41 protein-coding genes and 1 pseudogene (1 of these 42 cut by a window edge) are annotated in these 43,796 nt (G+C 62.1%); 23 read left to right on the forward strand and 19 right to left on the reverse strand.

Annotation, left to right across the window (positions count from 1 at the left end; all coding sequences use genetic code 11):
• On the reverse strand, positions 1-342 hold the 5' portion of the coding sequence (locus tag BG60_RS24995; protein ID WP_008348365.1) for a MarR family winged helix-turn-helix transcriptional regulator. It extends 168 nt beyond the left edge of the window; 342 of the gene's 510 nt are visible here — the first part of the coding sequence; its start codon is at positions 340-342; its stop codon lies beyond the left edge, outside the window.
• A gap of 141 nt (positions 343-483) precedes the next feature.
• On the opposite strand from BG60_RS24995, the gene BG60_RS25000 reads away from it, so the two are divergent.
• A complete protein-coding gene (locus BG60_RS25000; RefSeq protein ID WP_008348363.1) occupies positions 484-1,245 on the forward strand; it encodes a YoaK family protein in 762 nt (253 codons plus the stop codon).
• On the opposite strand, the gene BG60_RS25005 is transcribed toward BG60_RS25000, so the two are convergent.
• Positions 1,242-2,123, reverse strand: a complete 882-nt coding sequence (locus tag BG60_RS25005; protein ID WP_008348361.1) for a LysR family transcriptional regulator — start codon at positions 2,121-2,123, stop codon at positions 1,242-1,244. The two genes, BG60_RS25000 and BG60_RS25005, sit on opposite strands and share 4 nt — an antisense overlap.
• Positions 2,124-2,231: 108 nt before the next feature.
• Here BG60_RS25005 and ampC point away from each other — a divergent pair, with 108 nt between their 5' ends.
• The 4 genes from ampC to BG60_RS25025 all read left to right on the forward strand — a co-directional run bounded on the left by ampC (position 2,232) and on the right by BG60_RS25025 (position 7,854).
• Entirely contained in the window at positions 2,232-3,395 is a 1,164-nt protein-coding gene (gene ampC, locus BG60_RS25010) for a class C beta-lactamase (RefSeq protein WP_008348358.1), read from the forward strand.
• Between the two features lie 11 nt (positions 3,396-3,406).
• Entirely contained in the window at positions 3,407-4,297 is an 891-nt protein-coding gene (locus tag BG60_RS25015; protein WP_008348356.1) for a LysR family transcriptional regulator, read from the forward strand.
• A gap of 92 nt (positions 4,298-4,389) precedes the next feature.
• Positions 4,390-6,351, forward strand: a complete 1,962-nt coding sequence (locus tag BG60_RS25020) for an aconitase family protein (RefSeq protein ID WP_008348354.1) — start codon at positions 4,390-4,392, stop codon at positions 6,349-6,351.
• A 60-nt stretch (positions 6,352-6,411) separates the two neighbouring features.
• Positions 6,412-7,854, forward strand: a complete 1,443-nt coding sequence (locus tag BG60_RS25025; protein ID WP_008348352.1) for an MFS transporter — start codon at positions 6,412-6,414, stop codon at positions 7,852-7,854.
• A gap of 7 nt (positions 7,855-7,861) precedes the next feature.
• On the opposite strand, the gene BG60_RS25030 is transcribed toward BG60_RS25025, so the two are convergent.
• Positions 7,862-8,767 (reverse strand): LysR family transcriptional regulator, encoded by a 906-nt coding sequence (locus BG60_RS25030; RefSeq protein WP_008348350.1) that lies wholly within the window; start codon positions 8,765-8,767, stop codon positions 7,862-7,864.
• 106 nt (positions 8,768-8,873) lie between these two features.
• Between BG60_RS25030 and BG60_RS25035 the strand changes: the two genes are divergently transcribed.
• The 4 genes from BG60_RS25035 to BG60_RS25045 all read left to right on the forward strand — a co-directional run bounded on the left by BG60_RS25035 (position 8,874) and on the right by BG60_RS25045 (position 14,257).
• Positions 8,874-12,410, forward strand: coding sequence for an indolepyruvate ferredoxin oxidoreductase family protein (locus BG60_RS25035; protein ID WP_034473160.1), 3,537 nt, complete (start codon positions 8,874-8,876; stop codon positions 12,408-12,410).
• A 129-nt stretch (positions 12,411-12,539) separates the two neighbouring features.
• Entirely contained in the window at positions 12,540-12,728 is a 189-nt protein-coding gene (locus BG60_RS25040; RefSeq protein ID WP_144403681.1) for a hypothetical protein, read from the forward strand.
• A 138-nt stretch (positions 12,729-12,866) separates the two neighbouring features.
• On the forward strand, positions 12,867-13,181 hold the full coding sequence (locus tag BG60_RS38325; protein ID WP_144403680.1) for a hypothetical protein: 315 nt from the start codon (positions 12,867-12,869) through the stop codon (positions 13,179-13,181).
• 137 nt (positions 13,182-13,318) lie between these two features.
• Positions 13,319-14,257: a Gfo/Idh/MocA family protein gene (locus BG60_RS25045; RefSeq protein ID WP_008348343.1), complete on the forward strand. Its 939-nt coding sequence runs from the start codon at positions 13,319-13,321 to the stop codon at positions 14,255-14,257.
• A 10-nt stretch (positions 14,258-14,267) separates the two neighbouring features.
• Here the strand turns inward: BG60_RS25045 and BG60_RS25050 are convergent, their stop codons facing one another.
• From BG60_RS25050 to BG60_RS25070, 5 genes are all read right to left on the reverse strand, one after another.
• Positions 14,268-16,733 (reverse strand): glycosyl hydrolase 2 galactose-binding domain-containing protein, encoded by a 2,466-nt coding sequence (locus tag BG60_RS25050; protein ID WP_008348341.1) that lies wholly within the window; start codon positions 16,731-16,733, stop codon positions 14,268-14,270.
• Positions 16,734-16,802: 69 nt separating this feature from the next.
• The gene (locus BG60_RS25055) at positions 16,803-17,807 is read right to left on the reverse strand and encodes a DUF1839 family protein (RefSeq protein WP_008348339.1); all 1,005 of its coding nucleotides are present in this window, start codon (positions 17,805-17,807) and stop codon (positions 16,803-16,805) included.
• Positions 17,804-18,871, reverse strand: a complete 1,068-nt coding sequence (locus BG60_RS25060; RefSeq protein ID WP_033536223.1) for an amino acid--[acyl-carrier-protein] ligase — start codon at positions 18,869-18,871, stop codon at positions 17,804-17,806. Before BG60_RS25060 ends, BG60_RS25055 begins: the two co-directional genes overlap by 4 nt.
• Positions 18,872-18,873: 2 nt before the next feature.
• Entirely contained in the window at positions 18,874-20,127 is a 1,254-nt protein-coding gene (locus tag BG60_RS25065) for an acyl-CoA dehydrogenase family protein (RefSeq protein WP_008348336.1), read from the reverse strand.
• Positions 20,124-20,375: an acyl carrier protein gene (locus BG60_RS25070; protein ID WP_008348335.1), complete on the reverse strand. Its 252-nt coding sequence runs from the start codon at positions 20,373-20,375 to the stop codon at positions 20,124-20,126. Before BG60_RS25070 ends, BG60_RS25065 begins: the two co-directional genes overlap by 4 nt.
• A 415-nt stretch (positions 20,376-20,790) precedes the next feature.
• Here BG60_RS25070 and BG60_RS25075 point away from each other — a divergent pair, with 415 nt between their 5' ends.
• Together BG60_RS25075 and BG60_RS25080 are read left to right on the forward strand one after the other, a co-directional pair.
• The gene (locus BG60_RS25075; RefSeq protein ID WP_008348333.1) at positions 20,791-21,507 is read left to right on the forward strand and encodes a YdcF family protein; all 717 of its coding nucleotides are present in this window, start codon (positions 20,791-20,793) and stop codon (positions 21,505-21,507) included.
• 59 nt (positions 21,508-21,566) lie between these two features.
• A complete protein-coding gene (locus tag BG60_RS25080; RefSeq protein ID WP_034473166.1) occupies positions 21,567-22,106 on the forward strand; it encodes an HD domain-containing protein in 540 nt (179 codons plus the stop codon).
• Here BG60_RS25080 and BG60_RS25085 read toward each other — a convergent pair.
• Entirely contained in the window at positions 22,086-24,770 is a 2,685-nt protein-coding gene (locus BG60_RS25085; RefSeq protein ID WP_033536222.1) for an excinuclease ABC subunit UvrA, read from the reverse strand. The genes BG60_RS25080 and BG60_RS25085 overlap by 21 nt on opposite strands.
• Positions 24,771-24,916: 146 nt before the next feature.
• Between BG60_RS25085 and BG60_RS25090 the strand changes: the two genes are divergently transcribed.
• Positions 24,917-25,165 (forward strand): hypothetical protein, encoded by a 249-nt coding sequence (locus BG60_RS25090; protein WP_034473162.1) that lies wholly within the window; start codon positions 24,917-24,919, stop codon positions 25,163-25,165.
• Positions 25,166-25,195: 30 nt separating this feature from the next.
• Here the strand turns inward: BG60_RS25090 and BG60_RS25095 are convergent, their stop codons facing one another.
• Complete coding sequence (locus BG60_RS25095; protein WP_008348325.1) at positions 25,196-25,618, reverse strand: hypothetical protein; 423 nt, start codon at positions 25,616-25,618, stop codon at positions 25,196-25,198.
• A 598-nt stretch (positions 25,619-26,216) separates the two neighbouring features.
• On the opposite strand from BG60_RS25095, the gene BG60_RS25100 reads away from it, so the two are divergent.
• Complete coding sequence (locus BG60_RS25100) at positions 26,217-26,963, forward strand: FadR/GntR family transcriptional regulator (RefSeq protein WP_008348324.1); 747 nt, start codon at positions 26,217-26,219, stop codon at positions 26,961-26,963.
• 14 nt (positions 26,964-26,977) lie between these two features.
• On the opposite strand, the gene BG60_RS25105 is transcribed toward BG60_RS25100, so the two are convergent.
• Positions 26,978-27,388, reverse strand: a complete 411-nt coding sequence (locus tag BG60_RS25105; protein WP_008348321.1) for a hypothetical protein — start codon at positions 27,386-27,388, stop codon at positions 26,978-26,980.
• Between the two features lie 543 nt (positions 27,389-27,931).
• On the opposite strand from BG60_RS25105, the gene BG60_RS25110 reads away from it, so the two are divergent.
• Together BG60_RS25110 and BG60_RS25115 are read left to right on the forward strand one after the other, a co-directional pair.
• Entirely contained in the window at positions 27,932-29,017 is a 1,086-nt protein-coding gene (locus BG60_RS25110) for a glycosyltransferase (RefSeq protein WP_033536220.1), read from the forward strand.
• Complete coding sequence (locus BG60_RS25115) at positions 29,014-29,868, forward strand: polysaccharide deacetylase family protein (RefSeq protein WP_008348319.1); 855 nt, start codon at positions 29,014-29,016, stop codon at positions 29,866-29,868. The genes BG60_RS25110 and BG60_RS25115 overlap by 4 nt, the downstream gene beginning before the upstream one ends.
• Position 29,869: 1 nt before the next feature.
• On the opposite strand, the gene BG60_RS25120 is transcribed toward BG60_RS25115, so the two are convergent.
• Positions 29,870-30,697, reverse strand: coding sequence for an alpha/beta fold hydrolase (locus tag BG60_RS25120; RefSeq protein ID WP_081851882.1), 828 nt, complete (start codon positions 30,695-30,697; stop codon positions 29,870-29,872).
• Between the two features lie 259 nt (positions 30,698-30,956).
• Between BG60_RS25120 and BG60_RS25125 the strand changes: the two genes are divergently transcribed.
• Both BG60_RS25125 and BG60_RS25130 read left to right on the forward strand, forming a co-directional pair.
• Positions 30,957-31,604: a carbonic anhydrase gene (locus BG60_RS25125; RefSeq protein WP_033536219.1), complete on the forward strand. Its 648-nt coding sequence runs from the start codon at positions 30,957-30,959 to the stop codon at positions 31,602-31,604.
• Positions 31,605-31,686: 82 nt separating this feature from the next.
• A pseudogene (locus BG60_RS25130) lies at positions 31,687-33,263 on the forward strand (SulP family inorganic anion transporter).
• A 49-nt stretch (positions 33,264-33,312) separates the two neighbouring features.
• Here the strand turns inward: BG60_RS25130 and BG60_RS25135 are convergent.
• Together BG60_RS25135 and BG60_RS25140 are read right to left on the reverse strand one after the other, a co-directional pair.
• Positions 33,313-33,978 (reverse strand): O-methyltransferase, encoded by a 666-nt coding sequence (locus BG60_RS25135; RefSeq protein WP_008348315.1) that lies wholly within the window; start codon positions 33,976-33,978, stop codon positions 33,313-33,315.
• A gap of 118 nt (positions 33,979-34,096) precedes the next feature.
• A complete protein-coding gene (locus BG60_RS25140; RefSeq protein WP_008348314.1) occupies positions 34,097-35,380 on the reverse strand; it encodes a LysR family transcriptional regulator in 1,284 nt (427 codons plus the stop codon).
• Here BG60_RS25140 and BG60_RS39980 point away from each other — a divergent pair, their 5' ends adjacent.
• The 3 genes from BG60_RS39980 to BG60_RS37145 all read left to right on the forward strand — a co-directional run bounded on the left by BG60_RS39980 (position 35,381) and on the right by BG60_RS37145 (position 36,981).
• Positions 35,381-35,509, forward strand: coding sequence for a hypothetical protein (locus BG60_RS39980; protein ID WP_268811658.1), 129 nt, complete (start codon positions 35,381-35,383; stop codon positions 35,507-35,509).
• A gap of 15 nt (positions 35,510-35,524) precedes the next feature.
• Positions 35,525-36,025: a universal stress protein gene (locus BG60_RS25145; RefSeq protein WP_008348313.1), complete on the forward strand. Its 501-nt coding sequence runs from the start codon at positions 35,525-35,527 to the stop codon at positions 36,023-36,025.
• Between the two features lie 182 nt (positions 36,026-36,207).
• Positions 36,208-36,981, forward strand: coding sequence for a L,D-transpeptidase (locus tag BG60_RS37145; protein WP_075583551.1), 774 nt, complete (start codon positions 36,208-36,210; stop codon positions 36,979-36,981).
• Positions 36,982-37,013: 32 nt separating this feature from the next.
• Here BG60_RS37145 and BG60_RS25155 read toward each other — a convergent pair whose 3' ends face one another.
• From BG60_RS25155 to BG60_RS25165, 3 genes are all read right to left on the reverse strand, one after another.
• Complete coding sequence (locus tag BG60_RS25155; protein ID WP_008348311.1) at positions 37,014-38,771, reverse strand: IlvD/Edd family dehydratase; 1,758 nt, start codon at positions 38,769-38,771, stop codon at positions 37,014-37,016.
• A 77-nt stretch (positions 38,772-38,848) separates the two neighbouring features.
• Positions 38,849-39,679 (reverse strand): siderophore-interacting protein, encoded by an 831-nt coding sequence (locus BG60_RS25160; protein ID WP_008348310.1) that lies wholly within the window; start codon positions 39,677-39,679, stop codon positions 38,849-38,851.
• 13 nt (positions 39,680-39,692) lie between these two features.
• A complete protein-coding gene (locus BG60_RS25165) occupies positions 39,693-40,466 on the reverse strand; it encodes a PadR family transcriptional regulator (protein ID WP_404989957.1) in 774 nt (257 codons plus the stop codon).
• Positions 40,467-40,587: 121 nt separating this feature from the next.
• On the opposite strand from BG60_RS25165, the gene BG60_RS25170 reads away from it, so the two are divergent.
• The 3 genes from BG60_RS25170 to BG60_RS25180 all read left to right on the forward strand — a co-directional run bounded on the left by BG60_RS25170 (position 40,588) and on the right by BG60_RS25180 (position 42,677).
• Positions 40,588-41,169 (forward strand): flavin reductase family protein, encoded by a 582-nt coding sequence (locus BG60_RS25170; protein WP_008348308.1) that lies wholly within the window; start codon positions 40,588-40,590, stop codon positions 41,167-41,169.
• A gap of 106 nt (positions 41,170-41,275) precedes the next feature.
• Positions 41,276-41,875, forward strand: coding sequence for a LysE family translocator (locus BG60_RS25175; RefSeq protein ID WP_008348307.1), 600 nt, complete (start codon positions 41,276-41,278; stop codon positions 41,873-41,875).
• A gap of 34 nt (positions 41,876-41,909) precedes the next feature.
• On the forward strand, positions 41,910-42,677 hold the full coding sequence (locus BG60_RS25180) for a class I SAM-dependent methyltransferase (RefSeq protein WP_008348306.1): 768 nt from the start codon (positions 41,910-41,912) through the stop codon (positions 42,675-42,677).
• On the opposite strand, the gene BG60_RS25185 is transcribed toward BG60_RS25180, so the two are convergent.
• Positions 42,650-43,102: an ApeP family dehydratase gene (locus tag BG60_RS25185; RefSeq protein WP_008348304.1), complete on the reverse strand. Its 453-nt coding sequence runs from the start codon at positions 43,100-43,102 to the stop codon at positions 42,650-42,652. The genes BG60_RS25180 and BG60_RS25185 overlap by 28 nt on opposite strands.
• The coding region (locus BG60_RS25190) for a beta-ketoacyl synthase chain length factor (RefSeq protein WP_034473167.1) at positions 43,102-43,796 on the reverse strand (695 nt) is incomplete at its 5' end. The genes BG60_RS25185 and BG60_RS25190, both read right to left, overlap by 1 nt.

The following is a 43,796-nucleotide window of genomic DNA, read 5'->3' on the forward strand; positions in this document are numbered from 1 at the left end:
GACGAGACGCTCTTCCATGCGCGCGGTGACGGCGCGGCCTTCGTCGGTAAGCGTGATGGTCTTGGCGCGCTTGTCTTCGGGATCTTCGTCACGGCGCACGAGTCCGGCCGCGCAAAGCTGATCGAGCAGCCGCACGAGCGATGGCCCTTCGATGCCGACATGCTCCGCGAGCGTCACCTGACGCACCGCCTCGCCGAGCCGGTTGGCCGTGAGCAGCGGCACGGCGCATGCTTCCGACACGCCGTACGAGGCGAGCACGCCGTGGCTCGTGCGGCGCCAGCGTCGCGCGGCAAGCACGAGCGTGCTGCTCACGGAGCGGCGCAGAAAGTCGAGATGAGTCATGCGGCGGGATTATAGCGAGAACTCTATTCGTTAGCATGCTATCGACTTATGTTTTTTCTTTCAGATTGCGTACGGTAGGCATGCCCGGAGAGGCAAATTGGCGTGCTATCTTTTCGGCTCGATCATCCTGCCCGAGCCGCCATGCCGATTGCCTATATCCGTGGCTTGACTTCGCCCAGCCGCACCGATTCCGCCAACCGGCGTCTGGGCTGCGCGCTCGCCTTCGTCGCGGGCGCCGCGAACGCGGGCGGCTTTCTCGCGGTCGGGCAATACACGTCGCATATGTCGGGGCTCGTTTCATCGATCGCCGATAACCTCGTGCTCGGCCAGATCGCCTTGGTCTTTTCCGCGATCGGCGCGGTCGGCGCGTTCCTCGGCGGCGCGGCGACTTCCGCGGTGCTCATCAACTGGGGACGGCAGCGGCGCGCGCATAGCGTGTTCGCAACGCCGCTTTTGCTCGAAGCGGCGCTTCTGCTCGTGTTCGGCATGCTCGGCGCCAATCTGGAGACGCATCGCGTATGGGATGTGCCGTTGACCGTCGCGCTGCTTTGCTTCGTGATGGGCCTGCAAAACGCGATGATCACGAAGATATCGAAGGCGGAGATCCGCACGACGCATGTGACGGGTCTCGTGACGGACATCGGCATCGAGATCGGCAAGAGCCTTTACTGGAACCGCGGCGTCGCGCGCGACGATGCCTCTTATGTGCGCGCGAATCACGCGCGTCTCGCGCTGCTGAGTTCGCTCTTCGCGATGTTCATGCTCGGCGGTTTCGCGGGCGCGATCGGCTTCGCGCATCTCGGCTTCGCGACGACCGTGCCGCTCGCCGCGTTGCTGCTGCTGTTCTCGTCCGTGCCGCTCGCGGACGATCTCGCGGCAGGCAGACGCCGCCTGCGCCGCTAAACGGCCTCGGCCGCCTCCCTGACGATCCAGTCGCGAAAGAGCTTCATGCCGTGCGAAAGACGCCGTGACTTGAGCCACGTGAGCCAGTAGCTGCCGGTTCTCACTTCGACATCGAACGGACGCACGAGCAGCCCGGCCTGCAACTCGCGCACGAACATGCGCGGCGGCGCGAGCGCGACGCCCGCGCCTTGCACGGCGGCTTCCACCATCAGGCGCGACGAATCGAAGACGGGACCGTTCATCGTCCATGCGTCGAGGCCCGCGGCGTCGAACCAGTCGCTCCAGTCGTCCGCGCGATAGGAGCGCAGCAGCACTTCATTGACGAGATCGGATGGCGTGTAAAGACGCCGCGCGATGTCGGGCGCGCACAGCGCGGCGAGCGGCGCATCGAGCAGCAGCGCGTTATGCGTCGCCGGCCAGACGCCCGCGCCGAAGCGGATGGCGAAGTCGAGCCCTTCGGACGCGGGATCGACGAGATTGTTATGCGTGAAGAGCCGCAACTCGACGAACGGATGCGTCTCGCGAAACGCCTTCATGCGCGGCATCAGCCAGCCGACCGCGAACGTGCCGACCACGCCCACCGTCAGCACTTCGTGAAAGTGGCCCCCTTCGAACTGCTTGAGCACGGCTTCGATGCGGCCGAACGCATCGCTCAACACGGGCAGTAACGCGCGCCCTTCGTCGGTGACGCTGAGGCCGCGCGGGAGGCGTCTGAAAAGCGGCGTGCCGAGCCGTTCCTCCAGCGCGCGCACTTGCTGGCTGACGGCCGCCTGCGTGACGTTCAATTCCTGTGCGGCGCGCGTGAAACTCAGATGCCGCGCCGACGCTTCGAACGCGCGCAACGCATTCAGGGGAAGATGAGGTCGCATGGCTCGCATAAGTTTTTCTATTGCCAGCGGCAAATTATCCTCGATTGTCGAAGTGCGAAAAAGAGCGGATATTTCGCTTCGTTCCAATCATGCAAACCAGAACGAAGGATCAAGACAATGAAGTTTCGCGCGCTGAGTCTTTTGGCAGCAGCCATTTTTTCTTTTGGCGCGATGTCCGGCGCCGCCTATGCCGACGATGCAGCGAGCGTCAAGTCGACCGTCGATCAGACCATCAAGCCGTTGATGGCGCTGCACGGCATTCACGGCATGGCCGTGGGCGTCGTCGTCGACGGCAAGCCTTATGTGTTCGAGTACGGCGTGGCGTCTAAGGCGACGAAGCAGCCCGTCACGCGCGATACGCTCTTCGAACTCGGCTCGATCAGCAAGACGTTCACCGCGACGCTCGCATCGTATGCGCAGATCGAAGGCGATCTTTCCTTGAACGATCCGGTGAGCAAGTATCTTCCATCGCTCGATGGGACGGAGTTCGGCAAGGTGACGTTGCTGAATCTCGGCACGCACACGCCGGGCGGCTTGCCGCTGCAAGTGCCCGACGAGATTCACGACAACGAGCAACTGATGCAGTACTTCAAAACATGGCGTCCGGCCCGGCCGCCCGGCACGATCCGCACGTATGCGAATCCCGGCATCGGCACGCTCGGTCTCATCACGGCGAAGAGCATGAAGCAGGACTTCGCAGCGCTGATGGTGACGCGTCTCTTTCCCGCGCTGGGACTGAAGCAGAGTTACATCAACGTGCCCGCTTCGAAGCAGCGCGATTACGCGCAAGGCTATACGAAAGACGACGCGCCGATACGCATGAAAGGTGGCGTGCTTTCGCCGGAGGCTTATGGCGTGAGATCGACGGCTGCGGACATGACGCGCTTCCTGCAGATCAACATGAACCTGGTGCGTATCGATCCGGCGTTTCAGCGCGCCGTCGATGCCACGCACACGGGCTATTTCCAGGCCGGCCCGATGACGCAGGATCTCATCTGGGAACAGTATCCGTATCCGGTCGCGTTACAGCCTTTGCTCGATGGAAACTCGTCGTCGATGATCCTGAACGCGACGCCCGTCACGCGCATCGATCCGCCGCAAGCGCCGCGCGACGACGTGTGGATCAACAAGACCGGCTCGACCAACGGCTTCGGCGCCTATATCGCGTTCGTGCCGAAAGCGCGCGTGGGCATCGTGATGCTCGCGAACAGGAACATCCCGAACGAAGAGCGTGTGAAGGCGGCGTATGCAATCATCACGTCGTTATCCGGCGGACGATAAACACGAGAGCCATGCGAATCGATCCCTACAGTCTCGAACTCTTCATCGCGGTCGTCGAGGAGGGATCGATTGCGCGCGCCGCGAGCCGCAGTCACATCGCGCCGTCGGCGTTGAGCAGGCGCATCGCCGATCTCGAAGCGGCCATCGGCGTCGCGCTGCTCATTCGCTCGCCCTCGGGCGTGCAACTGACCGAAGCGGGGCAGCATGCTTATGCGAGCGCGCGTTCCATTCATGGACAACTCGAGAGCATGGCGCGCGAAGTTCAGTCGATGAGCGGCCAGATCGCGGGCGTCGTGCGTCTCTATGCCAATGCGTCGGCGATCGTCGGCTTTCTGCCTGAACGTCTCACGTCGTTCAAGGCGCGCTATCCGCTCGTCGAGATCGCGTTGACGGAACAGATCAGCGATGAAGTGATTCGCGCGTGTCTCGACGATCGCGCGGATGTCGGGATATCGGCGAGCACGAAGGCGCATGCGGGTCTCGATACATGGCGCTTCGTCGACGATCCGCTGATGGTCGTCCTGCCGCCCGGTCACGAACTCGCGCAAGCAGACGCGCTGAGCTTCGCCGAAGTGACGCGCTTTCCGCTCGTCGCGTTGCAGGCAGGCGGCTCGCTCGATCAGACCTTGAAGGAACACGCCGATGCCGCGCGCGTGCCGCTCAACGTGACCGTCACCGTCAACAGCTTCGATGCGCAATGCCGCATGGTCGAAGCGGGACTCGGCATCGGCATCGTGCCGACGAGCGCGGCGTCGGCGTTCGCGGGTTCGCGCAATTTCGTGCGCGTGCCGTTGCGCGAAACGTGGGGCAGCGGCCGATGCCTGCGCGTTCATGCGCCGCGCAAGTCTTCGCGGCTGAAGGCGGTGCAGGCGCTGATCGATACGCTCATCGGCGAGGGTTAACACGGACATCGCGTCTCGCGATGGCCCCAGTGCCGAACGAACACTTCATGCACGCGCGCGGGTGCGTCTAGATTGGCGTCGAGGAGAATGCGATGGCCAATCTGAATGTAAGCGGACGAATCCTGTTTCTGAGCGCGGACGCCGCGAAGGTCGAGCAGCAACTCGCCGGCGAGGATCTCACGCTCGATGAAGCGGGCGCACTGCGCGACGATGTGTCCACCGACGAAATCACGCCGATCAGCGTGCTCACGCGTTTCGACGAGCGGCTCGGTCAATGCCCGTATGTCGGGTTTCATGCGGACGGGCGCAATCCGATCGGCCACGATGCCGTGCGCGCGGGCCGCTTTCAGGTGACGGTCGCGGGCAATCGCTATGGCAAAGGCTCGTCGCGCGAACATAGCCCGCTCGCCGAATATCACGCGGGCATACGGCTCGTGATCGCGCGGAGCTTCGAACGCATCTATCGGCAGAACGCGGACAATCTCGGGCTTTTCACGTCGACGGATTTCGGCCTGATCGAACGCATCCGGCGCGGCGAGGCTATCGATATCGATGAACTCGTTGCGGATCGCGATCCGTTGGCGGCGGCGATCCTTACGAGCGGCGGACTGTTGCGCTATGGAAAGTTGCATATGCAACGAGTCAGCATCGGCGAAGCATCGCACGATGAAGCGCCGCGCACGCTCGTAGAGAAAATTCTCGCGCGTCACACATTGACGACCGATGTGACCAACGCATCGCTCGAAGCGGGCAACGGCATCTTCGTGCGCGCGGACTGGCGCTTCATCCACGAGTACTACACGGGCATGGCCGCGCATATGCTGCACGCGGCATTCGGCCGCCCGCTGACGCTGCACGAACCGCGCAGCATGCTCGCGTTCGAGGATCATCTGTCGTATTCGCATCGCAGCGAACTGCATATCGGGAACGGGCTGCTGCCGAACGTGCGCGAGTTATCGGACGCGCATCGCACGTTCGCGCATGACTACGATGTGCGCAATCACGGCTATCTGAGCGAAGCGAACAGCGAGCTCGACGAAGGCTCCGAAGGCATCTCGCACGCGATGATGGCCGAGCGCTACGCGTTGCCCGGCCACGTGATCGTCGGAACCGATTCGCATACGCCGCATAGCGGCGCGCTCGGATGTGTCGCGTTCGGCGTCGGCACGACGGACATGGCGAACGCATTCGTCACCGGCGCGGTTCGCATGACGGTGCCGCAATCGTTGCTCATCGAACTATCGGGACCGATTCCCGCGGGCGTCACCGCGAAGGACATCGTGCTTCACTTGCTTGCCGATTCGCGCATACGCGCGGGCGCGGGCGTCGGCAAGGTGTTCGAGTTCGCGGGCACGGCCATCGCGAGCCTCTCGACCGATGAGCGCACGACGCTCACCAACATGACGGCCGAGTTAGGCGGCTTCACCGGCATCGTCGCTCCCGACGATGAAACCGTGCGCTTTCTGAAGGCGCGGCGCGGCATCGACTTCAAGATCGAGCCATGGATGCGGAGCGATGAAGGCGCGCGCTACGCCGATGTCATCGCCATCGATTGCTCGCGTCTCACGCCGATGCTCGCCGCGCCCGGCGATCCGGGCAACGGCATCGCGCTTGAAGCGCTCGATGAAAGGCCGGTCATCGATATCGCGTATGGCGGTTCGTGCACGGCAGGCAAGCGCGAGGACTTCGATCACTATCACGAAGTACTTTCGTGGGCGGCGAAGCGCGGCTTGCGCGTGCCCGGCAATGTGACGCTCTATTTGCAATTCGGCACGCAGGACGTGCGCGACTATTGCATCGCGCAAGGCTATGTCGATGCGTTCGAGCGCGTCGGCGCGATTCTGCTGCAACCGTCGTGCGGTGCGTGCGCGAACTGCGGACCAGGTTCGTCGACACAGGCCGAACAAGTCACCATCAGCGCGATCAATCGCAATTTTCCGGGCCGCTCGGGTCCGGGGAAAGTATGGCTCGCAAGCCCGCCGACGGTAGTTGCAAGTGCAATTATCGGCCGCATCGCATCGTTCGCGGAGTTGCAAGAACGCTTCACGCAGTAAGCACGCAGCATGACAGAGCCGCCATCGATGCGGCTTCAAAATACATTCAGGAGACAAGCAATGGCCATCATGCAGGGCACTTCGCGTCTGCACGACGCCGCCGGCAGCGCGTTCACGGACGCGCCCGCCATCGCGGACACGGCGGGCATCTCGGCGCGCCTCGACCGGCTTCCCGCCACGCGCGCGGTGTGGAAACTCGTCTTTCTGCTGAGCCTCGGCTTCTTCTTCGAGCTATATGATCTGCTCTTCACCGGCTATATCGCGCCGGGTCTCGTGAAGAGCGGCATTCTCACATCGACGACCGCGGGTCTCTTCGGCACGACGGGCGTCGCGAGCTTCATCGCCGCGCTGTTCTGCGGCTTGTTCATCGGCACGATCGCGTGCGGCTTTCTCGCCGATCGCTACGGACGTCGCGCGATCTTCACGTATTCGCTGCTCTGGTACGTCGCGGCGAATACCGTGATGGCGTTTCAGGACACGGCACTGTGGCTCAACTTCTGGCGCTTCGTGTCGGGGCTCGGCATCGGTGTGGAACTCGTGACCATCGGTACTTATATGTCCGAGCTTGCGCCGAAACATCTGCGTGGAAGGGCGTTCGCCGTGTGTCAGGCGATCGGCTTTTCCGCCGTGCCGGTGGTCGCGTTCCTTTCGTATCTGCTCGTGCCGCGCGCGCCGTTCGGCTTCGATGGCTGGCGCTGGGTCGCATTGGCGGGGGGCGTGAGTGCGCTGTTCGTTTGGTACTTCCGGCGCAATCTGCCGGAAAGCCCGCGCTGGCTCGCGAGCAAAGGCCGCATCGACGAAGCCGACGAAGTGCTGCGCCGTCTCGAAGACACGGTCGCGCTTCAGTACGGCAAGCCGTTGCCCGCGCCGGGTCCTTCCGATCCCATTGCAAGAAAGGCCGGGTTCGCCGATATGTGGAAGCCGCCGTATCGCAAGCGCACGCTCATGCTGATCGTCTTTCATATCTGTCAGACGGTCGGTTTCTACGGCTTCGCGAACTGGGTGCCGACTCTGCTCGTCAAGCAGGGCGTGACAGTCACGTCGAGCCTGCTCTATACGACGGTGATCGGGCTTGCCGCGCCCATCGGTCCCTTGCTCGGCTACTGGATCGCCGATCGTTTCGAACGCAAGCATGTGATCGTGTTCATGGCGGCCGTGAATATCGTCGCGGGCCTGCTGTTCAGCCAGGCGTCGGCGGCGGTGATGATCGTCACGCTCGGCGTGTTGCTGACGCTCGCGGGCAACATCATTTCGTTCACGTATCACACGTATCAGCAAGAGCTTTATCCGACGACGATCCGCGCACGCGCTGTCGGCTTCGTGTATTCGTGGAGCCGGCTATCGGCGGTGTTCAGTTCGTTCGTGATCGCGTTCGTGCTGAAGGAAGCGGGCGTGACCGGCGTGTTCGGCTTCATCGCGGGCGCGATGCTGATCGTGATGATCTGCATCGGATCGATGGGACCGCGCACGCTCGGCCGATCGCTCGAAAGCATTTCGCATTGAGTTCGAACTAGGCACCACAGGCATGAATCAGGAACTGCTGCACGGCGGTCGACGGGGCGCTCAACGTCGCGCCCTTGCGCCAGATCATGCCTGCTTCCATATGAGGAATCGCGTCGTTGACGGGCCGCGCCTCGATGCGCTTGCCTTCGAGCGACCACGGCCGAAACACCATATCCGATAGCACCGTGACGCCGAAGCCATGCGCCACGAGTCCGCGCAGCGCTTCCATCGAACTCGTGCGAAACGCGATGTTCGGTTCGATGCGCTTCTTGTGCCAGTAGCGCATCGTCGATTGCTCGCCTTCATCGACGGTAATCAGAATGTAGGGATGCACGGCGATATCCTTCAGCGATACCGCGTGCTGCTGCGCGAGCGGATGCATCGGCGCGACCCACAGTTGCCGGCGCGAACGCATCAAGACCTGGCTGTCGAAACGATTCGGACGCTGCAGATTCGATAGCAGCACCACGCCGATATCGACATCGCCATTCGCGACTGCTTCTTCGATTTGCGGCCGCTCCATGTCACGCAGATCGAAATCGATGAACGGATACGTCGCACGAAAGCGCGCGAGCAGTTCCGGCAAAAAATACCCGAGCACCGTATAGGACGCCGCGATTCGCGCGACGCCGCGCATGTCGTGCGCGCGAAACGGCGGCATGTGCATCGCATCGCGCGCGGCGTCGAGCACGCGGCGCGCATGGTTATGAAAATCCTGACCGTCGGGCGTCAGCGCGACGCCTTGCGGCAGGCGCTCGAACAGCTTCGTGCCGAGCGCGCTTTCGAGCGCGAGCACCGCATTCGTGATCGCCGACTGCGATACGTGTTCGTTGGCCGCCGCCATCGAGAACTGGCCCGTTTGCGCGGCGGCGACGAAGTAGCGCAACTGCCTGAGCGTGAGATCGAACGCCATCTGATTTTCAGATACCGGAGTTGTGTATTCGTGATTTTACGATCGCAAATCGGCTTCCTATACTCGGCAAAAAAAACTAATTCCCGAATTCCGGAGACATGCCCTCATGAACGCACCCGATCGCGCCGCACTAGCCGCTGCAACCGTAACGCTCGACGATAAATACACGCTGGAGAAAGGCCGCGTCTATATCAGCGGCACGCAGGCGCTCGTGCGTCTGCCGATGTTGCAGAAAGCGCGCGACCGCAAGGCGGGGCTGAACACGGCGGGCTTCGTTTCGGGCTATCGCGGATCGCCGCTCGGTGCGCTCGATCAGTCGCTATGGAAGGCGAAGGCGCATCTGAAGAATAACGACATCGTGTTTCAGCCGGGCGTGAACGAGGATCTCGCGGCGACGTCGATCTGGGGCACGCAGCAGATCAATCTGTGGCCGGGCGCGACACGCGATGGCGTGTTCGGCATGTGGTACGGCAAGGGACCGGGCGTCGACCGCACCGGCGATGTTTTCAAGCACGCGAATTCCGCAGGCACCGACAAGCATGGCGGCGTGCTTGTCCTCGCTGGCGACGATCACGCGGCGAAGTCGTCCTCGGTCGCGCATCAGTCGGATCATGCGTTCATCGCGGCGGGCATTCCGGTGCTGTATCCGTCGAACGTGCAGGAGTATCTCGACTACGGTCTGCACGGATGGGCGATGAGCCGCTATTCGGGCCTGTGGGTCGCGATGAAATGCGTGACCGATGTGGTCGAATCGACGGCATCGATCGATCTCGATCCGGATCGCGTGGAGATCGTCACGCCGGACGACTACGCGATGCCCGAAGGCGGCCTCAACATTCGCTGGCCAGATTCGCCGCTCGCGCAGGAAGCGCGTCTGCTCGACGAGAAGTGGTACGCGGCGCTGGCCTACGTGCGTGCGAACAAGCTCAATCGCGTCGTCATCGATTCGGACAAGCCGCGCTTCGGCATCATCACGGCGGGCAAGGCGTATCTCGATGTGCGTCAGGCGCTCGTCGATCTCGGTCTCGATGATGACACCTGCGCGCAGATCGGCCTGCGCGTGCTGAAAGTGGGCTGCGTGTGGCCACTCGATGCGCAGGACGCACGCGCGTTCGCGACCGGTCTCGAAGAGATTCTCGTCGTGGAAGAGAAGCGGCAGATTCTCGAATACGCGCTGAAAGAAGAGCTTTATAACTGGCGTGAAGACGTGCGCCCGCGCATCTACGGCAAGTTCGACGAGCGCGACAACGAAGGCGGCGAATGGTCTGTGCCGCGCGGCGACTGGTTGCTGCCGGCGCATTACGAGCTATCGCCCGCGTTGATCGCGAAGGCTATCGCGCGTCGTCTCGCGCGCGCGGATCTTCCCGAAGACGTGCGTGCGCGCATGTTGTCGCGCGTCGAAACGATCGAAGCGAAAGAGCGCGAGGCGACCAAGCCGCGCGTCGATGTCGAGCGCAAGCCATGGTTCTGCTCGGGATGTCCGCATAACACATCGACGCGCGTGCCCGAAGGATCGCGCGCGCTCGCGGGCATCGGCTGCCATTACATGTCGATGTGGATGGACCGCAAGACCGAGACGTTCAGCCAGATGGGCGGCGAGGGCGTCGCGTGGATCGGCCAGATGCATTTCTCCGGCGATAAACACGTCTTCGTCAATCTCGGCGACGGCACATACTTCCATTCGGGCCTGCTCGCGGTGCGCGCGGCGATTGCGGCGAACGCGAACATCACGTACAAGATTCTCTATAACGATGCGGTTGCTATGACAGGCGGCCAGCCCGTCGACGGCGTATTGACGGTGCCGCAGATCGCGCATCAGGTCTATGCGGAAGGAGCGAAGCGCATCGTCATCGTGACCGACGAGCCGCAGAAATACGATGCGAACGTTGCGTTGCCCCAGGGCGTGAACGTGCATCATCGCGATGAGCTCGATCACATTCAGCGCGAGTTGCGCGATACGCAAGGTACGACCATTCTCATCTACGACCAGACTTGCGCGACGGAGAAGCGCCGTCGCCGCAAGCGTGGCACGTATCCCGATCCGGCGCGTCGCGCGTTCATCAACGATGCGGTTTGCGAAGGCTGCGGCGATTGCTCGGTGCAATCGAACTGCCTGTCGGTCGAGCCGATGGACACGCCGCTCGGCACGAAGCGCAAGATCAACCAGTCTTCGTGCAACAAGGATTTCTCGTGCGTGAAGGGCTTTTGCCCGAGTTTCGTCACCGCTGAAGGCGCGCAGGTTCGCGAGCCCAAGGCGGCCGCAGGCGTGAAGCCGGACTTCGATAATTTGCCGATCCCTTCGTTGCCTGCCTTGTCGAAGCCTTACGGCATTCTCGTGACGGGCGTCGGCGGCACGGGCGTGGTGACGATCGGCGGATTGATCGGCATGGCCGCGCATATCGAACGCAAGGGCGTGACCGTGCTCGATATGGCGGGTCTCGCGCAGAAGGGCGGCGCGGTGCTGAGTCACGTGCAGATCGCGCCGAAGCCGCAAGCGCTGCATGCGACACGCATCGCAACGGGCGAAGCGCGGCTCGTCATCGGTTGCGATGCGATCGTGTCAGCATCGAACGATGTGCTGTCGCGCACGCGTCACGGCATCACGCACGCGGCGATCAACAGCGGCGCGACGCCGACCGCCGAGTTCGTCACGAATGCGCAATGGACCTTTCCCGCTGCGCAGACGGAGCAGGCGTTGTCGGAGAGCATCGGCGCGGGATGCGAGTTCGTCGATGCCAATGCGCTCGCGTTGAAACTGCTCGGCGACACGATCTATTCGAATCCGCTGCTGCTTGGTTTCGCGTGGCAGAAGGGCTGGTTGCCGCTCGAACTCGCGAGCCTCACGCGCGCGATCGAACTGAACGGCGTGGCCGTCGACAAGAACGTGCTCGCGTTCAACTGGGGCCGCTTCGTTGCGCAGAACGGCGCCGGCGATCTGCTCAAGTCTACGCAGCACGCGGTCATCGTCAAGATGCCGGAGTCGCTGGAGAACGTGATCGCGACGCGCGAAGCGTTGCTCGCGGCGTATCAGAGCGAAGCGTATGCGCGTTCGTATCGCGATGTCGTCGAGCGCATTCGCGAGAAGGAAAAGCTGCTGAACGCGAAGTTACCCCTTACGCGCGCCGTCGCGGTGAATCTCGCGAAGCTGATGGCTTATAAGGACGAGTACGAAGTTGCGCGTCTCTATGCCGATCCCGCGTATCTCGACAAGCTGCGTGAGCAGTTCGAGGGCGAACCGGGCCGCGATTACAAGCTGATGTTCCATCTCGCGCCGCCGCTTTTCGCTAAACGCGACGAGCATGGCCATCTCGTGAAGCAGCGTTTTGGTGCGTGGATGCTGCCGGCGTTTCGCGTGCTCGCGAAGATGAAGGGTTTGCGCGGCACATCGTTCGATGTGTTCGGCAAGACGGAAGAGCGCCGCACCGAACGCCGGATGATCGCGGATTACATTGCGCTCGTCGATGAATTCGTTGCGACGCTCGATGCGCAACGATGCGATGCCGCGTTGAAGCTTGCGAAACTGCCTGATGAAATCCGCGGCTTCGGGCATGTGAAGGAGCGCGACATCGCGGCCGTCGCGAAGAAGCGCGAACGGTTGATCGAAAGTTATCGCGCGCCGGTGGAGGTGGCGGCGACTGCGTGAGCGGGCGATAGGGTATCGCGAGGTGACGAATCGGAAGCTGTATCGCGGATTCGTCACCGTAACTTCAGGTGGCGAATCAATTCGGATGGCAAAGTATTCCGTTGGCTCGCTATGTTCGAGAGTCAGAATATGCAATCGTCGTTGCCGTATAGCAGAGACGAGCCGTCGTTCGATTGGAAGCCTGCAAAGAAGCCGATTGAGGTTGGTCGCTTCGAAATCCGTCCACCGTCCGTGCCGTTCAATGCAAAGCCAATCCATGACGAGGAGCTGGATGCCGTCATTGGCTATCGCGAGGAAAACGCGGGCGTATCACGATAAGCGAGAGGCGTATAGAGTCGCCGCTCACCGTCGTTCGAGAGCGCGACTACACCATTCTTCACTTCGCTTACAGACACATCCTATGAAGCAGCCCACCGTTCATACCACGGCGCATATTGATTCCAGTGCGACAGTGCAATGGGACAGCGATTGCTTCACTGTGCGCTGCGCAATCGAGTATGCGGCTTCGTCCACTTCCGTCGAAAGACGGTCAACCTAAGCGAAGAGATCGACCGGCGCTGCGATATCCATCCGCCGATCTATGTCATTACTGCGGGAACGCTATCGATGGTGTTAGATTTGGATAAGCGTCTCAAGGGGTTCGACCTCTACACAAATCCCGAAAAGTGGGTTGCATGCTCGCTGCCTTTGCGCGGCGCGGTTCAGGAAACGCCGCATATCGAGACGTCGTTCGATGCAAACGGTCACGGGAACGGGCATCGGGGTCGATGAGAATCTGGCGCAGATTTGCGTAGAGGGTTTATTTCTGGAAATAACGAAGCCGAAGCATGAAACGCTTTGGGCCGCGCTGTTCGGCCGCGGTCACGCGGGAACGTGATTCGGTTCCACGGAAAGGAGGAGACATTCGCATGAAAGCCGTACACAAGCTCGCCGTCGTCGGCATCGGCAAGATCGCGCGGGATCAGCACTTGCCCGCGATAGCCGCGCAGCCGGGGTTCGAACTCGTCGCGTGCGCGAGCCGCAATGCAAGCGTCGAAGGCGTGCGCAACTATCCGGATATCGGCGCGCTGCTCGCCGCCGAGCCGTCGGTCGATGCAGTGTCGCTCTGCGCGCCGCCTCAAGTGCGTTATGCGCAAGCGCTCGCCGCACTCGACGCAGGCAAGCACGTCATGCTCGAAAAGCCGCCAGGCGCGAGCGTGAGCGAAGTCGAAGCATTGCGCGACGTTGCACGCGCGAACGGCTGCACGCTCTTCGCCTCGTGGCATTCGCGCGCGGCGAGCGCAGTCGAACCGGCGCGCGCCTGGCTCGCGTCGAAGGAACCGGGCGCGATTCGCTCGGTAGAAGTGCGATGGAAGGAAGACGTGCGGCGCTGGCATCCGGGGCAGCAATGGATCTGGGAGCCGGGCGGTCTCGGCGTATTCGATCCAGGCATCAACGCGCTATCGATCGTCACGCGCATCCTGCCGCATGAAGTCGCGCTGCGCGCCGCCACGCTCACGATGCCGGCCGATACATCCACGCCGATCGCCGCCGAACTCGATTGCGTCGCGATGAACGGCGCGCCGGTGCGCGCGGTGTTCGATTGGCGTCACGGTCCCGTCGAGGAATGGGACATCGACATCGAAACGGACGCGGGCCGCCTCTCGATGCGCGAAGGCGGCAAGCGTCTGTCGATCGCGGGCAAGGAGATCGATGTCGAAGCCGAGCGCGAATATCCCGCGCTGTACGAGCACTTTCACACGCTCATCGAAACGAAAACGAGCGATGTCGATGTGCGACCGCTGCGACTCGTCGCCGATGCATTCCTCACCGGACGGCGCATCGAAACGGAAGCATTCGGCCGCTGACGCGCGCGCATCACGAAGCGCGATACGTCGCGCTTCGAATCGCATTGATCGCGAATACATCGCCCTCGGGCGCGGCGCTCACGTTCCCGTGCCGCGCGACGAGCGGAATGCGACGCGTGCTTCCCGGCGCGAGATGAAACCAGTCGATGCGTGCGAAGTAGTTCGGATCGGCGATATGCACCCAGCGCGCGAGCTGCGCCGTTTCGACAATGAGACTGAAGCCCTCGTCGTCCTTCTCGACGGTGACGCTCAAGCCGATATCGCGCCGCTCGCCGATCGACGGATCGGGGAAGTGGAACGCTTCCGACAGCACTTCGTTCGTGTCCGCGTCGCGCAGAACGACATGCGTCGCATCGTGCGCGCGCGGGCCGAAGCGATACGCATATGCGATATCGAAGAATGCGCCGATCAGCGCATTCGACGACACACGTTGTACGCTGCGCGGTTGCAATACGACATCGCGCGAACCGCTCGCCACCTTGATCGCGCCTTCACGCAGGCACGCCAGTTCGACCCGTGCGCGAATCTCGCGCGCGGTATCGTTGACGAGATGAACGTCGAGTCCGTCGAGACCTTCATCGAGGATCAACGCCTGCACGGGTTGAAGCACGCGCGCGAGTCCATGCAGCGCGCTCTTCGGTGCGCCGAGAACGTCGATGATGCCCCAGCCCGCGCCCGGACGCACATCGAGCAGATTCCATACGATGCCCCCCGCACAACTCGATCCTTCGCGACGCCATTCCGAGAACACCGCGCCGATCACATCCGCGACGACCGCGCGCGACAGTTCCAGATAGCGCTCGGGATTTTCATAGCGCAAACGCGGCACGTCCATGCGATAGAGCGATCGCATGTAATGCTCGCGCACATCGTCGAAATCCCACGCCGAGCCGGGATCGCGCGGCACGCCTGCTTTCCAGCGCGGTTCGTGCGCGCGCGCATTCGGTATCGCGCGCAGGGCGACATCGTCGGGAACGTTGGCGAACGCGAGACATTCGGAGGCGAAGCGCACTTGCGCGCGACGCACATCGTCGAACGGGCGCTGATACGCCGGCACGCCGTAGTAATGCGTAATGCCGCCGCGCGTGCCGAAAGGCATCGACTCCTTGTCGCCGGGCGCCGCGCTCGGCGAGTTCACGACATACGCGACGTCGGGCCGCTGCGCTGCCATCGCATTCGGCAAGAGTTCGGTGAAGAGGCGCTGCTGATACGCGTCGAAGGGCAGGCCGAGCATCGCCGCCTGCTGATGCACTTCGCTTCCGCCACACAGCACCGCGAGCGATGCGAAGCGTCGCGTGCGTGAAAGGAACTGCTCGGCTTCGCGTTGCGCGCTCTCACGAAATGCTTCGTCGTCCGGATAATCGAAGTTCGCGAACGCGAAGTCCTGCCACACGAGCACGCCGTATTCGTCGGCGAGTTGGTAGAACGTGTCGGATTCATAGAGCGTGATGCCGCTCACGCGAATGATGTTCAGGCCCGCATCGCGAATCAGGCGGAAGACGTTCTCGAGTTTCTCGCGCGGCGCATCGAGCGCGACGATGTCGGCCGATGTCCAGCACGCGCCGCGCGCGAATACAGGCACGCCGTTCACGACGAGCTGAAAGCCTCGGCCGTCCACACCACGATCGACTTCTATCGTGCGAAAGCCGACTTCGCCGAGATCGATATCGCCGAGCTTCACGGCATAGCGCGATGGCTCGCCATGCGTGTGCGGATACCACAAGCGCACATCGGGCACGCGCACGCGGCCTTTGAGCGTGCGCGCGTCGTGCCATTCCAGCGTGGCGTGCGCGTCGCCACATTCGATGCGAACCGGCGCCTGTTCCTGTGCATGAAAGTAGCGCACGGTGACATCGAGCATGCCATCGTTGCCGTCGATGCTCGTGCGCAGATCCACGTTGTCGATGCACGCGCGCGTTTCGCCGATCAATTCGATGGGGCGCCACGGACCCGCCGGTTGAATCGTCGGACACCATCCGGACATATGCCCGAGCAGCGTCGTGCGAACGTTGCGCAACGTGGCGGGTTGCGCGAGCTTCGGACGCCAGCGCGCACGTCCGCGTTTGGCGGCAAGCGCGGGCGCGATCGAACGGAAGCACAGATGAAGCGTATGCTCGCCGTTGAGTTCGACGTCGAGATCGTGCGCGACGAACATCGAATCCGATTCGAGCAGCTTGCGATCGTCGAGCCATATTTCGGCGATGGTCGCGAGCCCATTGAAGCGCAAGCGCCGCATGCCGTCGCCCGCGAGCTTCACGCGATACCAATGATCGGAATGCGCGAACGGCTGCGCGAGCGCTTCATCGCTGACGCCTTGCGCGCGCAATGCGGATGCGATCGTGCCCGGCACGGGCGCGTCGATCCACTGCGTGACGGTGTCGAGCGATGCGGGCGTCGCGCATGAACCCGCTGGCGTGCTCACGCATTGCCAGCCTTCTGAAAGACGCCGCGCCGCGTGCGCGCACTGGTCGTGCATGAACCTACCTCGTCGATGGAATGCGAAGAACGACGCCAAAGCCGCGCGGCATGCGCGCGGCTTCGGCGTTCACAGAAAGCGCGCGGCGAGCGGCTCGATAACCTTGTCGTACGAAGCCTGCATCGAATCGAGGCAGTCTTCGCACAGGTCCGAGCGCGAGCGCATGCGGGCGCGCGCGAGTCGAAACTGCATGACCATCGCTTCGCTCGCGATCGCTTGAGCGCTCGTCTGAATATCGCTCGATACTTCCACGCCGTGCCGGTTCAGCCAGCCGAGATACTTCGACAGCAACTCGAAGTTCGAGCCGAGCTGACGCATCACGTTGAACGTGTAGAGGTGATAGTACGCGGGATCGCGTTCGAGCAACGCACGCAGATGCTCGGGAAATTCCGCGCGCCATTGCGCAACGGGATTCACCGCGGGACGTTCCGCGAGACGCAGCTTGAGCAACTCGACCGAGCGTTGCACCATCGCATCGCCTTCGAGCGGCGCACGCGCGCGCTTCACGAACTCGACGTACGGGAAGAGCGCGTGCACATCGCTTGCGAGGCCCGGCATCAGACGGAACACGCCATCGTAGTCCTCGCCCGCCAACGCGAAGTAACCCGCATTATGGAAGTACGTGATGCGCTTCGCTTCCGTGTCGATGGCGTCGATCGCGATGGTCGTCTTCGTATGCGTCTGCCGATACGCGGTCGCGCGTGTGTCGGGCAGATAGTACGAGTCCATCTCGACCACCACGATCTGCCCGCGGCGCGTCTGCTCGCGCACGTGCGCTTCCAGCGTGTCGTAGATCGCGAGCTCTTGCGCCTGCAGGCCATAGAGCCGCGCGATATCGTCGAGCGAAAACTTCGGGAACGTGAACTGATCGCCCTCGAATGCCTGCGTCACCGTGAAACCGAGCGCCGCATGCGGATCGCAGCCGTAGTGATGCAGCAACTCGATCCACAAGTCGACATAGCAGTTCGTCTCCAGCCAGACGCGCTCTTCGCGATGCAGCGCGTGCTGGATGTAGGCGGTGTCCGCAGGCATGGACGTGTCGGTCACGGCTTCTGCCGGCGAGCGTGCGTTCATGCCTTGTTTCCCAGGTTCGCGAGGCCTTCCTCGATGAGCGGCGCCTTGTCGCCCCAAAGCAACTGACGCACTTTCTCCGGCCACGCCTTGACATCGAGACCGTGGTGACGGAAGAGCGCGAGCGTCGTGCGCTCCATGCCGAAGCCGACACACGCGGTATGCGCGACCTGATCGTCGGCCTGACGGATGTGCCACAGCTCGCCGAAGTGGTCCTGGTGATAGTTGAACGACAGGCACGCGGTCGGACGGTCGGGCGTCGCGACGGGCACGAGCAGTTCGAACTTCAGTTGCTGCGCGCGCTGGCTATCGGCGACGATCATGCCGCCGCGACCGAAGAACGGATCGTTGGCGAGATCGATTTCGAAAGGCAGTTGCAGCAGATTGACGAGCAGCGAACCGCGGTCGATCCACTTCTGACGGAACGCCATCACTTGCTCGGGGCTGCCGACGCGGATGTATTCGCGCATCCGGAACATCTGCATGCGGCCCGGATCGATCGACGGCTCGTGGCGGAAGCAGTACGAGAACGCATCGAAGATCGCGCCGTCAGCCGCGAGATTGCCGCGCTTCGCGACGAGCGGATAGATCGGATAGCACGCGGCCGGCGTGAGCACGAGGCGCGTCGGCTTTTGCTGATCCATCCATTCGTCGGAGCGCTCTTCCTCTTCACCGATATGCACGATCTTGTCGAGCGCTTCGAGCAGGCGATGATGCCCGCGATCGTTGCCCTGGAAGGAGTGGATCGTGCCCGCCAGATTCGGGAAGCTCTTCAGATACTCGCTGTCCTCGAAATCGCGGCGGCGCATCGCGGGCGGAAAGCGCAGCACTTCCGCGTGTTGATCCGCGCCGAGCATCGTGATGGCCTGATTGAGCCGTTCGACGACATCCTCGAATACTTCGCTGCGGCCATAGAGACCGTCTTCGCCGGTATCGAGCAGAATGCCCGCTTCGATCAGGCGATCGCGCAAGGTCAAGTCCGATTTGTCGTACGGTGCCTGTGTCTCTTGTGATTGTGCTTGTGCTTCGGCCTGCATCATGGCGGCCTGTTCCGTCGGCATGTTCATCGTCAAATGGTCCCCGTTGCGGCGCGCTGCGCAAGCAGCAGGTTCGCCGTGTTCAATTCGATGCGATCGTTGCTGATCATGAGCGGCGCCGAATGCAGATCGCGCAGATGGCGCCCCACGCTGAACGGCGTGTCGTTCTTGTAGCCCGCCATGCCGCAGATCATCAGCGTCTCTTGCACGACATGCAAAGCCGACTGCGAGATCGCCAGCTTGAGCATGTTCAGATCGGCGTTGATGCCGATCGACGCCGCGAGCGGTGCGTCGTCGTCATTGCTCTGGTTCGCCTTGCGCGCCGCGCGTTCGGCCTGCGCCGCTTCGACATTGGCGAGCGATTCGCGCAGCCGCGCCTGCATCATCTTGATGAGCGTGAGCACTTGCGAAAGGCGCGCGGCCGAAGGCGGCAACGCGGGCTTGCCGCGCGCCTGATTGCGGAAGAACTGATGCCCGCGATTCGCCGCGTCGCTCGCGATGCCGCACCATACCGACGACCACAAGGTATGGGATACGGGCAGCATGCTTTCGTCGGCGATCTTCGAGAACGGCGTCGGCAGAATCTGTTCCGCGATGCCGCTCGCGACCAGTCGATGTCCTTCGCTGCATGTCCCGCGCATACCGAGCGTGTCCCACGTCCCACGCTGCTCGAGCGTGAACGTTTCGCGCGGCGCGACGATCAGCACCTGATCGGAGGGCGGCGCGTCCGGATGACGGCGCGCCGTCACGAGAATGGCGTCGGAATACTTGCCGTACGAAATGGTCGGTGCGAGCTTCTCGATGCGAAACGCGTTGTCGACGAGATCGACCGCGCACGCGCTCGTACGCATGTTGCCGCCGATGTTCTCTTCCGACGTCGCCGATGCGAGCAGCAACTGTTCGCTGACCATGCGAGCAAGGAAAGCGCGCTGCCACGGCACGTTCACGCCATGATCGACGATGCAAACGACCTGGCTCTGATGCATCGCATAGATCATCGCGGACGAAGCGCAGCCTTGCGCCAGTGCCTCGCACAAGCGCGCGACGCCGGTGAGCGACAGACCGTCGCCGCCGTATTCCGTCGGGATCATCGCGGAGAAGAGACGCTCCTTGCGCATCGCTGCAACCGCTTCGGCGGGAAAGCGCGCTTCGCGATCGACCGCGTCGGCGTACTGGGCCGCGACGGCCGCGACGCGCTTCGCGGCTTCGATCAGTTCGCTTTCGCTACGCAAGATTGCGCTCTGCGCGAGCTCGGCGACTTCAAGCTCCTGAGCGGGCGCGTTCATGCTGCCGCCTGCGAACGACGCAGTTCGTCGACCGCCGATGCGAGCGAATCGACGCTCGAAAAGAGACGGCGCGTGAGCATGTGATCGGGAATTTCGATGCCGAACTCGTCTTCGATCGCCAGCATCACATGGACCGTGGCAAGCGAAGAGAGACCGGCGGCGTAGAGATCGTCGCCGTCGGCGAGCGTATCGATGGGCACGTCGAGACGAGCGGACTCGGCGAGGATGCGGCGCAATTCAGTTTTCATTGTCTATGTTTTCCCTTGTACCCGGCCATTGGTGCAACTAACCCGGGTCGCGACGATGAGTTCTTATCGAATGTCGCTGACCCCGGTGCGAATCGGCAGTGGTGTTGTTGTTGTCTCGCGAAGACGGTTCCACGAGAGCCCTCGCACGCACTGTTTTCTTATAGCTATTGTTTGATCGTATTTAACGAATTTGCGGGCCTATGCGTCCGTGCGATGGCGCACGGAGGGCTTCGTCGAGAAAGCATCGTTTTGTGCGATATCAAGCACGTCGCGATCGGATGCGATGATTCACACTCACGTCAGCGCTTCATATTCGATAAATAGGTAACTCCTTCGCATGGTCGAATGAGTGATAAGCAAAAACGATGCGTACACTGAAAGCATTTTGAAACGATAACTTTCCGGAGTGAATTGATTGGTTCTGATATCGCTGCTGCTTCTATTCATCGCGCTGTTCCTCGTTTGGAGAAAACGGCGCGGCATGATTCTGGTGATGACGGCTATCGTCTTCTGGGGGCTCGGAAGCTGGTTTCCGGGGCCGCTCGTGCAGCTCGCGAACGATCACTACGCGTCGATGAAGGATCCGACGTTCGGCCCGCGCACGGCGATCATCGTGCTGGGCGGGGGGACCTGGTACGACCATAACCGGCGTCTCGTGCCCAAGGGTGACGCGATGACGCGCATCGATCTGGCGGCGTCGCTCTATAAGCGTTGCGTCGAGATGGAGAAGGCGTGTTTTGTCATCATGAGCGGAGGCAACCCGCAGCATCACGAGCAAAGCGAAGCAGACTTATATGGAAGCCTGCTTCTCGACGCAGGCGTGAAGCGCCAAGATCTCATCCTCGAAAATCAGAGTCTCGACACTTATGAGAACGCGCGCAATACGGAGAAGATACTGCGGTCGCGGCCCTACGATACGTCGGTTTTGATAACGTCGTCGCTTCACATGCGTCGCGCGATGCTCGCGTTCGAAGCCTTCGGTTTGCATCCACAGCCGACCGTCGCTTATGTTCGTCCGCAGTTCATGTGGTGGCGTCCGCATCGAAGAGGATGGTTCGATTCGAACAGCGCGTTGCATGAGCTGGTTGGTATCGTGCGGTTTTATGTATGGAGGTGGGTCGGGTTGTATTGAGACTGGCGCGTCGGCGCAAGACCTATACTTCCGGTAAAGACGACACGGAAGGCCATCCAGTGAATCAACTCATCCACGCCGTCGCGTTCGCGGCCGACAAACATCGCAAGCAGCGCCGCAAGGATGCGGACGCGTCGCCGTACATCAATCATCCGATCGCGCTCGCTCATGTGCTCGCGAACGAAGGCGGGGTCGAAGACGAGCGCGTGCTGATCGCCGCCATATTGCACGACACGATCGAAGACACGGACACATCGCGCGATGAACTCGTGCGGCGGTTCGGCGCGGAGATCGGGCGCATCGTCGACGAAGTGACGGACGACAAGTCCTTGTCGAAGGCCGAAAGGAAGCGTTTGCAGGTCGAACACGCGGCGCATATCAGTCACGGCGCGAAGCTCGTGAAACTCGCCGATAAGACTTGCAATTTGCGCGATATTCTCGCCGCGCCGCCGTCCGGCTGGAGCGATGAGAGAAAGCGCGAATACTTCGATTGGGCGAAGCGTGTCGTCGATGAATTGCGTGGCACGCACCGGGAACTCGAAGCCGTGTTCGATGAGGTCTATCGCAAGGGCATCCCTTCAGGACACGTGGTCGCCTGAGGCCAGCGCGTCGCTCAAATAACGCGCCGTGCGGCTTGCAGCATGTTCGGCGATACGTTGCGGCGTGCCCGTCGCCACGATCCGGCCGCCATCTTCACCGGCGCCCGGGCCGATGTCGATGACCCAATCGGAAAGCGATGCGACGCGCATGTCGTGCTCCACGACGACGACCGTATTGCCCGCATCGACGAGCCCTTGCAGTTGCGCCATCAGGCGATCGACGTCGGCGGGATGAAGCCCCGTCGTCGGCTCGTCGAGAATGTAGAGCGTGTCGCCGCGATGCGCGCGCTGCAGTTCGGTTGCGAGCTTGATGCGCTGCGCTTCTCCGCCTGATAGCTCCGTCGCGGGCTGCCCGAGCCGCAGATAGCCGAGGCCGATGTCGCGCAACACGGCGAGCGCGCGCATGACGCTGGCTTCATCGGCGAAGAAGTCGCATGCGCTATCGACGGTCATGCCGAGCACATCCGCAATGTTCTTGCCATGCCATTCGATTTCCAGCGTCTGCGGGTTATAGCGCGATCCGTGGCATGTCGCGCACGACGTGTAGACGCTTGGCAGGAACAGCAACTCGACGCTGACGAAGCCTTCGCCTTCGCATGTCGGGCAGCGTCCTTGCGCGACGTTGAACGAGAAGCGTCCTGCGCCATAGCGGCGCTTTCGCGCGGCCGGCGTGTCGGCGAAGAGCTTGCGAACGTGATCGAAGAGGCCGGTGTAGGTCGCGAGATTCGAACGCGGCGTGCGGCCGATCGGCTTCTGGTCGACGCGCACGAGACGCCGGATCGTCCCCATGCCTTCGACGATGCGTCCGCCCGCCGAAGCGTCGGCTCGAGCGAAGAGCGGGTCCTGCTCGTCTTCTTCTGCATCGTCGAGCGCGCGTCCGAGCCGCTCCGCGACGAGTTCCGGCAACGCCTGACTCACGAGGCTCGACTTGCCCGAGCCCGAAATGCCGGTGACGGTCGTGAAGGCGCCGAGCGGAAACGCGGCATCGATGCCATGCAGGTTATTGCGCGTGATGCCTTCGAGCCGCAACCATCCGCGCGGTTCGCGTGCGACGCGTTCGATCGTTTGCTTCGGCGCGAACAGATGCCTGCGCGTCTGCGATTCCTCCACCGATGCGAGGCCTTCCGGCGGCCCGCTATACAGCACATGTCCGCCTCGTTCACCGGCGGCCGGACCGACATCGATCAGCCAGTCCGCGCGCCGCATGGTGTTCAGATCGTGCTCGATGACGAACAGCGAATTGCCTGCTGCCTTCAATCGCTGCAACGCGGCGAAGAGCGCTTCGCTGTCGGCCGGATGCAAGCCCGCGGATGGCTCGTCGAGCACATAGACGACGCCGAAGAGCTGCGACGCGAGTTGCGTCGCGAGCCGCAATCGTTGCAGTTCGCCGGATGAGAGCGTCGGCGTCGCGCGATCGAGCGAGAGATAGCCCAGGCCCAGATCGATGAGCGTGCCGAGCCGCTCCAGCAAATCCGCCGCGATGCGCTCGGCGGCGGCGCGTTTCTCGTCGGAAAGATTGGCCGTGCGGCGCACGTCCGGCGCGGCCTTGTGCGCCGAGCCGCCTGCCGCGACGCGCTTGGCCGTCGCCGCGATGCGGTCTTTCCTCGCGAGCGCGGGAGCCGGCGCTTCATCACTGGCGGGCCATTCTCCGCGTGCGATGGGCGCAAGTAGATCGGCGAGTCGGATGAGCGGCAGACGCGCGAATTCGGCGATGTCGAGCCCTGCGAACGTCACCGATAGCGCTTCCTTCTTGAGCCGCTTGCCGTGACATGCGGGACAATCGCTGCCGACCATGAAGCGCGACACGCGCTTTTTCATGAGCGCGCTTTGCGTGTGCGCGAAGGTATGCAGCACGTAGCGGCGCGCGCCGGTGAATGTGCCCTGATAGCTCGGTTCGGCGCCGCGTTTCAGCGCGGCTTGCGTCTCTTTCGGCGTGAGACCGGCGTACACCGGCACCGTCGGCTGCTCTTCGGTGAACAGAATCCAGTCGCGATCCTTCTTCGGCAAGTCGCGCCACGGCGTGTCGACGTCGTAGCCGAGCGTCACGAGTATGTCGCGCAGATTTTGTCCGTGCCACGCGGGCGGCCAGGCCGCGACGGCGCGCTCGCGGATCGTGAGCGAGTCGTCGGGCACCATCGACTTTTCGGTGACTTCGTAGACGCGGCCGAGGCCATGGCACACGGGACACGCGCCCTGAACCGTGTTCGGCGAAAAATCTTCCGCGTACAGCATGGGCTGCTTCGGCGGATAACTGCCGGTGCGCGAATAGAGCATACGCACGAGGCTGGAGAGCGTCGTCACGCTGCCCACCGACGAGCGTGCATTCGGTGCGCCACGCTGCTGCTGAAGCGCGACGGCGGGCGGCAAGCCTTCGATCGAATCGACCTGCGGCACGCCGACTTGTTCGATGAGCCGCCGCGCATACGGCGCGACCGATTCGAAATAGCGGCGCTGCGCCTCGGCGTAGAGCGTGCCGAATGCGAGCGAGGACTTCCCGGAACCGGATACGCCGGTGAAGACGACGAGGGCGTCGCGTGGCACGTCGACATCGACGTTTTTCAGGTTGTGCTCGCGCGCGCCGCGCACGCGCACGAAACCTGCTCTCGATGCAGGCGCGGCATCGTCGCGATAGGCGGATTCGCGTTGGGTTTTGCGGGCATCCATGAGTCGGGCGGGTTGTCTGGCCGGGCGCGGCGGCGGAAGTAATGAATTCGCATGCAGCATGCCAGATACCAGATGGCATTTTGAATTACGCATCATGCATGCGATCGCATTCAGACCGGTGGTGAACCTGATCGACGAGGGAAAAAATGAGGACAATGCCGGTGCGGGTTCCGGTCGCGCTGACGGCAGGTGTGACGATAGGCGGGTCGGGCGTTGCGATGGCGCAGTCGGGCGGCAACGGCAATGGCGGATCGGGCAGGGGCAACGCTCACGGCGCGGCAACGGCCGGGCCGACCGTCGGCGGCGACAACACGTCCACGCCCGGCAGTACGCGCCAGGGCAGCTTCCACTCCACGCACAAAAAGAAAGCGAAGCCCGCGACGACGACCCAGTGACGGGCCGATCGTAGCGGCGGGCGTTGCCGATCAGACAGCGACGCTTTCGATGTCGATATCGTCGGTGCCGAGGCGCGAGAAGATGTCGCAAACGGCCCGCATCTCCGCTTCGTCGCGAATGCTCACGATGACGCGTGTAATGCTGCATGCCACGTCAGCGTCGCCGCCGTCCGCGCCGAACGAGGGGAGGATGTCGTCGCTCGACATGTCGAGTCCGTAGGGATAGTCGTGCGTATCTACCACGCCCAGATGTTCCCCGTGCCCCGCGTATTCCGCCGCGATCCATTGTGTCTGCGCATTGTTGCTCTGCGTTTGCGAAGTATGGAAATCCGCGAAGCCGCTCATGCTCGCCACGCGCACGCGGTCGGCCGCGATTCCTTCTGCGCGCAGGTCTTCGAGTGCTTCATCCAGCTTACGGGAGCCGTAGAACGCTCCGCTTACTTCACGCATCATTTGCTCGTCTCCTTGCCTGCCAACCTCGATGCCGCGTCTCAGTATCGCCGTGAAAATTGCGAATGTGAATACGGATGTCCACCGGTTGAGCGCCTGTCCGATGAGTGACTTGCGCGAGAGGCGAAAGACGTGTGGTGCAACGCATAGACATGCGTGGCGATTAACCGGTGAACCGCTGTGATCGGGCTCGCGACTGCGCGAGTTGATGGCGAATCCAACGGATGCGGCATGGACTCGCGAGCCGGACGATGAAGCGAACCGCCAATGCGCGGACAAAAAGGATATTTGCCGACGTGCGGCTGATGCCGTCTGGCGGGCGCGTTTCACTTCATGCGGTACATGAACTTTACGCCGCAACGAACGGTTTATCAACGCTTTGCTTTGTCCCTATTCGGACGTTTTCGATAGGGATTTCCATCATGACCGGCACAGCGTCGAACAGAGCTCGCCGCGTCATGCGGCTCGCTCAATGAAGCGATTATTGGTTCTAGAAATTGCCTCGATGGAACGTCGAATTTCGCGCTGAAAACGATAGTCATCGTACAAGCTGTCCCGCGCCCTATAATTGCTCATCGAGCATACAAAGATCGGCCTTTCAATGTCCCAAGCACTCGCGTCCGGCGCGCTTCGCCGCTCCCGAAATCTCACCGAGGAAGTCGTCGCCGAGTTATCGGAGCGGATTCGCAGCGGCGCGCTTCAGCCCGGCGACAAGCTGCCGACCGAATCGGAAATCATGGCGCAACTCGGCGTGAGCCGGACTGTCGTGCGCGAATCCATTTCGCGATTGCAGGCTGCGCGCCTCGTTCAGACGCGGCACGGCATCGGTACATTCGTGCTCGAAGCGGGCGATCAGGAGCGGTTCCAGATCGAGGCCGCGGGCGATCTCACCGTGCGCGACGTGATGGCGATTCTCGAATTGCGCATCAGCCTCGAAGCCGAGGCGGCCGGTCTCGCGGCCATGCGCCGCACCGATGAAAACCTCGCGCAGATGCGCCGGGCGCTCGACGAATTCGAGCGGCTCATCGAAGCGGGCGAAGGCAGCGCGGTCGCGGCCGATGTGGCCTTTCATCTCGAGCTTGCGAAGGCTACCGGTAATCGTTACTTCCATAGCATCCTGAGCCAGCTCGGCAACACAATCATTCCGCGCACGCGCGTCAATTCGGCGGCGCTTGCGCATAACGATCCTTCTGGCTATCTCGATCGCGTGAATCGCGAGCATGAAGATATTTTCGATGCGATCGAACGCCGCGATCCCGAAGCAGCACGCGCGGCCATGCGGATGCATTTGTCGAACAGCCGGGAGCGGCTGCGGCGCGCGCATGAGGCCGCATCGAAGAATGACTGATCGCAGTGCGTTGTTTAATCTTCTTCAAGCATGATCGAAAGCGTGCCGGCTTCGCTTTGCACGCCGGCATCGAGATCGATCTCGTGCGGCGCCATCCTGGCAATCGCGCGCAGAAGACGCGGCGAGAAGCGCGCGCCGAAACGCGCGATCTCGGCTTCGCGTGTAGCGTCATCGGCATGTGAGAGCGCGCGCAACTCATTCAGCGGCAAGCCAACGAACAGATCGAGCGCGTAAGGCGGCGCATCCGAAGCGGCCGTCGTTCGCGACGAATCCGGCGCGCGTATGCGCAGGCCCGGTTGCAAATGCGATTCGAGCTCCATCGTCACTTCATAGTTCGCTTCCAACTCGAGTGCCGCGTGCGCTTCGTTTCGTAAAAACGGCGCGACGGATTGCAAGCGGGCCAGTTCATCGTCTGAGAGCAGCATGATTTTTTCCTCCGGATATCGGTTGAAGTTATCACGCTCGAATGATGCTTGCCGGCCGAGAAAAATCGACCGAAAGACGGCGTTGCGGTTCGTTCCAAACGCGCCTAATTACTGTTGCGATGGCTTGTCGAGCTATCGTCCAAAAGGCTTGCTTAAGCGCGTGCGCATCAAACGTTTGCGCAATCGGCCCAATTCTTATCGCATGCTTAAGCACCCGCATGTCCGACGGGTTAGTTCGGAATCCCCCAATTCCACGCTAGGATCCGAATAGCTAAGCTGACGAAATTGCCAGCTACGAGTCAACCGAACGCGTAAGTGAGCCGTTAGCCTTTCACGCACTCGGTTCACTTCGTCGAAGAATCGTTATCGACGGATCGCCACTTCGGCGCGCGTTCATCTGCTTGCATTCTTTCTTTCGATAAGCCTCGTTCGAGGCCATATCAAATTCCTTGCGTTTTTTTACGAATCGCCAAGGCCAGTAAGGTAATGTGAATATTACGAAATATTTCCGACAGGAATGTGTCGGACGTGGAGACCAGGCGTTTGAAGATCCTACATAGCGAGTCCTCGAAGGGATGGGGCGGTCAAGAAATACGGACGTTGAAGGAGATGGTCGCGTTGCGCGAAAGCGGCCATACCGTCGAGCTGATTTGCCCGAGCGATGCGCGGCTCGGGCAACGTTGCGCCGAACTTGGGTTCGCCGTTCACCACGCGCGCATGCGCAGTGGCGGCGACATGCGATCGATTCTGGCCATCAAAGCGCTTCTGCGTCGCCGCGCGTTCGACGTGCTCAACACGCATAGTGGCCACGACAGTCTCGTTGCCGGCGCCGCAGGGCGGCTGGCGCGCACGCCGCTCATCGTGCGTACGCGGCATCTGGCATTGCCCATCTCGTCGCTCGCAACTTATACATGGCTTCCGCATCGCGTGATCGCCGTGAGTCATTACGTGCGCCGCTATCTGATTTCGGCGGGTGTTGCGGAGAAGCGCGTGCAGACTATTTACGATGGCATTCCGAAACCTCAGCATGTCTCGCATTCGACGTTGCGCGCGGAACTCGGTCTCGGTGAGGACGCATTCGTTGCGTGCATGGTCGCGATCATGCGCGACAAGAAGGGACATGAAGATCTTATTGCGGCAGTGCGCCCGCTCGTCGACACGCATCCCAACCTGCATGTTGTGATGGCGGGCGATGGTCCTTTGTTCGAACGCATCAAGGGAATCGTCGATAGCTTCGGCCTCGCCGATCGCATTCACCTGCTGGGCTTTCGCACCGATATCCCCAATATCTTTCGCGGTTCCGATCTATTCGTTCTTCCCACGCATCAAGAAGCGCTGGGCCAGGCTTTCATCGAAGCGATGGCGGCGGGATTGCCGGTCATCGGCACGCATGTCGATGGCGTGCCGGAACTGATCGAAGACAACGTGAATGGACTGCTCGTGCCGCCGCACGATCCCGTTGCATTGCGTGCGGCGATTGTCCGCATGATCGACGATCCGGCGTTGCGCCAGCGTCTGCGCGACGAGAGCCTTCGCATCACCGAACGTGGCTTCACCGTAAGCGATATGGCGGACGAAACGGCCAGCTTCTATCAGCGCGCATTGCACGAACGAGGTCATCGCAGATGAGCGCGAAGTATGCACGCGCCGTTCCCGTGCTGATGTACCACCACGTCAGCACATCGCCCGGCATGATCACAGTGACGCCCGATAACTTCGCCGCGCAAATGGACTACCTTGCGCGCGCGGGTTATCGCACCATCGGCGCGGCGCAACTCGCAGGTTTTCTGAGCGGCGAGGACGTGCCCGCGAAATCGCTTGTCATCACTTTCGACGATGGTTATCTGGACAACTGGGTGCACGCGCATCCGGTATTGAAGCGCCATGATTTTACGGCGCTGTGCTTTCTTGTCAGCAGTTGGCCCGGCGAAGGCGGCGTTCGTCCGAATGCATCGGACAACTTGGCAACGATGCCGAGATTGCTCGATCATCGTGCGGGGGAGCGCGCAATCGAAAATGGATACGCCGATGATGTGATCCTGCGCTGGTCCGAAATCGAAGCGATGCGTGAAGCCGGCACGTTCGAATTTCATAGCCATACGCATTCTCATGTGCGCTGGGATCAGGTTGCGGGTTCGCGCGACAAGAAACGCAAGGCGTTGCAGAACGATCTGAGCGCCGCGCGTGGCGCACTGCGCACGCGCCTCGGCGAAGTATCCGATCATCTGTGTTGGCCGCAAGGTTACTACGACGACGACTATCGGGAAGTCGCGTTGAATGCGGGATTCAGGCACTTCTACACATGCCACACCGGAACGAACGTCGGCGCGAATCCGCTGGATCGCGCTGCATCCGACGATACCGAACGCACGATCAAGCGGCTCGAAGTGCGCGACCGGCCGGCTTCGTGGCTGGCATCGCGTTTATGGGTGCATACGCGGCCCGCGATAAGCCGAGCTTATCTGAAGATCAAACGCTGATTCACTGCTGATGCGTTCGCACGAAAGCGGCGATCGCATCGTTCACTGCATCGGTCGCATCGCGATGCGGCGAGTGGCGGCACTGCGGGAGCTTGACGAGCTGCGCGTGCCCGACAGCCGCCGCGATCTTGTCGAGTTGCAGCATCGACGCATATTCGTCGTCCTGGCCTTGAATGGCGAGCAATGGCCGTTTGATCGACGATATTTGTTCCGTGATGTCCCAATGCAAGAACGCGGGATTCAGCCACGCATCGTTCCATCCGTAAAAGGCTGAATCCACATCGTCGTGATAAGCCTCGAGCTTTTCTCGGAACGACGTCGTTTCATACATTTCACGCGCCTTTGTGATGCCTTCCACGGTCATCGGTTCCACGAACAAATGCGGAGCGAGGACGGCGAGACCGGCAAGCGATTCGGGAAATGCGCGGGCGTAGAGCAGGGCGATCGTGCCGCCATCGCTATGCCCGACGAGCCACATGCGCGCACGTTCCCGTGCGTCGATGTGGAGCGCATCGAGCAATGCGGGCAATACTTTTTGCGCTTGCAGATGCAGAAACTCGACCGGCCACTTTTCTTCGGCGCGCCGTGGCGTGGATCGGCCATAACCTGGCCGCGAATAGACGAGTCCCCTGCAGTTCAGGCGATCGCAAAGCATTTGCGGCCAGCCTTTCCATAGCGCGATCGAGCCCAGTCCTTCATGCAGGAACACTGCGATAGGCGCATCGGCGCGCTCCGGATTCAGCCACTGATATTCGATGCGCACCGAGGAAGCGGCGCCATTCAGTTCGACGAAGCGCGTCGTGTCGATGCTTGCTGCAGGGTCGGTCATCTGTTTGCGAATGCTGAGCGTGAAGTACAAAGATTATCAGACGGCGCGCCTGCAGCTTTGAACCCGACTGGCGAATACATCATTGGTCCTGCGCGATCTTTCAAAAATAAATTTATTTGTCTGTTTTTTTCTCTGGACAGCGCTGAACTTTTTCTGCGAAAGTTATTCGTAAGAATCTCGCTGCACTGCAACGCAGATGCGGCCCTTATTCGAATACTTGCGTGTGCAACTATGGCGCGCCCGTTCTGGAGAGATCTGCATGAATCGACCGAAACGAATGCTTCTGGAAAACATTGCCTGGGCACGCGAGACCGCGCACGCCGACGCGCAATTTTTTCCGCGTCTCGCCCAAGGACAGAGCCCTAAAGTGCTGTGGATAGGCTGCGCGGATAGCCGCGTGCCCGCCGAGACTGTGACGAACGCCAATCCTGGCGACCTCTTCGTACATCGCAACATCGCTAACCTTTTTTCTCCATCCGATGACAACACGTTGAGCGTGCTCGAATACGCGGTGCGCGTTTTGAAGGTCGATCACGTAATCGTTTGCGGCCATTACGGATGCGGTGGCGTGCGCGCCTCGCTCCTGCCGAAATCGAGCGACCTGCCGCATGTGAATCGCCGGATCGCGCCGCTGTGCGCGCTGGGCGAACGGCATCGGCACGAACTCGATTCATTCGGCGAGCTCGACGCGCGCGCAAATCGACTCGCCGAACTGAACGTGCTCGAACAAGTGCGGCTTTTGCGAGAACACGCCATCGTGCGAGAGCACGACGTGCCGCCACGCGTTCATGGCTGGATCTTCGGCCTGCACGACGGGCTCATCAAAGTGCTCGCTTCGGGCTACGCCGAAGAGAGCGAAAGTCGCGACATTGCGAGCGCGCAGGTCACATCGCTTCGGGCCGCCTAAGCCCGCTCATTTCTAACGATCGCTTATCGATGCGAGGTCGCTTTCGCGACATTCGCAGGACCCAACTCGTTCGAAAAAAATCATGAACTCGAATAACCGTCTAGCCACTTTTCCGCGAGACATGTTCGCGGGCACTGTCGTGTTTCTCGTCGCGATGCCCTTGTGTCTCGGCATCGCCAATGCATCCGGCGTGGAGCCGTTCGCCGGTCTGCTGTCGGGCATTATCGGCGGCCTCGTCGTCGCGTTGCTGAGTGGCTCGCAATTGAGCGCGAGCGGCCCTGCCGCGGGCTTGATCGTCATCGTCGTCGATGGCATCGCCGGGCTTGGCAGCTTCTCCGCGTTTCTGCTCGCGGTGCTGCTTTCAGGCGCGATTCAATTCGGCTTCGGCATGTTGAAAGCGGGGCGCTTCGCGGCCTATGTGCCTTCGTCGGTTATCAAAGGCATGCTCGCGGCTATTGGCCTATTGCTCGTCATCAAGCAGATTCCGCTTGCTGCGGGATTCGCGAATGCAGGCGCGCCTGCAGCGAACGGTCCGGGCATGCTCGACACGCCCTTCGGTCCGATATCCGCAGCGGCGTGCATTGTCGCCGTAGTCTCGCTTGCGATGCTCGCAGGCTGGGAAACACGCTCGATGCGTCGCTTTGCGCTCGTGCGCGCCGTGCCCGCGCCGCTCGCAGTGGTCGCGTTCGGCATCGGTGCGACTCTGCTGCTCGATCTGTTCGCGCCTGGCTTCGCACCGCCCGCGCAACATCGCGTCGCGCTGCCGTCGCTGGAGTCGTTCACCGCGTTCACGAATGCGCTCGAATTGCCGAACTTCTCGCAGTTCGCGAACCCCGATGTATGGCGGCTCGCATTCACGCTTGCTATCGTCGCAAGCCTCGAAACGCTGCTGAGCCTCGAAGCTGTCGAGCAACTCGATCCCAAGAAGCGCGCGGCGCATCCGGATCGCGAGCTGAAAGCGCAGGGCATCGGCAATATGATGGCAGGTCGATTGGCGCGCTGCCGATAACTTCCGTCATCGTGCGCAGTTCGGCGAACGTGCATGCGGGCGCGCAGAGCCGATGGTCGTCGTTCATGCATGGCGCATTGCTACTCGTGAGCGTGTTCGCGCTGACGAGCGTCATCAACCTGATTCCGCTGGCCTGTCTCGCGGCGATCCTGATCTTCACGGGTCTCAAGCTCGCCAAGCCTTCGTTGTTCGCAGCGGTCGCGAAACAGGGCATCGAGCGCTTCGTGCCGTTCATCGCAACGATTGCCGGCGTGCTGTTGACCGATCTGCTGATGGGCATTTTGCTCGGCATTGCATGCAGTCTTCTGCTTGCCATGCGCGCGAACCTCAGCCGTCCCATTACGATTGCGCAGCACGACGATCACTATCTGGTGTCGTTCAGAAAAGACGTTTCATTTCTTGGCAAGGTCACGCTGAAACATCATCTGCGCACGATACCCGACGGCGCGACGGTGATCTTCGACGCTTCACGCGCGGACTATATCGACCCCGACGTGCGCGAGGAGATCGACAGGTTCGTGGCCGCGGCGGCTTCGCGCGACATGCATGTCGAATGCAGGAAGCTGCCGCACCTTCGCTCGCAAAGTGGTGCGCCCGCATTGCGAGGCAGATGGCTCGGCTTGCGCAGGCAGGAGATGTCGTCGGAGTAAGAGGAAGTCGAACGAGGCGTCTCGATGCACCAACCGTTTCGGGCGCCGTTCACGAGACGATCGAGATCGAGAATCCGTCCCACCCTTTGCTGCCGACCGTTTGAATCGCCGTGGACGTCACGTGGGTATCGGCTGCGAGCATGTCGAAGAACTTGCGCACGCCGATGACGTCCGGGTCGGCGCTGCCGACGTCCGCCACGCGGCCACTGCGAATCACGTTGTCCGCGACGATCACCGTGCCGGGCCGGCTCAGGCGCAACACGAGGCGCAAATAGGCGGGATAACTTTTCTTGTCGGCGTCGAGAAAGATGAAATCGAAAGGCGGAATGCCGTCCCGCACGAATGATTCGAGCGTATCCACAGCGTCGCCGACAATCACCGACGCAACGCCCGACAATCCGGCGCGTTCAATGTTCTTGCGCGCGACGGAAGCATGGTGCTCGACGGCTTCGAGCGTGATGAGCGTACCGTCCGCAGGCAGGGCACGCGCGAGCCAGATCGTGCTGTAGCCGCCGAGCGTGCCGAGTTCGAGAATGCGTCGCGCGCCGCGCAACTGCGCGAGCATCTGCAGCAGCTTGCCCTGGTTTGGCGCGACGTTGATCGCAGGCAGCCCTTCGTCCGCGCTGGATTTCAATGCGGCTTCGAGTGCGGCGTCCGGCGTTTGCGTTCGATCGCACAAGTATTCGTCCATCGCAAGCCATTGCTGTTCGTTCATGGCATCTCCTTGCCGTTGCGGTTATCGCGTTCTCTCGAACGATACAACACGAATGGAGCCCAGTACAAAACGCGTCTGCGCGATAAACAATTCAGATGACCTTGAAAGCAGTTCGCAATCAAGGTGACACATTTGCGCCGACTGTCTTGACGATACTGCGCGACTCGCGCCGCAACTCATGCCCGAGTTGATCGACGGTCAAGCGGATTGCGTCGATCAATGCACGCGCGGCCGGCGAGGGCGTGCCGCCTGCGCGCATCGTAAGCCCGATCTCGCGGCGCGTGGCTTGCAGCGGAATGTCCATTACGGTTAGCTGACCCGACTCGCATTCGTAGTGCAGTTGTTGTGCGGATACGGCAGCGAGCATGTCGGTATGCATCAGGAGCCCGCGAATGACCGCGAGATCGGCGGTCTCGACGGTCGGCATCGGCGGTTTCAGTTTCCATCGTTTGAACTGCGCTTCGAACATTCCGCGCGCGGGTGCCTGGCTACGCGGCAGAATCCATTGCGCAGCGATCAGCTCCTTGAGCGTCAGGCCACTTCGCGCTGCAAGCGGATGCCCGCGACGCGCGATCACTACGATATCTTCCGACATGAGGCGCTCATTGACGAGTCCGCTCGACGCATCGTTCTGACGCAACGCGCCGAGCACGAAATCGATATCGCCGGCACGCAGTCCCGCGACCAGCGTTTCATACGAGCTCTCATCCGTCACGACGCGCACGCCTGGATATTGCGCGGCAACGCGCGCGATCGCGCCAGGCAGGATCAACGTTCTGCCAAGCGGCAGCGCGCCGACCGTGACATAACCTTGAATCGTGCCGCGCAGCGCCGCGAGATCATCAGGAATGTGGCGCAGTTCGTTCAGCGCGCGCCGCACATGCAGCACGAAAGTTTCGCCTTCGCTGGTGAGCAGCAACCCGCGCGGACTGCGATAAAACAGTTGCATACCAGCGCCGGTCTCCATGATCCGGATCGCGCTGCTGACGGCCGGTTGACTGAGCCCCAACGTCTGCGCTGCGCTCGGCATGTGACGATGGCGCGCGAGTGCCGAGAACAACTGAAGCCGCCGTGTATTGAGCAGAAAGGCCGGGAGCGTGCCGCCTGTCGCGGTCCGACGCCGTGACTGGCGCGTGGCGCACCACTGCGCCAGTTCTTCGAGTTCGGCGAAGATGCGCTGGCAGCGCAACAGCACAGCGCGTCCCGCAGGCGTGGGCAACATGCCCGACGGACGACGCTCCAATAAAGTTTCCCCGACCGCCGCTTCGAGTTCCTGCAGCGAGCGTGTGACCGCCGATTGCGCGCGGAACAGTGCCGCGGCGGCGCGCGTGGCGCTGCCCGTTTGCGCGACGAGCCGAAATGCGCGCAGATACGCGAGATTGAGCAGTTCCCGATTGTCCATATGAAGGTGCCCGATGCCATCAGTTTGATTTATCGCATCGTACAGGCTCGTGCGCTTCGCGCTCACTTTCCCCTAATTGTCGTCGCCGATCATGATGTCATGCATAGAGCGATGGATGTCATCGATTGATCGGAGGGTTGCGCCATGTATCAACATATCCTCGTCGCAGTGAGCCCGAGTTTCAGCGAAGCCGCTCTGTCGACCGCGATTGCGCGGGCGCGCGAAAACAACGCGCGTCTGACCGTGCTGCATGTGATCGAATCGTCGCCGTGGTGGGCGGGATGGCAGATGGAATGTCTATCGGACCTGCCCGCGCTCGTGAATCAGCTCGCGCTCTTGATTCGCGGCAGCAGCGAGAAGATGCTTCGGCGTGCGGGCATCGATGCGGACTGGCAAACGCGCACGTTGCCGCGAGACGGGCGCAGCGTCGGCCGCATCATCGCCGATGAAGCCAATCGCCTCGATGCGGATCTCGTCGTGCTCGGTGCAAGGAAGCGCGGCGTCTTCAGCTTCGGCATGGACCGTGTTCGTAACGTGGTGTGCCGCCATACGAATCGGGAAGTGCTGATCGCAACCGTATGCGTCGCTGATTCGGCGGACGTGATGGAAATTCGCGGCGCGGCGTTGCAAACGCATCACGCCTGATGCGCTTATGCGACGGTAGCGGAAACCGTTTCACCCACGCGTAGAGAAACGCGTGCTGCGATATGTCGCGGTACAACCAGAAGTGGCTGATCGACAACCCCTCGGAGAGCGTTGATAATCGCATCGCTTCAATTTTTGCGACGACTTCGTTTTAAGAGGGATAGGGAGTGCGTAGTTTCTGTTTGGGCCAGCGCCGTTGGAAATGGCTGGCTGTAGGTGTCGTGGCTGTGCTGGCGTTAGGCGCGCTAGCCGCAAGCGTCAATGTCATGCCTTCTGACGCGGCGGCAAATGTATCGATGGAAGCGGTCGCGTCGAGCCCGGTGCTCGCTTCGGATCCCTTGAAAGGGCTGTCCGTAGTCGATGCAATCGAGGTGATTCAGGCTCAGGCCAGTGCATCGTATGCTGCGAATCCAGCCATTGAACCTCACGATGGAAAGACGGCCGGCCCCGTCGTCCCGGATGGTTTCAGCTTCGATAGGGCACCGACACCCGCATCCACGACGGTGCCTTCCATTTGCTCCAAAGCCAAGCACATCATTTGTGTCGATAAGACGACTTTCACCGCAACGGTTTATAAAAATGGCATAGCGCAGTGGTCGTATTATGTGCGTCCCGGCGATGCCCGCGGTGCGCGATATGCCACAGGCGAAGGTCGCGGACGCATAGCTTTCAAGAGCCGCCATCACATTTCAAAGGCCTATGGAACGCCCATGCCCTATGCGATGTTCATTGCATGGGACAAGGATCAAGACAAGCACTCCGGTCAGGCCTTCCACCTCTCATACGATTTTCAGAACCAAGGATATGAGGGCGCCAGCCATGGCTGCATGGGAGTAGGATCAGAGGCAGTCATGCAGCGACTGTGGGAGACAAGTCCTGTGGGCACGCAAGTGTATGTCTATCGCAGTTCCAAAGATCCTTCGGAAGCCGTGGCTGACGGATCGAGTCCCGGTTGAAAAAAAGGCCACGCTCAAGTGGCCTTTCGAGCCTATCGGCGCGGTATCACCCCGCGGGTCTGCGTAGCTCGAAGAAAGTCGAAGTCGACGCCTTTGTCCGCCTGGGTGACGGTGTCATAGAACAGCTTGCGATAACCGCGATCCGCAGTGGGAATCGTGACCGGCGATCCTTTAGCGCGCGCTGCGAGTTCTTCATCGCTGATGAGCAGACTGATCTCGCGTTTCGACACGCTCAGGCGAATGCGGTCGCCCGTTCGAACATGCGCGAGCGGACCGCCCACCGCCGCTTCAGGCGTCACGTGCAACACGATGGTGCCGAACGCAGTACCGCTCATGCGTCCATCCGAGATGCGGACGATATCCTTGACGCCCTTTACCGCGAGCTTGCGCGGGATAGGGATATAACCCGCTTCGGGCATGCCCGGCGCACCCTTCGGCCCGATGTTCTTAAGCACGAGGATATCGTCGGGCGTGACATCGAGATCATCCGAATCGATGCGTGCCGCGAGATCGGCGCCGTTCTCGAACACGACCGCGCGCCCTTCGTGTTCCATCAACTTCGCATTCGCCGCCGATTGCTTGATGATCGCGCCGCCCGGCGCGAGATTGCCGTCCAGCACCGCGATACCGCCTTGCGGATAGATCGGCTTGTCGAAGGGGCGCACGACATTCTGCGCGAAAGCGGGGCCCGCAGCATCGATCTCTTCGCCGAGCGTGCGGCCCGTCACCGTCAGCGCGTTCAGGTTCAATAGCGGCTTCATTTCGCGCAACAGCGTAGCCATGCCGCCGGCCTTGTGAAAGTCCTCCATGTAATGCGATCCGGACGGCTTCAGATCGACGAGCACGGGAGTCTCGCGTCCCATGCGATCGAGCGCTTGCAGATCGATGTCATAACCCATGCGTCCCGCGATCGCCGTTAGATGCACGATGCCGTTCGTCGAACCGCCTATCGCGAGCAGCACGCGCATTGCGTTCTCGAATGCTTGAGCCGTGAGGATCCTGTCGATGGTGAGATTCTCGCGCGCCATCTGCACGGCCTGCGTGCCAGTGAGCTCGGCAACGCGCATACGATCCGACGTCACCGCAGGCGGCGAGGCGCCGCCTGGCACGGTCATGCCGAGCGCTTCGGCGATGCACGCCATCGTGCTCGCCGTGCCCATCACGGAACATGTCCCCACGCTCGCGACGAGTTGATTGTTCACCACTGCGATTTCCGCTTCGTCGATCTCCTCCGCGCGAAAGCGGCCCCAATAGCGCCGGCAATCGGTGCATGCGCCGACGCGCTCGCCGCGATGGGCTCCCGTAAGCATCGAGCCGGTGATGAGTTGAATCGCGGGAATGCCCGCCGATGCCGCGCCCATCAACTGCGCGGGCACGGTCTTGTCGCATCCGCCGATCAGCACGACCGCGTCCATCGGTTGCGCGCGGATCATCTCTTCGGTGTCGATCGACATCAGATTGCGCAGATACATGCTCGTCGGTTGCGAGAACGATTCGGCGATCGATATGGTCGGGAAATCCATCGGCAAGCCGCCCGCGAGCATCACGCCGCGTTTGACGGCTTCGATGAGTTGCGGCGCATTGCCATGACACGGGTTATACGCGCTGCCCGTATCGACGATGCCGATGACGGGCCGATCGAGCGCACTATCGGTATAACCCGCGCCCTTGATAAACGCCTTGCGCAGAAAAAGCGAGAAGCCATTGTCGCCATAGCTCGTCAGCGATTTGCGCAGGCCGCTCGGTTGCGCGGGTTCGTCATCGGACTTTTTCTTGAACGTGTCGGTCATGGTCGCCCTGCCGTGTGATAAGCGTTGAACGTCTCCGTGCCTCGATTATCACCGGTTTATCGTCGGGCGATCACGAATCAACCGTCGATCGTTTCGTGCACGCCTTGTTCGCCGCGTTTCCAGTAAGCCGAAGCGCGAATGCGTTTCTTGTCGATGCCGCGTTCGTCGCATAGCAGCTTGCGCACTTCGCGCATGAGCGTGGCTTCGCCCGCCGCCCACACATAGCCTTCGCCATCGGGCACATAGGTTTCGCGAAGGGCGAGCAGCAACGCGCCGCCGGGATGTGAGCTTTCGTTGCGATAACGCCATTGCGCGTACAGATCGGCGCGCGTGTCGAATTCGATGCGCGCGGAAGGATCGGCCACTTCGATGAGCGTCGCGACGCGCGTGCCTTCGGGCAGTTCTTCGAGACGACGCGCGATGGCGGGCAGCGCGGTTTCATCGCCGATCATCAGATGCCAGTCGAAGTTAGTTGGGATGACGAACGAACCGCGCGGTCCACCGATACCGAGATGCTGACCGGGCGCGGCCTGCGCGGCCCAGGCCGTTGCGGGACCGGCTTCGTGGAGTGCAAATTCGATATCGAGCTCGCGCGCATCACGGTCGAAACGACGCGGCGTGAAATCGCGCGCAATCGGACGCGGTTTGGCCGGATCGAACTCGGGACCGTTCGGACCCGCTTGCGGCAGCGCGGGCAGGGTCTCGCCCGGCGCGGGGAAAAACAGCTTGACGTGATCGTCGAACGATGCGCTGACGAAATCGTCGAGCGAGTCACCCGTGAAGGTCACGCGCACGAAGTGCGGATTGAGCGCCTGGACGCGCGTGACTTTCAGCAGCCGAAACTTGAGCGCGTGGCGCACACGCGTGACTTCGAGATCGGGCCGGTCTTGCAGGATGGAATCGGTCATCGTCTTTGGCTCCTTACGCCTGCTTCGGCGCCGGGTTTTGTTCGATTTCGGCCGTCGCGCGCGCGAGGATCGCGGCGATGCGGCGTTGTTCTTCCTGCGATGCGTCGGTGCGCAAGAGCAGCGCCTTCTTCAGCGCGCGGCGAGCGGCGATCAGCTCGGGCGCCCAGCCGTTGTCGGCGGCGGCGTCATCGACTTCTTCGCCCATGTACGCGCGGCGCACGAGATCCATCTTGCGGGCGAAATGCGTGAGCTTCGCGAGCATGATGTCCACGCGTTCGCGATTGGATGCGAGGTATTCGCGGCCCGCGTCGGAAAGGGCATAGCGCTTGCGGTTGCCTTCCAGCTCGACGGTCGCATAACCGAGCTCTTCGAGATAGGTGAGCGCCGGATAGACCATGCCGGGACTCGGCGCGTAGAAGCCGTTAGAGCGGTCTTCGAGCGCCTTGATGAGTTCATAACCATGACGCGGTGCTTCGGCGAGCATTGCGAGCAGCAACAGTTGCAAGTCGTCCGACGAGAACTTGCGGCCGCGCGGCATGCCGTCTTCGCCGCCGAACCCGCCCATGCCACCCATGCCGCCCATGCCACCGGGGCCGCCGCCGAAGCGACCGCCGCCGCCATGGCGATGACGGCCGATCATTCCCCAACGTTCGAAAGCGAATCGTTCGTGCCCCTCTGGGGCGTCGAACGCAGAACCATCAAAGCCGAATGCGCGGAAACCGCCGTCACGCGCACGTTGAAAGCAGCGGGATTTCATAGGGAACACTCCAGATATGTCGTAAAACATATCTAAAGATATATATCGTAAGAGTGTCTGTCAAGAAGATCTTCTTAGGATCGATCGGCGGACGCGCGCATTTTGAACGCCGCATACAATGGCCCGCATTGTCTTTTGCACACATAAATCCATGAGCCATTTCCGTCCCGTCAAGCTGGAGCACGCCAGCCGCCTTATCAACCACGGTCCGACCGTTCTCGTCACCAGCGCGCACGGCGCGCGCCGCAACGTGATGGCCGCCGCCTGGTCGATGCCGGTGGAGTTCACGCCGCCGCGCATCGCCGTCGTGATCGACAAGCGCACCTACACGCGCGAGCTCGCCGCCGCGAGCGGCACGTTCGGCATCGTCGTGCCGGGTGCGGCGATGATCGATCTCACGTACGCCGTCGGCTCGACGAGCGGGCGCGAGATCGACAAGTTCGAGGCCTTCGGAATCGACATCGTGGAAGGGCCGGTGCTCGGTCTGCCGCTCATCGAAACGAATTGCGCGGCTTGGCTCGAATGCAGGCTGATCGACGAGAAGCACACGGAAGACGCCTACGACACCTGTTTTGCCGAAGTCGTCGCAGCCGCTGCCGATTCGCGCGTGTTCGTCGACGGCCACTGGATCATCGACGAATCGAATCAGCCGCTACACACGATTCACCATCTCGGCGCGGGGAAGTTCGTGCGCGCGTCGTCGATGGAGCAGGCGAAGCCGCTTGCGCGCTGACGCCGTCGATGCGCCCCTGGACACGGCTAGCAAACCTTGCCGCGCGGCAGAAACGGCATCGAATTATGGTATTAAGCACGTTGCATCCAATATTCAAAACCGTTCCATGCATTCGAGCTCCCAGGCCGCGCTCCTTTTGCTCGGCATCGTCATCATCCTGATCACGCCCGGACCGACCAACACACTGCTCGCGACCGCGGGCTTGCGTCGCGGCGTCAGGCGCGCCACGCCGCTCATGGCCGCCGAGCTCGCCGGCTACCTCATCGCAATTTCCGTCTGGGGCTATCTCGTCACGCACGCGGCCGGCTTTCTCACCTGGCTCCCGACATTTCTGCGCGTCGCGTGCAGCGTCTACATCGCCTATCTCGCCGTCCTGATGTGGCGCACCGCCGTCTCCCTGCCGACGTCCGCGCAAAAGACGGTCGGCATGCGCACCCTCTTCGTCACCACATTGCTCAATCCAAAGGCGATGCTCTTCGCGAGCGCGATCTTTCCGGCCAGCGCCTTCGGCAATGCCGTCGTTTATCTTCAGACGATGTCGATCTTCGCCGCCGCGCTGATTCCGATCGGCTTTCTGTGGATCACCTTCGGCGCGGCGCTCGGCACCGGGCGTCTCGCGTGGCTGAGTCCCGAGCGCGTTCAGCGCGGGGCATCGATCGTGCTGGCCACGTTCTCCATCGCGCTTGCGTGGACGGCGCTTCACTGAAGCGATAAAACGAACAGCGAAATCTGGAGACTGAATGACCTCTCATCGGCGCGATCCCCTCGACAAGAAAGTTCCGCACGAGCCGCTCACCTCCTACTACGCCGACGAATCGAAAAGGCGCGTCTGGCTGCGCGGCATCTTCGACCGCACCGCATCCGACTACGACGCGATCGAACGCGTGATGGCGCTCGGTTCCGGTTCGTGGTATCGAAATCGCGCGCTGCGATCGGCGGGACTCGCGCGTGGCATGCGCGTGCTCGATGTCGGCATGGGAACGGGGCTCGTCACGAGGGAAGCGGTCGCGATCACCGGCGATCCGGCGCTCGTGACGGGCGTCGATCCGAGTCCGGGCATGGTCGGCGAGGCGCATCTGCCGATCGGCGTGCAAACGCGCATCGGCACGGCGGAAGATCTGCCGTGCGAGAACGCCGCCTACGATTTTCTGAGCATGGGCTTCGCGCTGCGTCATGTAAGCGATCTTTCGAAGGCCTTCGACGAATACTTCCGCGTGCTCGCGCCCGGCGGACGGCTCTGCGTGCTGGAAATCACGCGGCCCGGGCATGGTATCGGCATCGCTGCACTGAAGTTCTATATGCGCGGCGTCGTGCCGACGATCGCGCGCATCGTCGGCAAGAAAGGGGAAAGCGTCGAGTTGATGCGCTATTACTGGGACACGATCGAGGCCTGCGTGCCGCCCGCCGATGTGATCGCCGCGATCGAGCGCGCCGGTTTCATCGACGTGCGCCGCGACGTCGAGCTCGGCATCTTTTCCGCTTATTGCGCGACGAAACCGGCGCGCTGAGCGGCGTCGAGAATCACCGCAGCGCGGCCGCTCAGCAGCAGCCGGCCTGCGCAGTGAACGGTGAAGCGGTAGAGCACGGTGTTGTCGTCGCCGCCCATGCGTTGGGCTTCGATATCGAGCGGGGCGTCGAGCGTGTCGAGCCGGTCGATGTGCGTTTCCACGCCACGCACGCTGGTCAGCATCCCGACGCGCGGTCTCGCTTCGTTCGATGCGACGAGCGCGCCATGCGCCGCCATCGCCTGCGCCGCGTATTCGATGCCGCATACCGACGCGAGACGTCCCTTCGAGCGCAAAGGATTATCCGGCGAAACATGACTCGTCGCGGTGCAGCGGATGCGCTTTGCATCCCACGCGACGACGCCATCCAGCAGACACATGGAGCCGCTATGCGGAATGCGCGCGGCGATCCAGTCGCGGCCGAACATCATGACGGCTCGACGCTCACGGCGAGCTGCGTGCCGTCGAGATAATCCAGCACGACGTTCGCCGCCCGCCGATGCGCCAGCGCGTCGAGCAACGGCAGCGCGCGCGCGGCGGGATTCGACAGGCGCAGCGCTTCGAGATCGGCATCGGCGAAAGCGGAAGCGTCCTCGTCCGACAGATGCGCTTCGATGCGCCCGAGCGTCCGATCGCTCTCATGCGGCGCGAGCACCAGCGCGACGCCGAACGCATCGACGATGGGACGCACTTGGCGCAACGGCTCGGGATAGTCCGTGTCGTAGGCGACGAGCAGCGTCGCGGCGCCATCGACGCTCACTTGCGCGAGGCTTTCCAGCAAGCCGGCCGCGAAGCTGCCGTCGTACGCGCACAGCACGTTCGATGCGGCCATTGCGCGCGTCGCGATGCTCCAGTAGCCCGCGGGCGCGTTGTGGACCGAGTTGTGGAAGCGCGTCGGCGAGAGCTGCGGTTCGGCGCTCGCGAGGGTTTCGCAGATCGCGTGGAAATTCCCGCCATCGCCGCCGGATGCCGCGAACACGGCGGCGAGCGTCGCGGCGTCGCGGCCGCTCTGCGCGACCGCTTCGTGCGCGGCAGCGAGCGCCGCGCGCACGACCGGCCCGGTGCGGCGGCGTTCGGCCGGCGGCAGACCGGCGGGCGCGGGCAGCACGGTTTGAGCGGCGT

This window comes from Caballeronia zhejiangensis (assembly GCF_000698575.1).
GTDB classification, from domain to species: domain Bacteria; phylum Pseudomonadota; class Gammaproteobacteria; order Burkholderiales; family Burkholderiaceae; genus Caballeronia; species Caballeronia zhejiangensis.

What these genes read in the sequence shown, in the direction of transcription:
- BG60_RS25160 (WP_008348310.1), bottom strand. Translation starts at nt 39,679, where the DNA reads ATGACCGATTCCATCCTGCAAGACCGGCCCGATCTCGAAGTCACGCGT.
- BG60_RS25025 (WP_008348352.1), top strand. Translation starts at nt 6,412, where the DNA reads ATGGCCATCATGCAGGGCACTTCGCGTCTGCACGACGCCGCCGGCAGC.
- BG60_RS25165 (WP_404989957.1), bottom strand. Translation starts at nt 40,466, where the DNA reads ATGTTTTACGACATATCTGGAGTGTTCCCTATGAAATCCCGCTGCTTT.
- BG60_RS25100 (WP_008348324.1), top strand. Translation starts at nt 26,217, where the DNA reads ATGTCCCAAGCACTCGCGTCCGGCGCGCTTCGCCGCTCCCGAAATCTC.
- BG60_RS25095 (WP_008348325.1), bottom strand. Translation starts at nt 25,618, where the DNA reads ATGATGCGTGAAGTAAGCGGAGCGTTCTACGGCTCCCGTAAGCTGGAT.
- BG60_RS38325 (WP_144403680.1), top strand. Translation starts at nt 12,867, where the DNA reads ATGGGACAGCGATTGCTTCACTGTGCGCTGCGCAATCGAGTATGCGGC.
- BG60_RS25055 (WP_008348339.1), bottom strand. Translation starts at nt 17,807, where the DNA reads ATGAACGCACGCTCGCCGGCAGAAGCCGTGACCGACACGTCCATGCCT.
- BG60_RS25125 (WP_033536219.1), top strand. Translation starts at nt 30,957, where the DNA reads ATGAATCGACCGAAACGAATGCTTCTGGAAAACATTGCCTGGGCACGC.
- BG60_RS25155 (WP_008348311.1), bottom strand. Translation starts at nt 38,771, where the DNA reads ATGACCGACACGTTCAAGAAAAAGTCCGATGACGAACCCGCGCAACCG.
- BG60_RS25070 (WP_008348335.1), bottom strand. Translation starts at nt 20,375, where the DNA reads ATGAAAACTGAATTGCGCCGCATCCTCGCCGAGTCCGCTCGTCTCGAC.
- BG60_RS25085 (WP_033536222.1), bottom strand. Translation starts at nt 24,770, where the DNA reads ATGGATGCCCGCAAAACCCAACGCGAATCCGCCTATCGCGACGATGCC.
- BG60_RS25000 (WP_008348363.1), top strand. Translation starts at nt 484, where the DNA reads ATGCCGATTGCCTATATCCGTGGCTTGACTTCGCCCAGCCGCACCGAT.
- BG60_RS25185 (WP_008348304.1), bottom strand. Translation starts at nt 43,102, where the DNA reads ATGTTCGGCCGCGACTGGATCGCCGCGCGCATTCCGCATAGCGGCTCC.
- BG60_RS39980 (WP_268811658.1), top strand. Translation starts at nt 35,381, where the DNA reads ATGAAGGTGCCCGATGCCATCAGTTTGATTTATCGCATCGTACAGGCT.
- ampC (WP_008348358.1), top strand. Translation starts at nt 2,232, where the DNA reads ATGAAGTTTCGCGCGCTGAGTCTTTTGGCAGCAGCCATTTTTTCTTTT.
- BG60_RS25175 (WP_008348307.1), top strand. Translation starts at nt 41,276, where the DNA reads ATGCATTCGAGCTCCCAGGCCGCGCTCCTTTTGCTCGGCATCGTCATC.
- BG60_RS25040 (WP_144403681.1), top strand. Translation starts at nt 12,540, where the DNA reads ATGCAATCGTCGTTGCCGTATAGCAGAGACGAGCCGTCGTTCGATTGG.
- BG60_RS25105 (WP_008348321.1), bottom strand. Translation starts at nt 27,388, where the DNA reads ATGCTGCTCTCAGACGATGAACTGGCCCGCTTGCAATCCGTCGCGCCG.
- BG60_RS25065 (WP_008348336.1), bottom strand. Translation starts at nt 20,127, where the DNA reads ATGAACGCGCCCGCTCAGGAGCTTGAAGTCGCCGAGCTCGCGCAGAGC.
- BG60_RS25030 (WP_008348350.1), bottom strand. Translation starts at nt 8,767, where the DNA reads ATGGCGTTCGATCTCACGCTCAGGCAGTTGCGCTACTTCGTCGCCGCC.
- BG60_RS25005 (WP_008348361.1), bottom strand. Translation starts at nt 2,123, where the DNA reads ATGCGAGCCATGCGACCTCATCTTCCCCTGAATGCGTTGCGCGCGTTC.
- BG60_RS25020 (WP_008348354.1), top strand. Translation starts at nt 4,390, where the DNA reads ATGGCCAATCTGAATGTAAGCGGACGAATCCTGTTTCTGAGCGCGGAC.
- BG60_RS25180 (WP_008348306.1), top strand. Translation starts at nt 41,910, where the DNA reads ATGACCTCTCATCGGCGCGATCCCCTCGACAAGAAAGTTCCGCACGAG.
- BG60_RS25050 (WP_008348341.1), bottom strand. Translation starts at nt 16,733, where the DNA reads ATGCACGACCAGTGCGCGCACGCGGCGCGGCGTCTTTCAGAAGGCTGG.
- BG60_RS25045 (WP_008348343.1), top strand. Translation starts at nt 13,319, where the DNA reads ATGAAAGCCGTACACAAGCTCGCCGTCGTCGGCATCGGCAAGATCGCG.
- BG60_RS25170 (WP_008348308.1), top strand. Translation starts at nt 40,588, where the DNA reads ATGAGCCATTTCCGTCCCGTCAAGCTGGAGCACGCCAGCCGCCTTATC.
- BG60_RS25060 (WP_033536223.1), bottom strand. Translation starts at nt 18,871, where the DNA reads ATGAACATGCCGACGGAACAGGCCGCCATGATGCAGGCCGAAGCACAA.
- BG60_RS25035 (WP_034473160.1), top strand. Translation starts at nt 8,874, where the DNA reads ATGAACGCACCCGATCGCGCCGCACTAGCCGCTGCAACCGTAACGCTC.
- BG60_RS25120 (WP_081851882.1), bottom strand. Translation starts at nt 30,697, where the DNA reads ATGACCGACCCTGCAGCAAGCATCGACACGACGCGCTTCGTCGAACTG.
- BG60_RS25140 (WP_008348314.1), bottom strand. Translation starts at nt 35,380, where the DNA reads ATGGACAATCGGGAACTGCTCAATCTCGCGTATCTGCGCGCATTTCGG.
- BG60_RS25015 (WP_008348356.1), top strand. Translation starts at nt 3,407, where the DNA reads ATGCGAATCGATCCCTACAGTCTCGAACTCTTCATCGCGGTCGTCGAG.
- BG60_RS25135 (WP_008348315.1), bottom strand. Translation starts at nt 33,978, where the DNA reads ATGAACGAACAGCAATGGCTTGCGATGGACGAATACTTGTGCGATCGA.
- BG60_RS25115 (WP_008348319.1), top strand. Translation starts at nt 29,014, where the DNA reads ATGAGCGCGAAGTATGCACGCGCCGTTCCCGTGCTGATGTACCACCAC.
- BG60_RS25145 (WP_008348313.1), top strand. Translation starts at nt 35,525, where the DNA reads ATGTATCAACATATCCTCGTCGCAGTGAGCCCGAGTTTCAGCGAAGCC.
- BG60_RS25090 (WP_034473162.1), top strand. Translation starts at nt 24,917, where the DNA reads ATGAGGACAATGCCGGTGCGGGTTCCGGTCGCGCTGACGGCAGGTGTG.